This window comes from Piscinibacter defluvii (assembly GCF_004011805.1).
In the GTDB taxonomy this organism is placed as follows: Bacteria; Pseudomonadota; Gammaproteobacteria; order Burkholderiales; family Burkholderiaceae_C; genus Piscinibacter; species Piscinibacter defluvii.
This window is the reverse complement of record NZ_RCHJ01000017.1, coordinates 1-55,964: the sequence shown is the minus strand read 5'-3', so window position 1 is coordinate 55,964 and position 55,964 is coordinate 1. Positions and strand designations below refer to the sequence as shown.

Annotated in this window: 51 protein-coding genes and 1 pseudogene (1 of these 52 running past the window's edge); 18 read left to right on the top strand and 34 right to left on the bottom strand. The window is 69.1% G+C overall.

What is annotated here, in order from left to right; genetic code table 11:
• From D9C15_RS24810 to D9C15_RS24800, 3 genes are all read right to left on the bottom strand, one after another.
• Positions 1 to 138: the 5' portion of a MotA/TolQ/ExbB proton channel family protein gene (locus D9C15_RS24810; protein WP_128001179.1), read on the bottom strand. Its footprint begins 696 nt before the window's first position; the window shows 138 of its 834 coding nt (coding positions 1–138); it begins with the start codon at positions 136 to 138; the stop codon falls past the left edge of the window.
• 65 nt (positions 139 to 203) lie between these two features.
• Positions 204 to 869, bottom strand: coding sequence for an energy transducer TonB (locus tag D9C15_RS34515; protein ID WP_128001177.1), 666 nt, complete (start codon positions 867 to 869; stop codon positions 204 to 206).
• A 102-nt stretch (positions 870 to 971) separates the two neighbouring features.
• A complete protein-coding gene (locus D9C15_RS24800) occupies positions 972 to 3,758 on the bottom strand; it encodes a TonB-dependent receptor domain-containing protein (RefSeq protein WP_128001175.1) in 2,787 nt (928 codons plus the stop codon).
• A 213-nt stretch (positions 3,759 to 3,971) separates the two neighbouring features.
• On the opposite strand from D9C15_RS24800, the gene D9C15_RS24795 reads away from it, so the two are divergent.
• The gene (locus tag D9C15_RS24795; RefSeq protein ID WP_128001173.1) at positions 3,972 to 5,285 is read left to right on the top strand and encodes an aspartyl/asparaginyl beta-hydroxylase domain-containing protein; all 1,314 of its coding nucleotides are present in this window, start codon (positions 3,972 to 3,974) and stop codon (positions 5,283 to 5,285) included.
• 246 nt (positions 5,286 to 5,531) lie between these two features.
• The gene (locus D9C15_RS24790) at positions 5,532 to 8,693 is read left to right on the top strand and encodes a S8 family peptidase (RefSeq protein ID WP_128001171.1); all 3,162 of its coding nucleotides are present in this window, start codon (positions 5,532 to 5,534) and stop codon (positions 8,691 to 8,693) included.
• Between the two features lie 64 nt (positions 8,694 to 8,757).
• On the opposite strand, the gene D9C15_RS24785 is transcribed toward D9C15_RS24790, so the two are convergent.
• The 7 genes from D9C15_RS24785 to thpR form a co-directional block, all read right to left on the bottom strand.
• The gene (locus D9C15_RS24785) at positions 8,758 to 10,590 is read right to left on the bottom strand and encodes an ABC transporter ATP-binding protein (protein ID WP_128001169.1); all 1,833 of its coding nucleotides are present in this window, start codon (positions 10,588 to 10,590) and stop codon (positions 8,758 to 8,760) included.
• Positions 10,591 to 10,600: 10 nt separating this feature from the next.
• Positions 10,601 to 12,040 (bottom strand): ABC transporter permease, encoded by a 1,440-nt coding sequence (locus D9C15_RS24780; protein WP_128001167.1) that lies wholly within the window; start codon positions 12,038 to 12,040, stop codon positions 10,601 to 10,603.
• Between the two features lie 15 nt (positions 12,041 to 12,055).
• Entirely contained in the window at positions 12,056 to 13,039 is a 984-nt protein-coding gene (locus tag D9C15_RS24775) for an ABC transporter permease (protein WP_128001165.1), read from the bottom strand.
• A 2-nt stretch (positions 13,040 to 13,041) separates the two neighbouring features.
• Complete coding sequence (locus D9C15_RS24770; protein ID WP_128001163.1) at positions 13,042 to 15,276, bottom strand: ABC transporter substrate-binding protein; 2,235 nt, start codon at positions 15,274 to 15,276, stop codon at positions 13,042 to 13,044.
• Between the two features lie 197 nt (positions 15,277 to 15,473).
• Positions 15,474 to 16,370: an LD-carboxypeptidase gene (locus tag D9C15_RS24765; protein ID WP_128001161.1), complete on the bottom strand. Its 897-nt coding sequence runs from the start codon at positions 16,368 to 16,370 to the stop codon at positions 15,474 to 15,476.
• Positions 16,367 to 16,909 carry a tRNA adenosine(34) deaminase TadA gene (tadA, locus tag D9C15_RS24760; protein WP_240668597.1) on the bottom strand — a complete coding sequence of 181 codons (543 nt, stop codon included), beginning with the start codon at positions 16,907 to 16,909 and terminating at the stop codon, positions 16,367 to 16,369. Before tadA ends, D9C15_RS24765 begins: the two co-directional genes overlap by 4 nt.
• 23 nt (positions 16,910 to 16,932) lie before the next feature.
• Positions 16,933 to 17,496 carry an RNA 2',3'-cyclic phosphodiesterase gene (gene thpR, locus D9C15_RS24755; protein WP_128001157.1) on the bottom strand — a complete coding sequence of 188 codons (564 nt, stop codon included), beginning with the start codon at positions 17,494 to 17,496 and terminating at the stop codon, positions 16,933 to 16,935.
• 1,408 nt (positions 17,497 to 18,904) lie between these two features.
• Here thpR and D9C15_RS24750 point away from each other — a divergent pair.
• From D9C15_RS24750 to D9C15_RS24735, 4 genes are all read left to right on the top strand, one after another.
• Positions 18,905 to 19,297 (top strand): DUF1579 domain-containing protein, encoded by a 393-nt coding sequence (locus tag D9C15_RS24750; RefSeq protein ID WP_240668584.1) that lies wholly within the window; start codon positions 18,905 to 18,907, stop codon positions 19,295 to 19,297.
• On the top strand, positions 19,297 to 20,418 hold the full coding sequence (locus tag D9C15_RS24745; protein ID WP_128001153.1) for a helix-turn-helix transcriptional regulator: 1,122 nt from the start codon (positions 19,297 to 19,299) through the stop codon (positions 20,416 to 20,418). The genes D9C15_RS24750 and D9C15_RS24745 overlap by 1 nt, the downstream gene beginning before the upstream one ends.
• A 112-nt stretch (positions 20,419 to 20,530) precedes the next feature.
• Positions 20,531 to 21,316 carry a sterol desaturase family protein gene (locus D9C15_RS24740; protein ID WP_164886845.1) on the top strand — a complete coding sequence of 262 codons (786 nt, stop codon included), beginning with the start codon at positions 20,531 to 20,533 and terminating at the stop codon, positions 21,314 to 21,316.
• Complete coding sequence (locus tag D9C15_RS24735) at positions 21,313 to 21,741, top strand: DUF2147 domain-containing protein (protein WP_128001150.1); 429 nt, start codon at positions 21,313 to 21,315, stop codon at positions 21,739 to 21,741. Before D9C15_RS24740 ends, D9C15_RS24735 begins: the two co-directional genes overlap by 4 nt.
• Here D9C15_RS24735 and D9C15_RS24730 read toward each other — a convergent pair.
• The 11 genes from D9C15_RS24730 to D9C15_RS24685 form a co-directional block, all read right to left on the bottom strand.
• A complete protein-coding gene (locus D9C15_RS24730; protein ID WP_128001148.1) occupies positions 21,735 to 22,310 on the bottom strand; it encodes a Spy/CpxP family protein refolding chaperone in 576 nt (191 codons plus the stop codon). The two genes, D9C15_RS24735 and D9C15_RS24730, sit on opposite strands and share 7 nt — an antisense overlap.
• A complete protein-coding gene (locus D9C15_RS24725; protein WP_240668583.1) occupies positions 22,307 to 22,765 on the bottom strand; it encodes a rhodanese-like domain-containing protein in 459 nt (152 codons plus the stop codon). Before D9C15_RS24725 ends, D9C15_RS24730 begins: the two co-directional genes overlap by 4 nt.
• A gap of 26 nt (positions 22,766 to 22,791) precedes the next feature.
• Positions 22,792 to 24,081, bottom strand: coding sequence for an MFS transporter (locus D9C15_RS24720; RefSeq protein WP_128001146.1), 1,290 nt, complete (start codon positions 24,079 to 24,081; stop codon positions 22,792 to 22,794).
• A complete protein-coding gene (locus D9C15_RS24715; protein WP_128001145.1) occupies positions 24,078 to 24,833 on the bottom strand; it encodes an MBL fold metallo-hydrolase in 756 nt (251 codons plus the stop codon). Before D9C15_RS24715 ends, D9C15_RS24720 begins: the two co-directional genes overlap by 4 nt.
• Positions 24,834 to 24,847: 14 nt before the next feature.
• Complete coding sequence (locus D9C15_RS24710; RefSeq protein WP_128001144.1) at positions 24,848 to 25,198, bottom strand: DsrE/DsrF/TusD sulfur relay family protein; 351 nt, start codon at positions 25,196 to 25,198, stop codon at positions 24,848 to 24,850.
• Positions 25,195 to 25,857 (bottom strand): ArsR/SmtB family transcription factor, encoded by a 663-nt coding sequence (locus D9C15_RS24705; RefSeq protein ID WP_128001143.1) that lies wholly within the window; start codon positions 25,855 to 25,857, stop codon positions 25,195 to 25,197. Before D9C15_RS24705 ends, D9C15_RS24710 begins: the two co-directional genes overlap by 4 nt.
• 13 nt (positions 25,858 to 25,870) lie before the next feature.
• Positions 25,871 to 27,046 (bottom strand): MFS transporter, encoded by a 1,176-nt coding sequence (locus D9C15_RS24700; RefSeq protein ID WP_128001142.1) that lies wholly within the window; start codon positions 27,044 to 27,046, stop codon positions 25,871 to 25,873.
• Positions 27,047 to 27,189: 143 nt separating this feature from the next.
• Entirely contained in the window at positions 27,190 to 27,729 is a 540-nt protein-coding gene (locus tag D9C15_RS34610) for a PD-(D/E)XK nuclease family protein (RefSeq protein ID WP_375138820.1), read from the bottom strand.
• Complete coding sequence (locus D9C15_RS24695; protein ID WP_128001141.1) at positions 27,716 to 28,171, bottom strand: CFI-box extended C-terminal domain-containing protein; 456 nt, start codon at positions 28,169 to 28,171, stop codon at positions 27,716 to 27,718. Before D9C15_RS24695 ends, D9C15_RS34610 begins: the two co-directional genes overlap by 14 nt.
• Positions 28,171 to 28,473: a hypothetical protein gene (locus D9C15_RS24690; protein ID WP_128001140.1), complete on the bottom strand. Its 303-nt coding sequence runs from the start codon at positions 28,471 to 28,473 to the stop codon at positions 28,171 to 28,173. Before D9C15_RS24690 ends, D9C15_RS24695 begins: the two co-directional genes overlap by 1 nt.
• Positions 28,470 to 29,504 (bottom strand): PRTRC system protein D, encoded by a 1,035-nt coding sequence (locus tag D9C15_RS24685; protein ID WP_128001139.1) that lies wholly within the window; start codon positions 29,502 to 29,504, stop codon positions 28,470 to 28,472. Before D9C15_RS24685 ends, D9C15_RS24690 begins: the two co-directional genes overlap by 4 nt.
• 1,021 nt (positions 29,505 to 30,525) lie before the next feature.
• Here D9C15_RS24685 and D9C15_RS24680 point away from each other — a divergent pair.
• Both D9C15_RS24680 and D9C15_RS24675 read left to right on the top strand, forming a co-directional pair.
• Positions 30,526 to 31,683, top strand: coding sequence for a site-specific integrase (locus D9C15_RS24680; protein WP_164886844.1), 1,158 nt, complete (start codon positions 30,526 to 30,528; stop codon positions 31,681 to 31,683).
• 7 nt (positions 31,684 to 31,690) lie between these two features.
• Positions 31,691 to 32,458 (top strand): hypothetical protein, encoded by a 768-nt coding sequence (locus tag D9C15_RS24675; protein WP_128001137.1) that lies wholly within the window; start codon positions 31,691 to 31,693, stop codon positions 32,456 to 32,458.
• Positions 32,459 to 32,480: 22 nt separating this feature from the next.
• Here the strand turns inward: D9C15_RS24675 and D9C15_RS24670 are convergent, their stop codons facing one another.
• Both D9C15_RS24670 and D9C15_RS24665 read right to left on the bottom strand, forming a co-directional pair.
• Positions 32,481 to 34,520 (bottom strand): ParB/RepB/Spo0J family partition protein, encoded by a 2,040-nt coding sequence (locus D9C15_RS24670; protein ID WP_128001136.1) that lies wholly within the window; start codon positions 34,518 to 34,520, stop codon positions 32,481 to 32,483.
• Between the two features lie 69 nt (positions 34,521 to 34,589).
• Complete coding sequence (locus D9C15_RS24665; RefSeq protein WP_128001135.1) at positions 34,590 to 35,261, bottom strand: DUF6988 family protein; 672 nt, start codon at positions 35,259 to 35,261, stop codon at positions 34,590 to 34,592.
• A 377-nt stretch (positions 35,262 to 35,638) separates the two neighbouring features.
• Here D9C15_RS24665 and D9C15_RS24660 point away from each other — a divergent pair, with 377 nt between their 5' ends.
• Positions 35,639 to 40,606, top strand: a complete 4,968-nt coding sequence (locus tag D9C15_RS24660) for a helicase-like domain-containing protein (protein ID WP_240668582.1) — start codon at positions 35,639 to 35,641, stop codon at positions 40,604 to 40,606.
• Between the two features lie 88 nt (positions 40,607 to 40,694).
• Here D9C15_RS24660 and merR read toward each other — a convergent pair whose 3' ends face one another.
• Positions 40,695 to 41,093, bottom strand: coding sequence for a mercury resistance transcriptional regulator MerR (gene merR / locus D9C15_RS24655; protein ID WP_128001134.1), 399 nt, complete (start codon positions 41,091 to 41,093; stop codon positions 40,695 to 40,697).
• A gap of 72 nt (positions 41,094 to 41,165) precedes the next feature.
• On the opposite strand from merR, the gene D9C15_RS24650 reads away from it, so the two are divergent.
• The 4 genes from D9C15_RS24650 to D9C15_RS24635 are packed head-to-tail and all read left to right on the top strand — an operon-like array spanning position 41,166 to position 42,375.
• Entirely contained in the window at positions 41,166 to 41,513 is a 348-nt protein-coding gene (locus tag D9C15_RS24650; protein WP_128001133.1) for a mercuric transporter MerT family protein, read from the top strand.
• 12 nt (positions 41,514 to 41,525) lie between these two features.
• Positions 41,526 to 41,804, top strand: a complete 279-nt coding sequence (locus D9C15_RS24645; RefSeq protein WP_128001132.1) for a cation transporter — start codon at positions 41,526 to 41,528, stop codon at positions 41,802 to 41,804.
• 4 nt (positions 41,805 to 41,808) lie between these two features.
• Positions 41,809 to 42,021 (top strand): GDCCVxC domain-containing (seleno)protein, encoded by a 213-nt coding sequence (locus D9C15_RS24640; protein ID WP_128001131.1) that lies wholly within the window; start codon positions 41,809 to 41,811, stop codon positions 42,019 to 42,021.
• Between the two features lie 33 nt (positions 42,022 to 42,054).
• Positions 42,055 to 42,375 (top strand): YnfA family protein, encoded by a 321-nt coding sequence (locus tag D9C15_RS24635; protein WP_128001130.1) that lies wholly within the window; start codon positions 42,055 to 42,057, stop codon positions 42,373 to 42,375.
• A 7-nt stretch (positions 42,376 to 42,382) separates the two neighbouring features.
• On the opposite strand, the gene D9C15_RS24630 is transcribed toward D9C15_RS24635, so the two are convergent.
• Entirely contained in the window at positions 42,383 to 42,841 is a 459-nt protein-coding gene (locus D9C15_RS24630) for a MerR family transcriptional regulator (protein ID WP_128001129.1), read from the bottom strand.
• 319 nt (positions 42,842 to 43,160) lie between these two features.
• Here D9C15_RS24630 and D9C15_RS24625 point away from each other — a divergent pair, with 319 nt between their 5' ends.
• A complete protein-coding gene (locus D9C15_RS24625) occupies positions 43,161 to 43,595 on the top strand; it encodes a hypothetical protein (RefSeq protein ID WP_128001128.1) in 435 nt (144 codons plus the stop codon).
• A 993-nt stretch (positions 43,596 to 44,588) separates the two neighbouring features.
• Positions 44,589 to 45,086 carry a hypothetical protein gene (locus tag D9C15_RS24620; protein WP_128001127.1) on the top strand — a complete coding sequence of 166 codons (498 nt, stop codon included), beginning with the start codon at positions 44,589 to 44,591 and terminating at the stop codon, positions 45,084 to 45,086.
• A 46-nt stretch (positions 45,087 to 45,132) separates the two neighbouring features.
• Here D9C15_RS24620 and D9C15_RS24615 read toward each other — a convergent pair whose 3' ends face one another.
• Positions 45,133 to 45,348 carry a hypothetical protein gene (locus tag D9C15_RS24615; protein ID WP_128001126.1) on the bottom strand — a complete coding sequence of 72 codons (216 nt, stop codon included), beginning with the start codon at positions 45,346 to 45,348 and terminating at the stop codon, positions 45,133 to 45,135.
• A gap of 445 nt (positions 45,349 to 45,793) precedes the next feature.
• On the opposite strand from D9C15_RS24615, the gene D9C15_RS24610 reads away from it, so the two are divergent.
• The 3 genes from D9C15_RS24610 (at position 45,794) to D9C15_RS24600 (ending at position 47,286) form a co-directional block, all read left to right on the top strand.
• The gene (locus tag D9C15_RS24610) at positions 45,794 to 46,393 is read left to right on the top strand and encodes a JAB domain-containing protein (protein ID WP_240668581.1); all 600 of its coding nucleotides are present in this window, start codon (positions 45,794 to 45,796) and stop codon (positions 46,391 to 46,393) included.
• Between the two features lie 264 nt (positions 46,394 to 46,657).
• On the top strand, positions 46,658 to 46,966 hold the full coding sequence (locus D9C15_RS24605) for a DUF5983 family protein (protein ID WP_128001124.1): 309 nt from the start codon (positions 46,658 to 46,660) through the stop codon (positions 46,964 to 46,966).
• A complete protein-coding gene (locus D9C15_RS24600) occupies positions 46,963 to 47,286 on the top strand; it encodes a hypothetical protein (protein ID WP_128001123.1) in 324 nt (107 codons plus the stop codon). Before D9C15_RS24605 ends, D9C15_RS24600 begins: the two co-directional genes overlap by 4 nt.
• A 74-nt stretch (positions 47,287 to 47,360) precedes the next feature.
• Here D9C15_RS24600 and D9C15_RS24595 read toward each other — a convergent pair whose 3' ends face one another.
• The 8 genes and pseudogenes from D9C15_RS24595 to D9C15_RS24560 form a co-directional block, all read right to left on the bottom strand.
• A complete protein-coding gene (locus D9C15_RS24595) occupies positions 47,361 to 48,416 on the bottom strand; it encodes a DMT family transporter (RefSeq protein WP_128001122.1) in 1,056 nt (351 codons plus the stop codon).
• Positions 48,417 to 48,791, bottom strand: coding sequence for a hypothetical protein (locus D9C15_RS24590; protein WP_205854893.1), 375 nt, complete (start codon positions 48,789 to 48,791; stop codon positions 48,417 to 48,419). It abuts the gene before it with no gap.
• Positions 48,792 to 48,856: 65 nt separating this feature from the next.
• Entirely contained in the window at positions 48,857 to 52,003 is a 3,147-nt protein-coding gene (locus D9C15_RS24585; protein WP_128001121.1) for an efflux RND transporter permease subunit, read from the bottom strand.
• Positions 52,004 to 52,016: 13 nt separating this feature from the next.
• Positions 52,017 to 53,189, bottom strand: a complete 1,173-nt coding sequence (locus D9C15_RS24580) for an efflux RND transporter periplasmic adaptor subunit (RefSeq protein ID WP_375138819.1) — start codon at positions 53,187 to 53,189, stop codon at positions 52,017 to 52,019.
• Entirely contained in the window at positions 53,189 to 53,782 is a 594-nt protein-coding gene (locus D9C15_RS24575) for a hypothetical protein (protein WP_164886843.1), read from the bottom strand. The genes D9C15_RS24580 and D9C15_RS24575 overlap by 1 nt, the downstream gene beginning before the upstream one ends.
• Before the next feature lie 65 nt (positions 53,783 to 53,847).
• Positions 53,848 to 55,125, bottom strand: a complete 1,278-nt coding sequence (locus D9C15_RS24570) for a TolC family protein (protein WP_128001119.1) — start codon at positions 55,123 to 55,125, stop codon at positions 53,848 to 53,850.
• A 138-nt stretch (positions 55,126 to 55,263) separates the two neighbouring features.
• On the bottom strand, positions 55,264 to 55,617 hold the full coding sequence (locus D9C15_RS24565; protein WP_164886842.1) for a hypothetical protein: 354 nt from the start codon (positions 55,615 to 55,617) through the stop codon (positions 55,264 to 55,266).
• Positions 55,617 to 55,916, bottom strand: a pseudogene (locus D9C15_RS24560) (DNA repair protein); the annotation flags it as partial. The pseudogene D9C15_RS24560 and the gene D9C15_RS24565, both read right to left, overlap by 1 nt.
• Between the last annotated feature and the right edge of the window lie 48 nt (positions 55,917 to 55,964).

The following is a 55,964-nucleotide window of genomic DNA, read 5'->3' as shown; positions in this document are numbered from 1 at the left end:
CGGTGCAGGTGCCGGTTCGGCGGGCGCGGCCGCGGGTGCGGCGGAGGCTGCGTCGGCCGCCTGCGCGGCGGCGAACTGCGGCGCCAGCGCGGCGGCCAGCGTGAGGACGAGGGCGGTGATGGATTTGCGCAGGAACATGTTGCTGACTTTCTGCGTGATCAGAAATGAAGTGGCGAGGTACGGTCTGGGGTACGAGACCGGTCTCACTGGAGCTTGTAGCTGAAGGGCACCTTGACCACGACGTCGTGGCCCTGGCCCTGGCACTTGTATTCACCCACGATGCGGGCACTGTTGCGGCCGAATGCCGGGTGCGACTGGCTCAGGACCTTGATGTCCTTCACCTCCCCGGCAGCCGACAGGGTGAACTGGATCATCGCCTCGCCCTTCTCCAGGCCGGCACGGGCGGCGTCGCGCGGGAAGCTCGCGTCGCCCATCACGGTGGTGTAGTTCGAGCAGACGACCGCCGCCGACACCACCGCCGGCGCGGGGGCCGGCGGCGCGGGCGGCGCCGGGGCGGCCGGCGGCGGAGCCGGCGCGATGACCACAGGCGCCGGCGGCGGCGTGGGCGTCACCGCGGTGATCGCCGGTGCCGGCGGGGGCGGCGTGGCGATCTGCACCTCGGGTGGCGGGATGAAGGGCGGCGGCGGGGCCTCCAGCCGGGGCGGCGGGGGCACCACCGTCTCCGGTGGCGGAGGCGGCTTCTTGACCTCCTCGATGACTTTGGTCTCGATTGGTGCACGCACCACCTCGACGACCTTCTTCGCGAGCCCGGTGACGAGCGCGTAGACGACGAAGCCGTGAAACAGGACGACAGCAGAGAAGCCGACGAGGTGTCGCCTCGGGTCCCGCTGCTGCTTGGCGAAATTCATGGCCTGGGATCTCCAGTTCGGAAGCGGGCAAGGTTAACAAAAATGCCCGCCGGCTCGTGGCCAGCGGGCACGTTGGGGTCAGTTCCCCTTGTTAACGCCGTGTCAGAACTTGAGCGAGACGTTCGCGTAGAACGTGCGGCCGCGCGGATCGTAGTAGCGATCGTCGTAGCCGAACATCTGGCCCTTGTTCAGGCCGCTGGTGCTGAGCGACAGCGGCGGATCGCGGTCGAACACGTTCAGGATGCCACCCGTGACGGACAGCCACTTGTTGATGTTCCACTGCGACTGCCAGTCGAAGGTGAAGTAGCGGCCGATATTGCGCTGCACCGTCGCGAACTGTCCGGTCAGCGTATCGCCCGGGCCGAGCAGTTCGACATCGAGCTCCGCGTCCTTGTAGCCCGACTTGAAGTTCACCGCGGCGCTGTGCTTCCAGTTGCCGGTCTCGAGCAGCGCGGACAGGCGGCCTTGCCAGCGGAAGCTCACGAAGCCGAGCGACGGGCTGTTGTTGCCGATCGCGCTGAAGTACTCGCCGTCGGGGATCAGCTGGCGGTCCTCGCGGATCATGTAAGTCGCCAGCAGCTGGGTGGTCAGTCGGCCGAGCGGGGTGGCCGTGCGACCGACGATGTCGAAGTCGATGCCGGTGAAGAACTCCTTGCCGAGGTTCACGTTGCCCTGGTTGAGGGCGAGGAAGGTGATGCCGGTCGAGTTGTCGCGCTTGGAGGTCCAGGTGTTGTAGACCAGCGGCTTCGCGAAGGCCTCTTCCTCGGCGATCTGGCCGATTGCGTCTTCGACCTGCACGTGCCACAGGTCGGCGCCGAACGACAGGTTGGTCGACGGCTCGAAGCGAATGCCCAGCGTGCCCTGCTCGGACTTCTCCGGCTGCAGGCTCGCATTGCCGCCGGCGATCACGTCGTACTGCACGTTGCCCGGCCGGCATTGCACGCCGAGCTGGGCCGCCACCGTCGCCAGGTCGGGGTTGGTCGTGCAGCTGTACGGTGCGGAGGTCACGCCGAAGGGCTGCGGCGAGGCGTTCAGCTGCGGCACGGTCGGTGCCTTGAAGCCGGTACCCAGCGAACCGCGCAGCAGCAGCCCCTGGGCCGCATTCCAGCGGAAGCTCAGCTTGCCGTTGGTGGTGTTGCCGACCTTCTCGTAGTCGTCGTAGCGGACGCCGGCCGTCAGCTCGAGCGTCTTGGTCACCGGCAGCACCATCTCGGCGAACACGCCGACCACGTTGCGGTCCGCGCCGTAGGGCACGATGGCGGCCTCGTCGCCGGCACGCTGGTCGCAGGCGTCAGGTGACGGGAAGACCGCCGCCGGATCGCACTCGCGCCCGGTCACCGGATCGGCCAGCTTGCCCTGCGCGAACAGGCTCGGCTTGCCGGCGAACTTCTCGTTGTAGGCCTGCACGCCGGCACCGAACCCGGCTGCGCCGCCGGGCAAGTTGAAGATCTCCTTCGAGACGCTCAGGTCCACGCCGCTCAGCTTGGCGTCGCCGCCGTCCCAGTAGCCCGAGAACTTGATCGCGTTCAGCGCGTCCAGGCCGGCCTGCGTCTGCTGGCCGGGCTGCACGAACGGATCGACCACGCCGCGGTTCAGCTCCCGCCGCAGCGCAAGGCCGCCCGGGTAGCCCGCGATGTCGTTCTTGTACTTGTTCTCCGAGTAGAAGACCCCGGTCTTGTAGTCCCAGCCGGCGAGCGTGCCCTCGAGGCCCACCACCGCGCTGGCAAAGGTCGACTTGTTGATGTCGGTGCGCTTGCCGAGGTCCGCGCCGCGCCAGTTGGCGAACGCGTCGCCGGTGATGCCCAGCGGCACCAGGTACTGGGTGTGCAGCGCCGTGCCTTCCTCGATCAGGATGTCGGCGGCCAGCGGCGCAATGCGGCCGACGTTCTTGGTCTTCGAGTAGACGAGGTCGGCATGCAGCTTGTGGTTGCCAAGCTTGACCGCGCCGGTGAGCATCAGGTTCTGCCGCTCGCGCTCCGGGTAGATCTCGAGCTGCCGCACGAAGTCGAAGTAACACGCGGTCTTGCCGTTCGCGACCACCGCAACGTTGCCCGGCGCGCACGACCCGTTCGCCTCGAAATACGGGTTGATCAGGTCGCCGGCGTTGTCGGCCACGTTGGCCGGCACGGCACGCGGCGAGCCCAGGAAGGCCTGGTAGCGGTTGCCGTTGTGGTGGAAATTGATCACGCCGGACTTCGAGAAGTCGCGGTCGACGCCGTCGAGCTTGGTGCGCTTGTCGGCGCTGGCGGAGATCAGGAAGTTGAAGCCGTCCTTGTCGACGTCGCCGAAGCCCTTGGTCAGGCTGACACGGTATTCCTGCGCGCCGCCATCCTGCGGGATCGACGCACCGACCGTCAGATCGCCTTCCTGGCTGTTCTTCTTGGTGATGAAGTTCACCACGCCGGCCACCGCATCGGAGCCGTACAGGGCCGACGCACCGTCGGTCAGGATCTCGACACGGTCGATGGCCGCGATCGGGATGGTGTTCAGGTCGACTGCCGCGGCCGAACCGGTGAGCGACTGGCCGCCATACTGCGTGAGGCGCCGTCCGTTGAGCAGCACGAGCGTGCGCGTCTCGCCGACGTTGTGGATCGAGACGCCGGCAAAGCCCGCTCCGCCGCCGCCGACGCTGGTGCCCTCGGACGTACCGCCCTGGATGCCGGGCAGACGCTGCAGCAGGTCCACCGTGTTGGTGGCGCCGGTGCGTTCGATGTCTTCCCGCTTGAACACCTGCACCGGCAGAGCGCCTTCAGCGTCGATGCGCTTGATGGACGAGCCGGTGATTTCTACGCGGTCCAACTGTACCTGGGCCTGCGCCTGGCCGAGACCGATGCCCAGCCCGGATAGGGCCAGGACGGCGGCTGCGCTGACTTTCGTGCGCTTGAACATTCGTCCTCCTCGGAGAGTTGAAAAAACGGTCACATCGACTCGGCCCGGGCACGGCGGGTAGGTGAGCCCGACCCTGTCTCGATGACGTGGCCGGTAATATGCACGTAACGTGCCGTAGCTAATCCTGCGGCTAACCCTGCGTGGCGCGATCGCCACGCGAGGGCCGAATGGCCTAGGCCAGGTTCTCTAATCCCTCCCAGCGCACCCTCCAGAATGACCGGCACCGAACCGCCCCCCATCGACGACCTGCTGGACCGCGCCCGCGCGCTGGTGGCCGACGGGCAGTCTCTGCAGGCCGAGTCGCTGTGCCTGCGGGCCATGCAGATGCGCCCGGACGACCCGGCGGTGCTGGTGCTGCTGGCGGACCTGGCGGCCGCACGCGGCGAACCGGAGCGCGCCCTGCCCCTGCTCGGGCGCGCCCATGCCGCCGCACCGGCACAGGTGGGGCTGGCCCTCAAGCTGGTGCGGATGCTCTGGGCGGCCGGCGAACTGGGCCCGGCCCAGGCCGTGCTGCAGACCAGCCTGGCGAGGGCGCCGCGCGCCGACCCGGACACGGGCTTCGCCTGGCTGCTGCTCGGCGAACTGCGCCGCCTGCGGGGCGACGAGGCCGGCTGTGCCCGGGCCTGGCACCAGGGCACGGCCCGCGATGCCGGGTTCCGCGAGTGGCTGGCCGATCCTTCGCTGCCAGCCCCGATGCGCGAGCTCGGCCTGCGCGCGGCCGAGTCGGCGCGCCTTCACCGGCGGGAGTTCCTGCACCAGGCCCAGGCGCAGCTGCGCGCGGAGTTCGGCGCCGCGGCGCTGGCACGCATCGACGAGGCCGTGCGGGTGATGACCGAGGATCCGCCCGGGATGCCGCCGCACCCGCGCCAGCGCCCCAAGTTCCTGTGGGTCCCCGGCCTGCCGGACACGCCGTTCCTCGACCCGTACCTGGTGCCCTGGGCAGCCCGCCTGCGCGACGCGTTCCCGGACATCCGGCGCGAGGCCCTGGAGCTGCACGAGAGCAGGGAGCCGATCCCGAGCTTCATCGACTTCGACCCCGGCGAGCGCATGGGTGAATACCTGGGCGGCCTGTCGGAGAAGCCGGCCTGGGACGCCTTCTTCTTCTTCCGCCGCGGCCAGCGCTTCGACGACAACCACCGCCGCTGCCCCGTCACCAGCGCGGTGCTCGAGTCGCTCGACCTGTTCCGCATGCCGGGCCAGGCGCCGGAGATCTGCTTCTCGTACCTGGCACCGAACACGACGATCATGCCGCACCACGGCGTGAGCAACATCCGCCTCGTGATGCACCTGCCGCTGCGGGTGCCGCCGGACTGCGAGCTCCGGCTGGTGGACATCGGCGCGCATCGCTGGCGCGAGGGCGAACTGCTGCTGTTCGACGACACCTACCTGCACGAGGCCAGCAACCGCAGCGACGCGACCCGCATCGTGCTGCTCATGGACTGCTGGAACCCGCACCTGAGCGCCACGGAGCGCGCAGCACTGACCTTGCTCGTCGAGGCGATCGGGCAATTCGAACAGGCCCTCTGAAACTGCCTCGCCACGGTGCGTGCCGGCCCCGCCGTGCAGCAAACGCGCCCAACGCGCGGGATCGCACCCCTAGGGCGCGGGCGCTGCGACTGGCCTAGGTCACAACCCCGTTGACGCTCGACACATGGCGTGATCAAGATCACGGGTCGGTCGCGGATGAAGCCGCCGGGATGAACGCTCCGCGCGCCCGCCGCTGGCCGGCCAGCACTCATCGGTGCTGCCCTCAATAAGTCAACGGAGGTCCACGTGAGAAGACTCTTCACACCGCTGGCGGTGGGCGCGGCAGCTTGGCTGCTTGTCGCCTGCGGCGGCGGTTCGACCGGCGACGCCGGTGACGGCGCCAACCGGGCCACGCCCACGTCGTCGGCGCGCATGACGCGCCTGGCACTGCCGGACAAGGTGGTGTCGGATCGGGTCGACGCCCGGCTGCGCAGTGCGCGCGGCAGCGTCAATGTCTGGGTCTCGCTGGACCAGAACTCGGTGGCCGCGCAGCGGGCGCAGCTCGCCGAGGCGGCCGGCCTCACCGACCGCAAGAGCGCCCAGGCGGCCAGCGCGCTGCGCAGCGGCGTGTCGGCGCATCGCCAGCGCGTGCGCGACACCCAGGCCGGCCTCGCCGCGCAGCTGCAGTCGCTCGGCGCCAAGGAGCTCGCACGGGTGCAGGTGGCGCACAACGCCATCGCGGTGCGGGTCGACGCCGCGCAGCTGAAGAACATCGCTGCGCTGCCCGGCGTCTCCAAGGTGCGACCGGTCGTGAACTACCAGCTCGACCTGTCCGAGACCGTGCCCTACGTGGGCGCGAGCAAGGTGCAGACCGCCGGCTACGACGGCAGCGGCGTCACCGTGGCGGTGCTCGACTCGGGCATCGACTACACGCACCGCAACCTCGGCGGCGCGGGCACGCAGGCGGCCTACGAGGCGGCCTACGGCGGCGGCACTGGCGATCCGAAGAACACCACCCGCGACGGGCTGTTCCCGACCGCCAAGGTGGTGGACGGCTACGACTTCGTCGGCGAATCCTGGCCGAACGCGCCGGAAGCGCCCGACGAGGACCCGATCGACTTCGAGGGCCACGGCACGCACGTGTCGGACATCATCGCCGGCCAGAGCACGGACGGCGCGCACAAGGGCGTGGCGCCGGGCGCGAAGCTGGTGGCGGTGAAGGTCTGCAGCGCGGTGGCCACCTCGTGCAGTGGCGTCGCGCTGCTGCAGGGCATGGACTTCGCGCTCGACCCGAACGGCGACGGCGAGACCGACGACGCGGTCGACGTGATCAACATGTCGCTCGGCCAGTCGTACGGGCAGGTCGAGGACGACCTGAGCCTGGCCTCCGCCAACGCCGTGAAGCTGGGGGTCGCGGTGGTCACCTCCGCCGGCAACAGCGGCGACCGGCCCTACATCACCGGCTCGCCCGGCACGACGCCCGGCGTGATCAGCGTCGCGCAGACCCAGGTGCCGAGTGCGGTGGCGATCCCGCTGGTGGTGAACTCGCCCGAGGCCATTGCCGGTGTGTACGCCAATACCGCGACGGTCGAATGGGCCCCGGTGGGTGGCGGCGTGACCGGCGACGTGGTCTACATCGGCCGCGGCTGCCCGGGTGATGCGCTGCTCGCCAGCCCGGCCGGCAAGATCGCGCTGATCGACCGCGGTGCCTGTGCGGTGAGCCTGAAGGTCGACGTGGCTGCGGACGCCGGCGCCACCGGCGTGCTGATCGGCCTGGTGGCCGGCGGCGACGCGGTGTCGTTCTCGTTCGGCGGCGGCGACAACTTCGTGCCGACCCTGGTGATCCAGCAGTCGCTGTCCAACGACATCAAGGGCAACCTGGCGGCGCCGGTCAACGTGTCGTTCTCGCCCGCCTCGGCGGTGCCGCTGATCGGCAGCATGGCCTCGACCTCGTCGCGCGGGCCCTCGTACAGCTGGCAGACCATCAAGCCGGAGATCGGCGCGCCCGGCGCGTCGCTGTCGGCCGAGGTCGGCACCGGCACCGGCGAGACCGCCTTCGGCGGCACCTCCGGGGCGGCGCCGATGGTCGCCGGCGCGGTGGCGCTGCTGCGCCAGGCGCACCCGACCCGCTCGCCCGAGCAACTCAAGGCGATGCTGATGAACACGGCCGAGACGGTGGTCTACACCAACCCGGCCCTGCTGCCCGGTGGCTTGGCGCCGATCACCCGCATCGGTGCCGGCGAGTTGCGCGTGGACCGTGCGCTGAACCAGACCGTCATCGCCTGGAACCGCGAGACCCGCTCCGCCAGCCTATCGTTCGGGGCGCAGGAGGTTGCGGCGCCGATGATCGTCGAGCAGACGCTGCGGCTGGAGAACTTCTCGCGCCACGCGCGCACCTTCAAGGTCACGCCGAGCTTCCGCTACGCCAACGACCAGGCCAGCGGCGCCATCAAGGTGCTGGTGCGGCCGTACGTCAGCGTCGGCCCGCGCGACCGCGAGGATCTCGAGGTCCGGCTGCTGATCGATCCGACCAAGCTGCCCGACTGGGCGCTGGATGGCGGCGGCAGCGGCGGCGACGGCGCGCTGCTGAACGAGCACGAGTTCGACGGCTACCTGACGCTGACCAGCGGCAGCGAGAAGATCACCGTGCCCTGGCACGTGCTGCCGCGCAAGGCGGGCAACCTGTCGGCCGATGTCGAGTCGGGCCGCAAGGGCACCTCGCTGAAGCTGCGCAACTGGGCCTTCAACGCCGGCGAGTACGACGCGTTCTCGCTCACCGGCGTGAGCCCGCGCATCCCGCGCAGCGAGATCCCGGGTGCCGGGTCGAATCAGGCGGTGATCGACCTGCGCTCGGTCGGCGTGCGGCACCTGGCTGCCGACCTGACCGGCCTGCCGTTCGACCTCGTCGAGTTCGCGATCAGCACCAACGGCCGGCGCGCCCATCCGAACTACCCGGCGGAGTTCGACATCCCGGTCGACACGAACGGCGACGGTGTGCCCGAGTACGTGGTCTACAACGCGGAACTCGGTGCCTTCGCGTCCAGCGGCCAGAACGTCGCCTGGGTGCAGAAGCTGAAGCCGGACGGCTCGAACGACGGCCCGGCCGATGCGTTCTTCTTCACCGATGCCGACCTGAACTCGGGCAGCGTGATCTTCACGGTCCCGCTGAACGTCGGCTCCGGCGGCATCGACCTGCCGGCCGGCGGAACGCTCTCGTTCGGCGTGTACGTGTTCGACAACTACTTCAGCGGCCTGAACACCGACGCGATCGAGAACATGCGCTTCACCCCGGGCGCGCCGCGCTTCTCGCTGGCGGGTGATCCGTTCGGCGAGGTCGGCGCGTTCCGCGCCGCGTCGCTGCCGGTGAGCAGCGCCATGGTGGATGCGTCCAAGAGCAGCGAGCTCGGCCTGCTCCTGATGTACCGGCGCAACGCCGACCGCGAGGCGGAGGCCATCCGCCTGCGCTGAGCACGAGCTTCTAGCCGTTCAGGGCCGCCCTCCGGGGCGGCCCTTTTGCTTGGCTGCGGCGGATTCAGGCGGAGATGCGCGGCACCGCCGCGAGCAGCGTGCGGGTGTAGTCGGAGCGCGGCGCGCCCAGCACCTCGTCGACGCTGCCCTGCTCCTCGATGCGGCCGCGCTGCATCACCGCCACGCGATCGGCGATGTACTCGACCACGCCGATGTTGTGCGTGATGAAGAGGTACGAGACCCCGGTGTCGCGCTGCAGGTCGCGCAGCAGGTTCAGGATCTGCGCCTGCACCGAGACGTCCAGTGCCGAGGTCGGCTCGTCGCAGACGATCAGCCGCGGTTCGACCGCCAGCGCACGCGCGATCGCGATGCGCTGGCGCTGCCCGCCGGAGAACTCGTGCGGGTAGCGCTGCAGCCAGTCGGGCCGCAGGCCGATCTGCTCGATCAGGCGCTGCAGCCGCTCGCGGCGCTGGGCCGCGTCGAGTTCGGGGCGCAGCGCGAGCAGCCCCTCCTCGAGGATGTCGGACACGCGCATGCGCGGGTCGAGCGAACCGAACGGGTCCTGGAACACGATCTGCACCGAGCGGCGCGCCTGGCGCAGCGCCTCGCCCTCCAGCTTGAACAGGTCCTGGCCCTCGAACAGCGCCTGGCCGTCGATGCGCGCCTGGTGGCGCAGCAGCTGCACGATGGCCTTGCCGGTGGTGGTCTTGCCGCAGCCCGACTCGCCCACCAGCGCCAGCGTGCGACCGGACGGGATCTCGAAGGACACGCCGTCCACCGCGACGAAGGCGCCGTGCTCGCGCTGCAGCAGGCCGCGCCGGATCGGGAAGCGCACCTTCAGGTCGTTCACCTGCAGCAGCGGCCGGCTTTCGCCGGCCGCGCGCGGCGCCTCGTAGCGCAGCGGCATCGCCGCCGGGGCCGGCTCGGCCGCCGCGGCAGCGTCCGCCCCGCGGTAGAGCAGGCAGCGCACCTGCGCCGCGCCGGCCGGCAGCAGCGCAGGCGGCGTGCTGCGGCACTCGTCCCAGGCGCGCGGGCAGCGCGGCGCGAAGCGGCAGCCGGTGAAGGCCTCGTGCAGCGGCGGCACGGTGCCGGCGATGGCCGTCAGCGCCTCGCCGCGCTTGGCCGAGTCGGGCAGCGCACGCAGCAGCGCCTGGGCATAGGGATGGCGCGGCCGCTCGAAGAACTCCTGCGCCGAAGCCAGCTCGACGATCTGGCCCGCATACATCAGCGCCACTTGCTGGGCCATGCCGGACACGACCGCGAGGTCGTGCGTGATCAGCAGCAGGCCCATGCCCTCCTCCTTCTGCAGCCGCTTCAGCAGCTCGAGGATCTGCGCCTGGATGGTGACGTCGAGCGCGGTGGTCGGCTCGTCGGCGATCAGGAAGTCGGGCTCGCAGGCCAGCGTCATCGCGATCATCACGCGCTGCTTCTGGCCGCCCGAGAGGCGGAACGGGTATTCGTCGATGCGCCGCTCGGGCTCGGGGATGCCGACCTTGCCGAGCCACTCGATCGCCTTGGCGCGCGCCGCGGCACCGCGCAGCTCGGTGTGTGCCTCGATCGCCTCGACGATCTGGTCGCCCACGCGCATCACCGGGTTCAGGCTGGTGGCCGGCTCCTGGAAGATCATGCCGATGCGCCCGCCGCGCACCGCGCGCATCGAGGCCTCGGGCAGTGCCAGCAGGTCGTGCTCGCCGAGCTGCACCCGGCCGCCGGCCACGCCGCCGTTGTCCGGCAGCAGGCGCATCAGCGCCAGCGCCGTCATGCTCTTGCCGCAGCCGGACTCGCCCACCAGCGCGAAGGTCTCGCCGCGGCGGATCGCGAGCGAGAGCCCGTCGATCGCGCGCACCAGCCCGACCTCCGCGTCGAGCACCACCTTCAGGTCGTCGATCTTCAGCATCGCGAGCCCTTCAGGAGACCTGGCGCACGAGGCGCGGGCGCAGGCTGCGGGCGCGCGGGTCGAACGCGTCGCGCACGCCATCGGCGAACAGGTTGGCCGCCAGCACCAGCGTGACCATGAAGCCGAACGCGGCCGCGAAGCTCCACCAGACGATCGGGTCGCGGCTCATCTCGCTGCGCGCGAAGTTGATCATGCCGCCGAAGCTGTTCATCGCCGGATCGACACCGACGCCGACGTAGGTCAGCACCGCCTCGTACAGGATCAGGTCGGAGAAGCTCAGCACGGTCGTGATCAGCACCAGGTGCATCACGTTGGGCGCGATGTGGCGCGCCATCGTGCGCACCGGGCCGACGCCGAAGGCGGTGGCGGCCTGCACGAACTCGAGCTCGCGCAGCTTGAGCGTCTCGCCGCGCACCAGGCGGCACAGCGTGGCCCAGCCGGTGACGCCGAGGATCACGCAGAGCAGGAAGATCTTCAGGTCCGAGCGCTCCAGGCCGGTCTCGAACAGGTCGGGATTCTTGTCGAGGAACACCTGCACCATCAGCACGCAGGCGGCGATCAGCAGCACGTTGGGCACCGAGCTGAGCGTGGTGTAGGCGTACTGGATCACCTCGTCGACCCAGCCGCGGAAGTAACCCGCCAGGATGCCCAGCACCACCGCGAAGGGCAGCGTGGCGACGGTGGCCAGCGTGCCGATCACGAAGGCGGTGCGCACGCTCTTGAGCGACTGCACCAGCACGTCGTTGCCGGTGCGGTCGGTGCCCAGCACGTGGTAGTGGCCCATCAGGCCGACCGTGGCGCCGCCGACCAGGCCGATGGCCAGCGCGGTGAGCCAGGCGGCACGCAGCGGCAGGTCGGTGCGGTCGGCCAGCACGTCGCGCACGGCCGCACCGAGCCCGCCGTGGGAGCGGCGCAATGCCGCGCCGAAGGCGAGCAGCACCAGCCCGGACAGCAGCGCGCCGACGGCCGCGCCTGTGAGCGCGCGCGCCACCAGGTCGCCGGCCCATTGCGTGGCCGGGTCGCTCAGGTGCGCGCCGCCGAACGCCAGGCGCGGGTAGTCGCGCACCATCTCGCCGTTGCGCTCGATCGCCTGCTTCTCGTGGCCGAGATAGGCCAGCGGCTCCGAGTAGCTGAATTCGCGCATGCCGATCTGGCGCGCCAGCAGCAGGTCGAGCACGCTTTCGGTGTTGGTGGCGTAGAACACCGGCGCATCGGCCGGCGCACCCGCCACCGGGGGCAACGCGCGGCGGAAGTGGATGCTGTCGGCCAGCGTGACCAGCGCGAACAGCGCCAGCACGATGCCGGCCGACAGCGCGGCCGGGTCGCGCAGCACCTTGAGCCAGGTGGCGCGCAGGTTGCGGTCGGTGCGGATGCGCCACAGGTACCAGCCGAGCGCGGCCAGCATCAGGTAGAGCACGGCATCGGTCCAGAGCAGGACGAACTTAGGCATGTCGATGTCTCTTGCTCACGAAAGCCGCACGCGCGGGTCGGCCCAGGTGTAGGCCACGTCGATGATCACGTAGCTCGCGATGTAGAGCAGCGCGCCGAGGAACACCATCGAGCGCACGATCGCGAAGTCCTGCCCAGTGATCGCCTCGATCACGAAGGCGCCCAGGCCCGGGATGCCGAAGAAGCTCTCGAACACCAGGCTGCCGAGGAACACGTAGGGCAGGTACGAGCCGGCGCTGGTGATGATCGGGATCAGCGCGTTCTTCAGCACGTGGCGGAACAGCACCACTGCCTCCGACAGGCCCTTGGCGCGTGCGGTGCGCACGTAGTCCTTGCCGATCTCCTCGAGGAACATCGCGCGGTACAGGCGCGCCTCGGTGCCCAGGCGCGAGAGCAGCGAGAGCACGACCGGCAGCACCAGGAACTTGACCGCGTCCAGCCCTGGCGCGTAGCCGTTGATCGGCACCAGGCGCAGCACGCGCGAGAACAGGTACTGGCCGACGATGATGTAGAACAGGCTCGAGATCGAGAGCATCAGCACGCACAGCACCACGCCCCAGAAGTCGATGCGTGAATGCCTGAAGAACACCAGCAGCAGCGCGAACGCCGTGCTCGCGATCACCTGCAGGATGAACAGCGGCAGCGCGAGCTGCAGGCTCACCCACATGCGCTCCTTGATCTCGTGGCCGATGTCGATCGCGTTGCGCGCGTCGGAGCGGCCGAACTGCAGCGCGAAGAGCGACACCGAGCGCTCCCAGACGATCGTCTCGGTCAGCTTCGAGCTGCCCTGCGCCTTCGCATTCCAGTACAGCGGCTTGTCGTAGCCGCGCTCGGCCTTCCACTTGTCGATCTGCTCCTGCGTGACGCGCTTGCCGCCGATGTTCAGCCGCGCCATGTCGTCGGGCGTGTTGACGGTGAAGAACAGCGCGAAGGTGAACAGGTTCACCCCGATCAGGATCAGCACGCCGTAGCCGAGACGGCGGATCAGGTAGTTCAGCATGTTCAGGCTCCCGACGGCGAGAGCCGCGCCGGCCGGGCCGTGGCGCGCTGGCGCGCCCGGTAGCTGCGCCAGGCCACGGCCGCGAGCGCCAGCAGCGCCAGCGCGATCAGCACCAGCGGCCAGCGCACCGGATGGTTCCACTCGGACTGCTTCGCGACGCGCATCGCCGGGTCGACGCGGTAGTACTTGGCCAGGTCGCGCACCACGATGGTCGGCTTGCCGTTGTGCGCCCAGGGCTGGAAGGCCAGCGCCACGTAGGGCCAGTAGCCCCAGGCCCAGGGCGCGTCCTCGCGCACGATGGCCACCATCTGGTCGATCACCTTCTGCTTCTCCGGGCCGTCGTCCATGGTCTGCATCTGGCGGTACAGCCGGTCGTACTCGGGGTTGCTGTAGTTGGCCGCGTTCTCGCCCTGGGTCGGGTACTTCGCGTTCGGACCGTAGAGCAGGAACAGGAAGTTCTCGGCATCCGGGTAGTCGGCCAGCCAGCCCCACCAGAAGATCTGCTGCTTGCCCTTGAGCATCTTGTCCTGGAACTGGTTGTAGTCGGTGGCGCGGATCTCCAGCTGCACGCCGAGCTTGCCGAACTGCTTGACCATCCAGTCGAGCTCGGCCTTGATCTCCGGCGTGGGCGTGCGCTGGTAGTCGTAGTTCAGCACCAGCGGCTTGCCGGTGGCGGCGTCGCGCCCGTCCGGATAGCCGGCCTCAGCGAGCAGCTTCTTCGCCTCGTCGAGCGGGCGGCGCACGATCTGGTCGCCCTCCTTGCGGTGCGTGACCGGGTTGAAGCCCTCGGGCGTTCCCTCGCGCGAGCCGAACACGCCCGGCGGCACCGGGCCGTGCGCGGCCAGGCCGGCCTTGGTGCGGAAGATCTTGCCGTAGCCCTCCTCCCAGTCGATCGCGATCGAGAGCGCCTGGCGCAGCTTGCGGTTCTTCGCCTGCCGCTCGGGCGTGTCGCCCTTGCCGACCACCGGATCGAGCCAGTTGAAGCCGAGGTACCAGTTGTTGATGTCGGTGGTCTGCGGGAAGCTGTAGCCGCGCTGTTCGTAGAACTGGCGAACGCGGTCGGAGTCTTCCATGTCGACGCGAAAGTCCACGCCCCACTCGGGCCGCTCGATCTCCGGCACGTCGAGGTAGCCCTGCTTGAACAGCTCCTTGCGCGGCACCCGTTCCTTGACGATGGTCGACACGATGGTGTCGATGAAGGGCATGGTCTTGCCGCAGTCCTCGAGCAGCCCCTTCTCCTTGTCGCCCGGCTCGCCCTCGCAGGGGTAGGGTTCGCCGCGGTAGTTGGGGTTGCGCTTCATCACGTGCCGGCGGTCCTGCACGTACTCGGTCATCATGTAAGGGCCGGTGCCCACCGGCCACTTCACCAGCGACAGGCCGTTCTCGTTCATGCCCGGTTGCGCGTAGAAGGCGTCGGCCTCCCAGGGCACCGGGGCGGTGAAGGTCATCGCCAGCCAGTACTTCCACTGCGGGTACTTGCCCTTGATGCGCAGTCGCAGCGTGTGGCTGTCCAGCGCCTGCGCGCCCTCCAGCGGCCACTGGCGGAAGTCGAGGAAGGGCTTGTCGGGGCTGGACTGCGACAGGCCAGCGAGCAGCTTGGCGTCCTCGGTCTTGACGCGCTCGGCGTACTCCTTCAGCCCGACCAGGTACTCGGAGAAGATCGCGAAGATCGGCGCCTCGATGCGCGTGGTCGCATGGCGCTTGAAGGCGTAGACGTAGTCTTCGGCCACCAGTTCGCGCGTGCCCTGCTTGTCGAACTCCCACGGCGAGCGCTTGTCGCCGACCTGGGCACGGGTCAGATGGTGGTACAGGTACTCGCCCTTGTCGTTCTTCGCGAACGCCGGGTGCGGCGCGTACAGGATGCCCTTCTTGATCCTGATGTCGTAGACGCTGTGCGCGATCTGCTCGGCCGGCGCGTCGGGCGGCAGGCGGTTGCCGGCGGCATCGAGGTAGTGGGGCTGCGCCACCGCCTCGGCCGTCTTCGGGATCAGCTCGTAGGGCCGCTTCAGGTAGTGGTAGGCGTACAGCGGCTCGTAGGCCGTGTAGGTGTAGGGCGTCTCGGGATTGCTGTATGAGGCTGTCGGGTCGAGGTAGCGCGGCGAGCGCTCGTCGAAGGAGTTGAACAGCGTGTTGGTGGCGGCCGCCCCGTCGGGGTACGGGCTGTTGTTGCAGGCGGCCAGCAGCGCAATCAGCAGCACCGCGGCACGCGCCCTCCACGTCTCGAGCAGACCGGGCATGCGGTCGTTCCCTTCGTCGTCCCTGAAGGCCGCCGCAGGCTTGGCGCGGTGCCCCCGAAAAAGATGGAGCCCCCGACGGGCACCGGCTTGTGGCCGGGCCGCCGAAAGGCAGGCGCGGATGATAAGGCCGGCGAACGGTCGTTCGCTCAGGGTTTCACCGTGCGCGCTGGAGGCGCCCCTCTATCCGCGGGTGCGGCTCACCAGGCGATGAGCACGTCGCGTGCCTGCACCACCAGGCTGACTCGCGCACCCACCGGCAGGCTCACCTTGGTGGGCACGTGCCCGAACGGGAGGCCCGTCAGCAGCGGCGTGCGGATGCGGCTGCGCACGTGGGCGATCGCGCTCTTCAGCGTGTAGCCGCGGTCCAGCGGCGAAGGTTTCCAGTCGCTGAAGGCACCCAGCAGCACGGCCTTCTGGGCATCCAGCACCCCGGCCTGCTGCAGTTGCAGCAGCATGCGCTCGACGCGGTAGGGATGCTCGTTGACGTCCTCGAGGAACAGCACGCCGCCCTTGACACGCGGGAAGTGCGGCGTGCCCAGCAGCGAGACCAGCATGCACAGGTTGCCGCCCCACAGGGTGCCGCGCGCTTCCAGCCCGTCGAAGCCCGGCTCGGTGCGAAAGCCCACCGCCTCGAGCTCGCCCGACATGGCCTCGACGAAGCAGTCGCGCGTGACCTCGTCGACCGCGTCGTCGCCTTCGCGGCCGAAGTCGTAGCAGGCCATCGGCCCGGCCCAGGTGATGCCCTTGGCATGCGCGAGCAGGCCGAGCTGCAGCGCGGTGAGGTCGCTGTGGCCGACCCAGCGCGTGCCGCGCTCGATGCTCGCGGCGATGCGCTTCCACTCGATCGCGTCCAGCAGCCGCGTCAGGCCGTAGCCGCCGCGCGTGGCCATCGCGATGGACGGCGCCTGGCCGGCGACGCGGTGCAGCGCGGCCAGGCGCGCAGCGTCGTCGCCGCCGAAGCGCTGGTGACGAGCGGCGGCATGGGCATCGATCGTCACCTCGAAGCCGAGCGCCTGCAGGCGGCGGCCTGCGCGGCGCAGGCTCGCCTTCTCGGCCACCACGCCGGCGGGGGTGAACAGGGTCAGCGACGTCATGCGAAGTCGCCCGGCTCGGTCGGCCCGATCTCGGTGGCCTCGCCGGTGGGAATGCTCGGCGCGTCCGCTTCGGCCGCGGCGCGCCGGCGCTTGTACTGTTCGCGCCGCTCGGTGAAGAACTCGCGCAGCAGCGCGCCGCATTCCTCGCCGCGCACGCCGCCGACGATCTCGGTGTGGTGGTTCAGCCGCTTCTCGGCGAAGAGATCCAGCACCGAACCGGCCGCGCCGGTCTTGGGGTCGGCGGCGCCGAACACGACGCGCTTGAAGCGCGCGTGCATCAGCGCCATCGCACACATCGCACAGGGCTCGAGCGTCACGTAGAGCTCGCACTCGGGCAGCCGATAGTTGGCCAGCAGCGTGGCCGCATGGCGCAGCGCGACGATCTCGGCATGTGCCGTCGGGTCGTGCTCGGTGATCGGCCGGTTGTAGCCGGTGGCCACCACCTGGCGGCCGTTGGGCGTGTCTCGCACGATCACCGCGCCGACCGGCACCTCGCCCACCAGCCAGGCATTGCGCGCCTGGTCGAGCGCGAGGCCCATCGCATGTTCGTCGCGCGGATCGTTCACGGCGCGTCCTGCAGCGCCCAGCGTCGCAGCACCTCGTGCCGGCCCTGGCCGATCAGGCTGCGCACCAGCACGAACTCCTTGGCGCGCCAGGCCACCGGAGGCACCGGCTGCACCGCCAGCGCGCGGTCGTCGCGCAGCAGGGTCAGGTGCGGGCGGTAGGTGCGGCGCTCGGCGAGGCCGAAGGGTTCGAGCCCGGCGCGCAGGCCGGCGGCCAGCTGCTCCAGCCCGGCGATGCCGGCACCGCGCCCGCACAGCACCAGCGGCACGCCCTGGCCGCGCGCGAAGCTGCGCACTTCGTCGAGCTTGATGTCGAAGGCCGGCTGGGCCAGCGCGTCGCCGGCCGCCGTGGCCTGGTCCAGCAGCGTCTCGGCGAGGCCGGCGTGGTCGCCCAGGAAGGCAAGCGTGACGTGGTAGCGGTCCATGCCGAGCGGCCGCCCTTGCAGGCCGTGCAGCTGCGCCAGCTGCTGCGCGAGCGCATGGACCTGCGCCGCCGTGGCGGCGTCGGGCTGGACGGCGAAGAAGAGCCGGTCGGTCGCACCGGGCTGGCGGGTCACACCCATTCGATGGTCATCCGCCGTGGGGCATGGGGGCCGGCTGGCGAGCTGCGGGCTGAGTCTGATCTACCGTCCGGATTCGACGCGCCACGTGGGACCCCGGGAATACGACAGGCCTGACTATAGGGCAGCACCGCGCGGCAGCACCGCGCCCGCTCGCTGCCGGGCGGCACACCGATGTCTGCGTCACGCGCATTCCAGTTGGCTGTGGCGGCGCGTTCAGTCGGTCGTGCCGACGGCCCGCGACCGTGCGTCGGACCAGGACTGAACCCCCTGCACGCCGCGCCCGGAAGTCGCGCTCGGGCGCCAGGAAGCGTTGCAGCGTCCGCGCAAGCAACGAGTCGCTGGAGCCGACGTGCAACTGGGCCGTTCAGGTTGTCGAGCACGTCGGCGAGGTTGAAGCTCACGTGCTCGATGTCGAGCGTGCCCCATGCGTGCAGACGTGTTCGACGGCCGGTTCCCGGGCCGCAAGACGGCGACCTCGGAGTTCGCTTCCGGGTCGATTGCGGAGGTTGGCCCCGGCGGGAGCCGTCTTCCGGTGTGCCAACCCACCCGAGCGCCCTGCTACCGGCGTTGCGGCGCCCAGCGGAACGGCCGCGGTCTCGCGCGAAGCGGGCTTGTCAGTCACTCCCACTCGATCGTCAACTCGAACCTGGTCGCCCGGGCGTAGCAGGGCCAGCGACCGGACGCAGGCCGTTTGGTACCGGCGCCGATACCGACAAACTGCCATGCCTTTGCGCTCTGCATCAAACTGGTCTCATCAAGGGCCATATCGGTCCGACGTTGAAGTATCGCAAAGGACCCGCACTGCCTCGTTTGTTGAGCGCGACGCTGAGGTAGTTCCAACCCGTCGGGCGCCACCGAATGGGCCCAGAGAACCGGCCAATGTGCGAGGCCTGACGGTATCGGCGCGGGTGGTTCCAAAGGACTTGACGGTATCGGCGACGATGCCTCTCCTCGGAGCTGACGGTATCAGGGCGGTGCGCGCTCCAGGCTTGAGGTGCCGGCGCCAGGTGATGTCTTCCAGGCGCCCGAGGCCGATACCGTCGGCACGGGAGCGGGCGCCGCGACATCTCGTCGCAGAACTCCAAATGTGCGATGTTCGCGAAGCGCGAATGAGTGGCTGCGGCGCGGTGCGCCCGGCTGGTGCCACCGAGGCTATGCCGAATCTGGACCAACCCGCGGGGTGCGTTGGCGGAGGAGTTGCTGACGCGCGGGACCAGAATGGCGGTTGACCGGCACTAGTCGCGTGGGAGGCCACCTCGTGATTCGCATAGCAGCATTCCTGCTTGTCACGCTCTTCGTCACCAGCCCTGTCGGGGCAGTTGATCCCACGCCCGAACATTGGCAACCGGTCGCGCGGCTGATCGGCACCTGGTCCGGCACTTCCACCGGATCGGCCGGCGAGGCCAGCGTGCAGCGACGCTACGTGTTCGTCATGGGCGGCCGCTACATCCACGAGACCAGCACCTCCGCCTATCCGCCACAGGAGAAGAACAAGAACGGGAAGGTGCATGAGCACTGGGGGATGTTCAGCTACGACAAGCCACGCAAGACGCTGGTGCTGCGCCAGTTCCACATCGAGAGCTTCGTCAACACCTACCGGCGCGTCGAGCCGGCTGCCGGATCGACGGCCACGCTGGTGTTCGAGAGCGAGTCGTTCGAGAACTTCAGCAATGCCTGGAAGGCGCGCGAGAGCTACGAGTTCCCGTCCGACGACGAGCTGATCGAGGTCTTCGAGCTGGCGCCGCCAGGCCAGCCCTGGCGCGTCTACAGCCGCACCCAGCTCAAGCGAGCATCGAGATGATGAGCCTGCCGGCTGGCGTGTTGGTGTGGGATCTGCTGCTGCGCGGTGCGGTCGGCGGCGTGCTGGGCTTTCACCTGATCCACCTCGCCCTGCCAGGCCCGCGCGCCGCCGCGCGGACAGCGCTGGCGGTGTTCACCCTTTCCCTGATCGCCTACCTGTTCTGCCAGCGCAGCGAACTCCTCTTCACACTGCCGCGACCGCTCGCCCTGGTCACGCTGGCGCTGTGTACCAGCGGCACGGCCTGGCTTTGGCTTGCCGCGCGCGGCTTGTTCGACGACCGCTTTGCGCTCACCGCGCCCCTGCTCGCCGCGCCGATCGCGCTGATGCTGATCGGCCTGGTGGAGAACGTGCCTCAACTGGATGCCGCTCTGGCGGGCCTACCCAGACCCGAGGGCGGCGTGCTCGAGCACCTTCATGCCGTGGCGATGCTCGGGTTCACCTGCGCCGCGCTATGGGAGGTGGCACGCGGCTGGCGCGACGACTTGGTCGAGCCGCGCCGGGCGGTCCGCCGCTGGGTGGCCCTCGGCATCGGTGTGTACGCCGCCGTGGCGCTGGTGGTCGAGCTGGCAGTGCGCGGGCGTCCGGTCGGTGCCCTGCTGCCGGCGTTGCATGTGCTGGGCATCGGCAGCGTCGCGCTGGCGCTGGCGGTGCTGGTGGCGCGGCGATCGCTTGGCGCCATCCTGGGCCTGCCGCCCGACCCCGAAACGCCGATCCCGGCTGCCGACGGGCCGGTGGCGCCCATGGCCGACCGCCCCACCGCCGCGCCGTCTCCCGCGATGGCGCGCCTGATCCGCGCGATGACCGAGGAGCAGGCCTACCGGCGTGAAGGCCTGACGCTGGCCGAGCTGGCGAGGACGCTGGAGGTCGGCGAAGCGGCGCTGCGCCGCCAGATCAACCAGGAACTCGGCTACCGCAACTTCAACGACTTCCTACACCACTACCGGCTGCAGGAAGCCTCGCAGCGGCTCATCAGCGAGGACCTGCCGATCCTGAGCATCGCGCTCGAATGCGGCTACGGCTCGATCGGCCCGTTCAACCGCGCTTTCCGGCAGCGCTTCGGCATGACGCCGACCGAGTACCGGGCTGCAGCCCGCATGGAGCGGCATCGGCAGGCCACCTGACCAAGATGGGCTGCCACGGCGACGTTTCGGCCAGACTTTGCGACGAATCGGCCAGACCGCAAGGGGCTCGCTGGCCACGATGAGGGCATCCCAACCCCATCGGAGGCCTCCCGTGCAAGATCCCTCGCTACCCCAACTGACGCTGACCATCGTCGTCATCGACTTCCTGCGCTACGCACTGGCCGCAGGCGCGGTCTGGCTGCTGGTGGAGGTGCTGCTCGGCCGCCACCTGGCCGGCCGGCGCATCCTCGACGCCACGCGCCAGCCCGGGCAGGTGCGACGCGAGTTCACCTACTCGGTCGCGACAGTGCTCATCTTCGCCGCCAACGGGCTGCTGATCTGGCTGCTGGCGAATGCCGGCACGATCGACATCTACGGCGACGTCGACGAACGCGGCTGGGTCTGGTGGTGGACCAGCCTGGTGCTGGTCATCGTCGCGCACGATGCCTGGTTCTACTGGACCCACCGCGCCCTGCACCACCGGCGCTGGTTCCGCGCGGTGCATGGCCGCCACCATGCGTCCCTGCACCCGACACCCTGGGCGGCCTACGCCTTCCATCCGGTCGAGGCGCTGGTGCAGGCGGTCTTCCTCCCGCTGTTCCTGCTGGTCGTGCCGATGCACGAGGGCGCGATCGCGGTGTTCCTCGTGCACATGATCCTGCGCAACACGATCGGCCATTGCGCCCACGAACTGCTGCCCTGGCGCTGGACGCCGCGCGGCTGGCTGGGCTGGATCACGCCAGTCAGTCACCACCACTTCCATCACGCCCGCAACCGCGGCAACTTCGGCCTCTACTTCACCTGGTGGGACCGCTGGTGCGGCACCGAAGACCCGGAGTACCTGCGCCATGGTGACGCCCGGTTCGGCGCGGGGAAGGCATCTGAGCCCGCGGCATGAGAGCCGCGCTGATCCTCGCGACGAGCGCGCTGCTCGCCGCGCCCCAGGTGCACGCACAGGCCAGCGTGACGGGTGAGTGGTGGACCCCCGGGTTCAATGCCAAGGTCCGCATCGAACCCTGCGGCGACGCGGTCTGCGGACGCATCGTGTGGCTGTGGGACGAAGCGCCGAAGAACGTAGCCGACAAGAGCCCGCTCGTCGGTCGCCTGGTGATCGACCGGATGCAGGCCGCCGAAGCCGGCTTCTGGCGCGGCGGGCGCCTCTACAACCCGGAGGACGGGCGCGACTACAAGGGTTCGCTCCACCTGCAGTCGCCGGAACGGCTGGTCGTCGACGGCTGCGTGCTGTTCATCTGCCAGACGCAGGTCTGGCGTCGCGCCGACCCGGGCCGGTGCCCGCCGGTCGCAGCGCTCTTGCCTCAGTAGCCGCGCAGCCGGTTGTAGGTCGCGACCTGCTCGGGCGAGAGCAGTTCGACTATGGCCAGGTGGTAGCGCAGATGGGTCTCGCGAAGCTGGCCCTGCGCCACGGCCGCGTTGTGCGTCGCGGTCCGCAGGGCGCCGGGCGTGGCCGCCTTGGTCTTGAAGAGTGCATCGAGCGCCCCCTCGGCCGTGATGACTTCCTCCCCAGCGGATTTGGCCTCCTGCTGCATCTGTGCGAACAGCGCCTGCGTGCGGCTCTTCTGCTCGGCTGTCAACTTCAGCGGCTCGGCCAACTCGAGCGCGTGCGAGGGGCCCGGGTAGCCGTTCAGTTCGGCCGGCAGCGCCAGCGACATGCCCTTGCCGGCCCGCAGGTCGCTCAGCTGCTGTTCGGACAAGGCCTTGATGGCACGCTCCTGCATGCCGGCGTAAGGGCCGTGGGCCTGATTGGAAGGCGTGGTCGCCCCGTGCTCGCGATGGGTCGCACCCGTGTGCTGCGCAAAGGCCGCTGGCAGCCATGCACAGAGGGCCACCAGGGCAAGTTGGAAGGGTTTCATGCGTCGCGCTCCGTTGCTCATCTCTTCTTCGCCGCTCGCGCGTTGGCCTCCAGGCCGCCGCGTGCCTTCCATTCTCCATAACCGCCGTGCAGGATGCGAACGTTCTCGTAACCGTCCATGCGCAAGGCCATTGCCACCTGGCCCGAGAACGAACTGGTGTTGCAGTAGACGAGGATGGTCTTGTCCTTGGGCAGCTTGCCGCGCTCCGCGAACACCTTGCGCCACTCGATGTTGACGGCGCCGGGGATGTGGTCCATGGCGAACTGCCCGGCGTCGCGCACATCAAGCACGAACAGCTTCTTGTAGTCGTCAGCAGGAATCTGCTCCGCCATCAGGGTGCCGCTGTTGTAGTCGACGAAGTCGAAATAGCCCTCGATGGCGTTGGCCGTGGCCTTGTCGACCTGCGCGTGGGCGGCCGGTGTCAGCGCGGTGAAGGTGACAAGAACGAAGGACAGGGCAAGGCGGTGTGAGGTCACGGAGTCTCCGATGGATGCACAGGGAATCAGGTGGCGGGGTTCAGGCGAGGGTGTGTCTCCTCGCCCCAGCGATGCAGCACGGCGCCCGACGCCAGCATCGCGACGGCCACGAACCAGAAGGCGCTTTCGAGCTGCCCGCCCAGGGCGGCCGCCGCACCAAGCCCAAGCGCGCCGATGCCGTAGCCCAGATCGCGCCAGAAGCGGTAGATGCCAATGGCCGAAGCCCGCCAGTTGGGATGCGCGATGTCGGCGACAGCGGCGCTCAGGTTCGGGTACAGCATCGCCATGCCCAGACCAGCGACGGCGGCCGAGGTGCTCCACCACCCTGCCCCTGAGCCCAGCGGCATGAGCGCCACGCCCGCGCCGCAGATCCACATACCCCAGGCGTTGAGCTGGTGCCGCCCCAAACGATCGGACAGCTTGCCGGTGAAGAACTGCGCGGCGCCCCAGGTGAAGCCATAGACGCCGACGATCCAGCCGATGCCGGGCAGGCCGACACCTTGCTGATGCAGATAGATCGGCCAGAAGGCCCAGACCAGCGCGTCGACGAACTTCTCCACCAGGCCAGCCTGGCACAGCGCGGCCATGCGGCGATCACGCCAGCTCATCAGCGCAAACACCTCTCGGGTCGTCGGCCGCTCGCTGACTCCGCTCGGATAGCGCGGGCGCAACGACGACGCTGACGGCATCGCATGCCGCTTCACCTCGGCCTGTGCCCATGGCAGCGTCTCGGCCACGCCGATCCACGCGAGTAGGGTCGCCAGCCCGATGACCACCGCGCCGAACCAAATGAGTCCGTCCCGCGCGCCCCACAACGAGGCCGCATAGCCCGTGGCGATGCCGGCGATGGCCACGCCGACGTAGCCGGCGAACTCGTTCAGCCCGATGACCAGCCCGCGCTGGTCGGCACGGGTCAGATCGAGCTTGGCGGTCTGCGTCATCGACCAGGTGAGGCCCTGGTTCACGCCCAGCAGCACCGTCGCGGCCACGATCCAGCCCCACGAGGGCGCGAAGTACACCAGCGGCGGAATCGGCCAGGCCACCAACCAGCCGACCAGCAGCACCTGCTTGCGCCCGATGCGCTCGGCCAGGCGACCGGCGACGAAGTTCATCGCCCCCTTCACGAAGCCGAAGGCCACGACGAAGGCCACCAGGAGCATGAACGAGCCGCGCGGCACGCCGAACTCGGTCTCGGCCAGCGCCGGGACGACGTTGCGCATCATGCCGATGGTCATGCCGACGAGCAGGACCTGCAGCAGCTGATGCAGCACCTGGCCCAGGTTGGCGCGGATGCCGAAGGCCGCAGCCGGATTCATGGATGAGCAGGCTCCGGAGCGATCCCGCGCAGATTGGCCGCGACGATGCTCGCCATGTCGGCCGGCTGCGGCGGAATCTCCGCCGTCAGGGCCGCGACGAACTCGTCCCTCCCCATCGACAGCATCGGGTTGAAGCGCTTCTCGAAGCCGATCGTCGATGCGGGTTTGCCGGACAGGCCGGCGCCGCAAGCACTGCCGGCTTGGTGCCCCGGGTAGATCTCCAGCTCGGGCGGCAGCGTCATCAGCTTGTGCTGCAGCGTGTCGTGGAGCTGCGCGGCCATCTCCCGCTCGCGACCCGCGAGATCCGGCCGACCCACGGCACCGACGAACAGCGTGTCGCCCGTGATGAGGAACCAGGGTTCGTCGCCGCGTCGCAGGTCGCGCACCAGCAAGCAGATGCTGTCCGGCGTGTGGCCGGGTGTATGAAGTACATCGACGAGCACATTGCCGGCTTCCAGCCGCTGACCATCGCGCAGCGGTTGGAAGGCGAACGAGACCCGGCCCTGGTTGCTCTCGTGCAGGCAGTAGGGAGCCTGCACGCGACGGGCCAGTTCCGGGCCACCCGAGTAGTGATCGGCGTGCACATGGGTGTCGATGACAAAGGCGATGCGGACACCAGCCTTCTCCGCCTCGGCGATGAACCAGTCCTCGTCGCCGGCCACGACATCGACCGCCACGGCCTTTTGGTGCCCGGCACAGCCGAAGAAGTACGACAGCGTCGCGTTGGCTGCGGCGTGTTGGCGGAAGAACATGCGGGCCTCCTCGTTCAGAACACCAGGACCTTGTCGGCCCAGGTGGTCCACTGGGTGAGTTCGTCGAGGCTGCTGCGGTGCGAGCCGGCCACGAGGTCGTCGACACCGATGCCGCGCGCGTCCATGCAGGTGCCGCAGACGCCGATCGTGCCGCCGTGTTTCACGACCGACCCCAGCATCACCTCGAGGTTGTAGAAGCCGGCGGGAACCTTCTGCAAGCGGTGCGCAGCGGACGCTGCATCACCGATCAGAAACACGCGCACCTCGTTGCCCTCCTGCTTCGCCAGGGAACCCGCCAGACGCGCGCCGTTGTAGGTGCGCTCGCTGCCATAGGGCGCGTCGTTGAGGATCAGCAGCGTCCTCATGCGTCACCCTCGACGAGCGGCAGGCCTCGGGCACGCCACTCGGCGACACCATCGGTCAGATGGAAGGCGCGGTAGCCCTTCTTGCGCAGCAGTTCGACGGCGTCTTTGGCCATCAGGCAGAACGGGCCGCGGCAATAGGCCACGACCGGCACATCCTTCGGCAGCTCGGCCAATCGCTTCTTCAACTCGTCCACGGGCAGCGAACGCGCATGCGGCAGGTGCGCCGATGCGAACTCCGCCGGCGGGCGCACGTCCAGCACCAGCACTTCACCGGCCTTCGCCTTCTTGAGGATGCCGGCGCGATCGACACCTTCCAGCTCGTCACCATGCTCGACGAGGGAGGCCAGGGCCACCTGCAGCTCGACCAAGCGCTCCTCGGCCTCCGAGCGAAGGTTCACCCAGAGGTCGGCGACACCCGGACTGGCGAGCCGGTACAGCACGTACTTGCCGTCCCGGCGTGTATCGACGAGGCGCGCCAGGCGCAATTCCTTCAGGTGCGCGCTGGCGAGCTTGATGCTGATCTCCGCCTGGGCCGCGAGCATCTCGACGGTCTTCTCGGACTGGCAGAGCAGTTCGATCAGTTCGAGGCGCTTCGGACTGGCCAGGGCTTTGCCGAGCCGGGCCACCTGGTCATAGAGCTGGTTCTTCAGTTCGCGCATGGCAGTGCCCTCGTCAAGCGGTGGCGGTCGCCGACTGGCGCCGCGTCCATGCCAGCGCCAGCAGCGCGAGCGCGGCGGTTGCGAGCCACGGGAGCAGCAGCAGGTTCGTCATCTGCCAGCCGGCCGCATCGAGCAGCGCGCCGGCGCCCAAGGAACTCAACAGACCGACCACGAAGATCGACAGATCGTTGGTGGCCTGGGCACGTCCGCGCTCGGCGGCTGTATAGGTCGTTGTCAGCAAGGTCGTGCCACCGACGTAGAGGAAGTTCCAGCCGACCCCGAGCAGGATGAGCGCGGCTGCGAAGGACTCGAATCCGGTGCCGGTGAGCGTGGTCAGGACATGTCCCGTCAGCAGTGCGACACCAGTCAGCATGACGCGCAACACACCGAAGCGGGCGATCAGCGAGCCGGTGAAGAACGACGGCAGGAACATGCCGAGCACATGGAGCTGGATGACCGTCGCGGCATCGGCCAATGCATGGTGGTGATGAGTCATCGCGATCGGCGTCGCGGTCATCGCCAGGATCATCACGCCGTAGCCCGTAGCGGCGGCGAACAGCGCCACCAGGTAAGTCGGCTGCCGGACGATCAGGGCCAGCGGGCGGGCCACGAGACCCGCTTGTGCAGGCGGTGCCGCAGGCATCTGCAGCCGGGTCAGCAGCAACGCGGCCACCAGCGAGACCAGCGCCAGTAACAGGAAAGAGCCGACATAGGTCGGCGACAGCATCGGCCCGCCAAGCCTGCCGATGGCCGGCCCGAGCAAGGCAGCCACGATGCCGCCGGCGAGCACGAGAGAGATCGACCGTGGTCTGAAAGCGTCGTCGGCAACCTCGCCGGCAGCAAAGCGATAGAACTGCCCGAAGGCCTGATAGGCACCGACCAGAAAGGTGCCGATCGAGAGCACGACCAGCGACCCAAGCCACAAGCCGAGCGCCGCCACGACGCCGGCAAGCACTCCAAGAGTTGCCCCGAACACGAAGCCTGGCCTGCGTCCCACGCGCTCCATCCACATCGACGCCGGGACCGTGCTCACGGCAGTGCCGAGGAACATGGCCGCGATGGGTGCCGTGGCCAGGCGGGGATCACTGGTAACCAGCGCTCCGGCCAGCCCGCCGACGGCCATCACCATCACCGATGCGGTCTGGAACAACGCCTGCGCCGTCGCGAGCAGCAGGACTTGCCGATGCATCGATGATTGGATAGCCTTCATACTTACACTCTAACGTTTATTAGAATGAATGACAATGCATGTCAGCACTCCAATCGCTGGATGGCAAGGGATGGCGCGCGATGCGTCGTGAGTGGGAGGCTCTCTCGACCGAGTGACGCGGCTCAGTGGCTCAGGCGGCACTGGCTTCGGTGCGGGCATGTCATGCACACTCCCCCCGTAGTCGGGTAGTTGGGCGCCTCAGCGCCCGCCAGAAGGGCCTCGCGTCGCGCAGCAAGATCCCAAACGGCCCGGGGCGTCAACAGAGTGACCCGATGGGCGGTTCGCCGTCCGGCAGACTCCACGACAACCCACGCGATTCGAGCCACCGGCTCCCCTGTCTCTCCCGCCAGCGCGACGCGTTGCGCCGACAGTTCGATGATGTCCGACAGATGGACCCTGTCGGCTTGTCGCGTCTTGAGTTCGACCAGAACGATCAGCCCGGTGGGCCCTCGGAAAGCGCGATCCACGCGGGCGACCACCTGCATGTCGTCACCCGACCTGAATGTCCGCTCCGAGTAGGCGAGCGTGTGATCCCTCAACCCCTCGGGCATCCATTCATCGACCTTCAGGGAGAGCCTGCGAACAGTGCGTGCTGCAGCCCAGACCGCTGTCACGCAGACAACGCAACCGGCGAGAAGAATCCCGAGCTCAGTCGCTGGCATGGCTTGCCTCGTGATCAGCGAGCAGACAGGTGGCGAACCAAACCAGCGGCTTGATCGCTGCCCTCACCGCGGACCGCGTCATCGGCCACCTTTCCATCGCCCGGCACACGGTCGGCGCCAATCGGTAGTACGCAAGGATCAGGCTCCGTCCTGCACGCGTGGGTCGAAGGTACCGATCGCGGAAGCAACGCAGGACTTGCGTCTCCGGCCCTTCACCAAAGACATGCGTGGCGATGAAGCAGCGCCCTCTTCGGCCTGCTCCCGACGCGCCTTCGGACGCGAACTGCCGATGCGCCCGCAGCCCGCGCTTCAGGGCCACCCTCTGCGCGGGTGTCGGCCGCTTTCCCTCAAAGTGCTCGAAAACGACCAGCCGCTCGCAGACTCCCATCTGCGACAGCGCCGAGGCGCTGACCGCGCCTTTCTTCTTGCATCGGCGTCCCATCAATCCTCCGCACCGCCACTGACCTCGAACGCCTGGCTGGTCTGGCGCGCCACAGCTGGGTCCACGCCGACATGCGGCAGCGCCCTTGGCGCGGCCGCCATCGGCACCGGCGCCGCAACGGTCATGCCAAGAAGCCACTGCTGCGCCAGCAGGCCTTCGTGGGCGAGGAACCGCAGCCGGTTGACCCGCTTGGGGCCCTTGTTGAATCGCATCAGGTCGTCGAACAGCCGCGGGTTGTCGTCGCGCGACAACTCGAAGAGCAGCCTGACGCTGCGATCCACCTTCGTGTCGACCGCACTCATGCCCTGCCCCCTTCCGCCACCACAACGCCCGCGCCCTGCGTGGCTGCGGCCACATAGTTGGAACCCGCGATCTGATACCCGCGCACGTTCGCGAACATCGGCTCCTTGACCTCCAACACCTCATGCGACGCGAACGCCTGCTTGACCGCCTTGCGGAACAGGAAGGCGCCGCCGCCGACCAGGATCACGTTGCGCACGTCGTAGGCGGGCCCGATGCGCCGCATCATGGCCGCGACGGCCTGCCGGGCGATGCTCTCGACCATCGGCCTCATCCGCGAGAGCTGATAGGTCTTCTGGTACACGGTCAACGCCTTGCCGGTCCTCAACGCGTGGTCGATGCTGTCCAGGCCGGTGTAGGTGGAGCCGATCTCCACGCTCACGTCGTCCGCGATGAGGTTCAGGATGTCGGCCACCCCGCGGTCGACCGAATGGCTGCGCTTGTGCGACAGCTTCATGCCGCGCGCCACCAGCCAGTCGAAGGTGCGAGAGCCGGGGTCGATGACCAAGCTTTGTTCGTCCTGCATCGCGAGCACGCGGTCGTGCTGGTCCGCATAGTCGATCAACGCGCCGTGTGGCTGGGCCATGGCCAGCGCCTTGAGCACTTGCACCGACTTTCCGCCGCCCACGTCGTGCCGGCCGGTCATCAGCTTTTCGAGCGCGGTCTTGTCCGCAGCGAAGGTCGCCACGGGCAGGCCGACCACCAAGAGGTCGATGTGCTCCACCTTCATCGAGCGCATGGCGCCACGCGCCAGCGCCAGGTACTCCGGTGTGTCGATGTAGCGGTGGTGGATCTGCGTGGCGCGGAATCCGTCTCCGGCGAGGACCACGTCCGGGCCGACCTCGTAGAAGACGCTCTTGATCGGGATCGCAAACGTCCGCCGGCGTTCCGCGCCCAAGGATGCCGACGGATCGCGCGTGCTGAGGCAAGCGAGTGACGGGAAGCTGACGCAGCGGATGTCGGCGGCCGTCCCGCCCGTCGTGTACTTGGTGTAGCCGAAGCCAACGTCGATGGCTCTGACAACTGCTGTCATGGAGTTCCTCCAACAGGATCAGTGAAGACCACCCAGCATCGGACGACCGATGGCTGGCTCCCACGCGGAAGACCGTCGAACCGGGCGCGCTATCGCGATCAGGTCGCTCGCGGCGGCGACTGCGGTGGAACGCAGCTCTCGCTGCACTCCCACCTCACCGCAGCCGCAACGACGCTTCCGCAAGTCGCTCCACGGTCGCACCCGTCTCGGTCCCGTCAAGTGCCGCAGTCGCGCCAATGCCCCGCCAGACCGTCCTTTCCCGGTCGGTCGGAGACAGAGGTAGGAGAAGAGCCTGTCAACCCCTCTCGCTCTGCCAGCCGACCTCGATCACGGCGCGCTTATCGGCACATTTCGAGCTTGAGGTCCGCGTCGCGCTGGCACATGATTGCGGTGCGTCAAGCCGGTAGCTTCCACACCGGGCGCAGTGCACAGTCGCCGCGTCGAAGGAAGCCCATCAGTCCGGTGACCTCGGTCGCCGAGGGCCAAGAGCCCCGGATCCACGCGGACTCGATCCGCCAAGTTCACCCATCAGCCGCCATGGCCCGCGAGGCCATGGATTGCGGCGTGCCCACAGGCACCCGCCTCCTTTCCTCTGACGTTCCAGCATCACGCGCCGCGGCCGCCTCGAGCGACCGCGACCCACGGCCACCGGCTCGACCGGTACCCGCGGGACCTGCGTGAACGGACCGCCCACCGCGTTGGCTGCGGTGGTGCCTTTCGGTCCGGTTGAAACGTCCGCGTGCGGCCCCTCAATGGGCCGACGTACGGGTGACGCCCGCACACCATGCCGCGCCCGCCCTCGGCTCCTGCCGAGCTGGCGTCGCGGTCCGCCCCGAGCGGACAGCCACGCGTGTACGCACCGTGTGCAAGGCGATCACTTTTACGAAGGCCTGGACGGTGCTGCCGTCCGAACCCTAGGCAACTGCGCGTGGGGACGCGCAACCGACTCGATGCCTCGCCCGGCATCTGTCGGTCTCTCAACGGGCCATCCCTTTCGATTCACCGGCACCCGGAGGTCGCCATGTCCCAAACCGATCCGCTCACCGTCGATCTCGACACCCTGCCGCTGCAGCCGCAGCGGTGCATGCACGTGCTGGCGCTGATCCTGCACCGGCACAACTGGCAGCACGCGGTCAAGGCCAAGAACATCGGCCATCGCACCGCGCAGTCGCGTGGCCGGCTTTGCGTGTGGGTGTTCCGGTTCCTGCACCACAACCCGGTCAAGGCCTTCAAGCTCGACCCGCGCTCGTTCAGCGGTCGCCATGCCGACTTCGTGCTGGCGCACTGGTGCGCCGAAGCGAAGGCCGGCCGCTTGGCGCCGGGCACGATCCCGACCTACTACTCGCATCTGAAGACCTTCACCCGCTGGATCGGCAAGCCCAAGCTGCTCAAGCCCATCCGGGCCTACTTCGACGACCCTGCGCTGTACCGGCGCAGCGGCATCACGACGAACGACAAGTCGTGGCGCGCGCTGGGCATCGAAGTCGCCTCGGTGGTCCGCGATGTCGAGGACTACGACGTGCACGCGGCGGCCAGCCTCTGGCTGATGCTCGCCTTCGGGCTGCGGTTCAAGGAGAGCCTGATGCTGCGTCCGCACGTCGACGTGGCGACCGCGCGGCAGGCCAAGGGCGATTCAGGATCGGATGGGGAGGACGGGAGCGGAGCGGTCCAGTACCTCGACACCCACCGCGGCACGAAAGGCGGGCGGCAGCGCTACGTGCCGATCGACGATGCCTTGTGCCGTCATGCCATCACCTACGCGTGCCACGTCGCCAAAGGCACGCAGGGCAGCGTCGGCGACCCGAACCTGACGCTGGTCCAGGCGCTGCGCCGGTTGCGCTACGTGATGGAGCGGTTCGGCATCACGAAGCGCGATCTGCGCGTGGTTCCGCATGGCCTGCGACACCAGTTCGCCGCCAGCCGCTACACCGAGCTGACCGGCTCGCCGCCCCCGGTGGCCGGCGGCCAGGGCGTCGCGCCGAGCGCCGACAGCGCCGCGAGGCAACACGTGTCCGCCCTGCTTGGCCATGGTCGGCCGCAGATCACAAACGCCTATTTAGGCCAGTCCGCGCATATGCGCAGCAAAGCGCCAGCCGGCTCGCCGCCCGAACTGCCCTCGCCCGCGACCGCCGAATCCGACGCCCCGCCGGTGGCATTCCCCTCCGCTTCCACGCTCTGAGGACACCATGAAGCCCTACAAGCTGCCCTTCAGCCTCCCGCCGGCACTGCCGATGCCGTTCGACGCGGACGCGCCCGTCGCCCCAGATCTGTTCGCCAAGCCCGCGCTGCCCGTCGTGCGATGCGAGCCCTTGGCCCGCGTCTGGTCCAAGGCGCTGCGCGATGGGGTCGCGGCGGCGGTCACGCACGACCATGCCCTGTTCGAGCGGCTCCCTGGCCGTCACGATCCGGAGTCGCTGAACGGCATCTACACCGACTCACCGCTGGTGAGTCCCTGGACGCCCACCAACCTGGCGCACCAGTTGCCGCCGATGGAGCGGGCCGGGATTCGGGCTTTCAGCCCCTCGCTGTGGCTGCTCGAATGGGACATCGGCGGCAGCCTGGTCTGGGAGCTGATCGTGCCAGCCCTGCTCGGCGACGCAGCACGCGCGGCGTTCTGGGCCGGGGCGATGGTCACCGCCTTCGGCCATGTGGAAGAGGATCGCTCAGCCAGCGCCAGGTTCGCCATCTCGGCGATACGCCGGCCGACCGTGGGGCTCGAACTGGACATCCGCCAGACACCGTTCGGCATCTGGTGCCCGTGGCTTCCGCGGGCGACTCCAGCGGCTCGCCACGCCGCCGAGCGATGGATGCTCGATCATCTGCCGGGCCTGCTGCGGCACATGAGCGAAGAGATCGCGCCGTTCGACATCCCTGGCGACCACGACCTGTTCGCCGTGCCACTGATGCTGGAACCCGTCACGGCCCTGCCGCAGCCGGGAGGCGTGCTTCACTAGGGCCCGCCGTCCCGGCCCTCGATCAACGGGCGCCCTCGTCGAGGGTTTGCTCGCCGTGCGGCTCACCCCCGGACGCGGCTTGCATGTCCCCGCCGTCAAGCCGCGCGCGGTCAGTCTCGGACCGTTGCGGCGGCGTCCGCAGGCACTGCGGCAGCCAGCCCGCCGCGGACAGAGCCTGCTCGGCACCCGCCGCGGCGCCATCCTTCTTCAGCCCAGCCAGCGGCGCGGCGGCGTTGGCACCCGCGGCCTCGGTCACCGCGGCGAGCGTCGTCGCCTTCGACACATGGTTGAAGTAGGAGGCGGCGCTGGCCTTCCACCAGCGCCGCATGTCGAGCGCCAGCGCCTCGGCCAGCGCGTCCGTGCTCTGGCGTTCGCGCTCGGCGCCTTCGACCCCGTTGACGCTCGCGGCGACGAGGAAGGTCAGCAGTCCGATCACGGTCTGGCGTTCCTGTGCCAGCAGCCAGGGCAGCAACGCCGCGCCGTCGCCGGGCAGTCGGGCGGTCCACTCGATGCGGGTCTGCTCCATCAGCTTCCAGGCTTCGGCCTCGGCCATGTCCGCAGACTCGCGCCGCAGGCCCTCGTGTGTCTCGCTCGCGCTGACGGTGAGCGCATCGTCGCCGCCGCGGTAGCGGTGGAAGCCGTCCTTGAGCAGCTTCGCGGCCAGATGAGCTGTCAGCGCGGCCAGGGCCACATCGGGCCGCAGCAGCAGTTCGGCCTGGATCGCCGCGACGCGGTGCGCGGTCAGGCTGCGCATCAGCTTCTCGGAGTGCACTGCGCGGGCGCCGCCCTTGGGCAGGCTCACGAGCGCGGTGCCCGTGGTCGGCTCGCCGCTCGTGGCTTGCCGCGCGGCCTGCACGACCGCATCGCGATCCTCTGGCCGGACCAGCCCGCGCTTGACTTCGACCGTTCCCCTCGATCCCACGAACACCACGCAGCCCGCCTGCGCCACCAAATCCGCCGGAAACACCGCCAGTGCTTCGTCCAGGGCATTCAGTTCGGCTTGCAGCCGCTCGTCGTCGGCTTCCAGCGCGGCGTACTCGTTCTCGTCGCCGTCGTCGTCCGAGAGCGCCTCCATGCGCGCGTGCAGCGTCTCCAGCTCGGCTTCGAGCTGCGCATGGCGCGCCGCCTCGTCAGCGTTCGGCGCGCGGCGTGCGCGGCGCACCTCGCCGTGACGCACGTAGTCTTCGTAGACGTACCGGGCACGCACCTCGACCCACTTCCAGCCTTCGGCAGCGACCTCGCGGGCCGGCTGCTGCAGCTTGTCCAGCGCCAGTCGTTCGAGCAGCGCGGCGTCCTGCAGGTAGGCCTTGCCGTCGTCGCTGAACAGGTCGCGTCGCAGCGGGCCGCCCGCGGCCTCGTAGGCGGCCGCCGTCACGAAGATCGCCGCGCCGTCGCGATCCGACTCGACCTCGCCCCGGGTCAACAGCCGGCGCAGTTGATCTGCACTGCGGTTCCATTCGGGCAACTGCTGCCACAGCTGCTCCTGCCGCGCTGGGTCATCGAGCGAGGCCAGCACCATCAGGCAATCCAGCCCGATCCCGCCTTCACGAAACAGCTTGAGCAGCGCGGGCGACACGGCCGCCAGCTTGAGCCGGCGCTTCACGACCTGCGGCGTGACGCCGAAGGCTGCCGCCACGTCCTCGACCGACCGGCCGCCGTCGATGAGTCGGGCGAAGGCCGCGAACTCGTCGGCCGGATTCAAGGCCTCGCGCTCGACGTTCTCGATCAGGCTGGCCATCAACGCCTGCTCGGCCGGCACCACGAGCACCGGCACCGGCTGGTTTTCGGCCCAGCGGCCCTGCTCCACCAGCAGCGCCATCGCGCGCAAGCGCCGCCCGCCGGCGCAGACCTCGTGCACGCCGCGCGCGCCGCGCACGACGATCAGGTTGTGCAGCAGGCCTGCGGCCTCGATGGACGCTGCCAGTTCGGTGAGCAGCAGCGGCGCCGCCAGGTTCTCGGGCCGCGCCTGGTAGGTCGGCGACAGCACGAGCTTGTTGAAGGGGACGAAGCTGCGGGGTGAAGCCGCGATCACGGCTTCCAACTCCTGCTTGGAGAGTTTCATGGGGGCTCCTGAGTGAGGGCGGGCGCGACATCGGCCCGTGGATTCAGGTTCCCATGAGGAATTGCGCCATCAAGTGCCGGGTGGCTGCATGGGCGGCAGACACGCCCGGTGCTTGTGCTGGATCGGGCCGATGCGTCCTGCGAGCGCCGGGTCCTGCAGCGCTACCACCAGCAGGTTGGCCGTCATCAAGGCCATGCCGTTGCCGTTCTGCAGCACACCGACGAGTTGCTGAGGCGTGCCGCCGGCCAGACTCTGCACCACGGGCCGGATGCCGCCGTGCACGTACGAGTTCATCGGCTGCCAAGTCGCTGCCTTGAAGGCGCCGAGCGTCTGCGCGAGGAACGGCGGCGCGGTCTTCGCCAGCGTCTGCAACATCGCGTCGACGTTCGGCCCGAGCACGGGCTCGGCGAGCTGACCCGGGGCCATCGGCGCGGCGAAGCGATCCAGCCACTCGTCGCTGGCGCCGTGATGGAGCCAGATCGCCCCCACGGTCGCCTCGAAGTGCAGGCGTACCAGGGCCAGGGCCGCGGTGTGCATGCCGGAGCGAATCAGCAGGCGCTGCGCCACCCAGAACTCCACCGCGACGTCGCACAACGCGAGGGCCAGCAGCGCTCGCCGCGACGGCGGGCGGCGCGGATGCGCCAGCAGCGGGGCCAGGTCACCCTCGAAGCGCTCGCACTGCTCAAGCATTTCCGCCAAGGCTTCGTCAGCGTCGGCGGGTGGTGGCTGGTCGTCCGGCATGCCTCATTGTCGGGTGCCGGTCGCCACCGCGCGGCCCCTTAGAAATCGGGCCTTGGCAGTGGCAACCGGTTGAGACGCGCTCGTACCCGCAGGCCTTCGCGCACAGTACAAGAGCTACTCGCAGGCGTCAGCCTGCCCAGCCCCGACTTGCGTCGGCGCCGCGGTCGATACCCGCCTTCCAAGCCCCTTCGTGCTCCGCCAGGAGCCCGATGCCTGCGGCACACCGACACCGCATCTGACTGACTGATCGCCGCCTCGCGCGGCGCCAGAGCCACCCACCCATGCGTCCGCGCATCCGGTGGGCCATCCATCCACCCTGACGGGGAGCCATCTCCCCGCTGGGGCAGGTGCCTCTCCGTCGCCCCACGGAGACCCCCATGACTCGCATCCCCGAGCCCTGTTCCTGGCTGCCCGGCTTCGAGCCGGAGCCCGCCGCGGCCTTTGCGCCGCCCATGCCTCCCGTTCCTCCCGATCCGCCGCTCGACGACGAGCCGGGCGACGAGGAACAAGAGCCTCGCCCACCACAGCCGTTGTGGCGGCCGAGCGAGCCGCCGACGCCCAGCGCCGCGCGGTGCCCCTGGCCTCAACTGCCCGCCGGCGGGCTCGACATCCCGCGCGGCGCGGTCGCCAAGTTCGAGGCCAACCTGGCCGCGATCCAGACCCTGCACACGCTCGACGCGTCGGGCACCGAGCCCGACGAAGACCAGCGCGGCGCGCTGCTGCGCTTCACGGGCTGGGGCGGCCTGCCCGCGAGCTTCAACCTCGAGGCGCCGGAACCAGCCTGGGCACGCCGCGCCGCGCAACTGCGCGACGTACTCGAAGCCGACGATCACAGCTCGGCGCTCGCTTCAGTGAACAACAGCCACTACACCCCGGTCGCGGTAATCGCGGCGATGTGGCAGGCGGTTCAGGGCTTTGGCTTCGCCGGAGGCCGCGTACTCGAACCGAGTGCCGGCATCGGCCACTTCCTCGGCGCGATGCCAGTCGCACTGGCCGAGCGCTGCACGGTCACCGCCGTCGAGATCGACCGGCTTTCGGGCCGGATGCTGCGGGCGCTCTACAGCGCCAGCGGCGTGGACGTGGCCATCGGCGCGTTCGAGAAGACGCCGCTGGCCAGTGACTGGTACGACCTGGTGATCGGCAATGTGCCCTTCGGCGCCTACAAGGTGGCCGATTCGAGCAACCGGCCCTACGGCCGCTTCAGCATCCACAACTACTTCCTTGGCCGCGCGCTCGACCTGCTGCGGCCCGGCGGGCTGGCCTGTTTCATCACCAGCAGCCACACGATGGATGCCTGGGACGACACCGTGCGGCGCTACCTCGCGTCGCAGGCGGTGCTGGTAGGCGCGATCCGCCTGCCGCGTGGCGCCTTCGCCGAGATCGCCTCGACCGATGTGCAGGCCGACATCCTGTTCCTGCGCAAGCGGGTGACGGGTGAGGCCGACGAGCAGCCATGGCTGGGCCTGAGCATGGTGCCCGAGTCGCTGCGCGATCCACGCTGCGGCGAACGCTACCTGCAGGTCAACCAGTGGTACGCGGCGCAGCCCGAGTTCTGCATCGGCCGCATTCGCCAGGAAAGCAACGGCCACGAGCCGGTGCCGACCGCGGTGTTCGACGGCGATCTAGCCGACGAACTGCCGCGCCGAATCGATCTGCTGCCGCACGGCGTGTACAGCGCCGTCGCGCTGGAGGCCACGCCGGCCCCGCGACGCGGGACAACCGCGGCAGGCGCAACACGGCCTGGGAGTCACCACCTCCACCACGGCCGCGTGCATCGAGTGGAAGACGGCAAGCTGGTGGACATCCATGAGCGCCTGAACGCCACGCAGCGCGCCCGCACCGCGGGCCTGTGTTCGATCCGCGACCACGCGCGCACCTTGCTCGATCTGCAGTTGGCGGACGCCGATGACATCCGGCAGCGCCACGAGCGCGCCATGCTGAACGGCAGCTACGACCGCTACGTTGCGCGCTTCGGGTGCCTGTCGAACCGGGCCAACGCACTCGCGTTCCGGCGCGACCCCGACTACCCACTGCTGCTGTCGCTGGAGCACTACGACGAGGAGACCGAGACCGCCACCAAGGCGGCACTGTTCAGCCGGCGCACGCTGGCAAGGATCGTCGAGCCCGAAGCCGCGGCCGAGCCCGAGGAGGCGCTCGCCGCCTCAGTGCAGTGGCGCGGCCGGGTCGATCCTGCCTGGATGGGTCAGTTGTTGTCAGCGCCGCCACAAGCGGTGCTCGATGCGCTGGCCGAACGCGGACTGGTGTTTCTGGATCCGGCGGACGGGCTGTGGAAGACCGCCGACGACTACCTGTCCGGCGAAGTCAAGGCCAAGCTCAGGCAGGCACTGGCTGCCGGCCCGGAGGCCGCGCGCAATGTGACCGCACTGGAGCGTGTGCAGCCCGAGGACTTGCCACCGGCAGCCATCGAGCCGCGCCTGGGCGCGGTGTGGATTCCCGCCGGCGACGTGGAGGACTTCCTCCGGCAGGTGCTTGAGCAGAAGGACTGCGAGGTGGGCTACTCGGCGCAGGCCGGAGCCTGGTCGGTGCGCTACCCCGAATGGAGCACGCGCCAGAACGTCAAAGTGACGCAGGAGTTCGGCACCTCGCGGCTGAACGCGATCGAACTGGTGCAATGCGCGCTGAACGTGCAGGTGCCGACGGTGCGCGATCCGGACCCGGAGAGCGACCGCATGATCGTCAACCCCGACGAAACGCTGGCGGCGCGCGAGAAGCTGGCGCTGATCAAGGAGCGCTTCGCGGGCTGGGCCTTCGATGAAGCCGAGCGCCGTGAGCGGCTGTGCCGGACCTACAACGACCTGTTCAACGCCACGCGGCCGCGGCAGTTCGACGGCTCGCATCTGAAGCTGCCGGGGTTCTCGCGCTGCTATGCGCTGCACCCGCACCAGCGGGACGCCGTGTGGCGTGTCGTGCAGTCCGGCAACACCGGGCTGTTCCACGTCGTCGGCGCCGGCAAGACCGCGGTCTGCTCGATCGCCGGCATGGAACTGCGGCGCCTCGGCTTCGCGGCCAAACCCTGCCACGTGGTGCCGAACCACATGCTGGCGCAGTACACGGCGGAGTTCGTCCGGCTCTACCCCAATGCCGCCGTGCTGATGGCGGGCAAGGAAGACCTGGAGGGCGACCGCCGGCGCGAGCTGGTGTCGCGCATCGCCACGGGCGACTGGGACGCGGTGGTCATCACACACTCGAGCTTCGAGCGCATCCGCATGTCACCGGCTTTCACACAAACCTTCATCAAGGAACTCATCATGGAAATCGAAATGGCAGTGCGCGCCGAGCGGCGCAACGACCGGGGCAACCGGATCGTCAAGCAGCTCGAAGCGATGAAGAAGAACTGGACCGTGCGGCTGGAGAAGCTGCTGGCCGACGCGAAGAAGGACGACCTGCTGAGCTGGGAACAACTCGGCATCGACACGCTCTTCGTCGACGAGGCCCACCTGTTCAAGAACCTGTACCGGTTCACGAAGATGACGCGCGTCGCCGGCCTGCCGCTGGCGAACTCGGAGCGGGCCTTCGACCTGTTCCTGAAGACGCGCTACACGATGCGCCTGCACGGCGGTGCGCAGCGCGGGGTGGTGTTCGCCACCGCGACGCCGGTGGCCAACACCATGGCCGAGGTGCACACGATGATGCGCTACCTGCAGCCCAGAAGGCTGGAAGCGCTCGGGTTGCAGCAGTTCGACGCCTGGGCGGCTACCTTCGGCGAAAGCGTCACGGCGCTCGAGATCGCACCCGACGGCAGCGGCTACCGCATGAACACGCGCTTCGCGCGCTTCATCAACGTGCCCGAGCTGATGGCGGTGTTCGGCGAAGTGGCCGACATCCGCACCGCGGAGATGCTGAAGCTGCCGGTGCCGGAATTGCGTGGCGGCAAGCCGCGCATCGTGGCCTGCCCGGCGAGCAGTGCGCTGAAAGCCTACGTGCGCACGCTGGTCGAGCGCGCGGAGGCGATCCGCATGGGGCGTGTCCAGCCTCAGCAGGACAACATGCTCGCGGTGACCACCGATGGCCGCAAGGCCGCGCTGGACTTCCGGCTGGTGGCACCGAGTGCGCGCTTCGACGCGCAGGGGAAGGTGGCGGCCTGCATCCGCGAGGTGCTCGCGGTGCGGCAACGCACCGAGGCCTTTCGCGGCGCGCAGTTGGTGTTCTGCGACTTGTCCTCGCCGAAGGAAGGCAAGGCCTTCAGCGTCTACGACGACCTGAAGCAGCGGCTGATCGATGCCGGTGTGCCGGCAACCGAGATCGCGTTCGTGCACGACGCCGATACCGATGCGCAGAAGGCCGCGCTGTTCAAGGCCGTGCGCGAAGGCCGGGTGCGGGTACTGCTCGGATCGACGGCCAAGATGGGCATCGGCACCAACGTGCAGACCCGGCTGGCGGCCCTGCACCACCTGGACGCGCCCTGGCGGCCGTGCGATGTGGAGCAGCGCGAAGGGCGCATTCTGCGCCAGGGCAACGAGTGCGAGGACGTGGAGATCTTCCGCTACGTCACCGAAGGCAGCTTCGACAGCTACATGTGGCAGGCCTTGGAAACCAAGGCGCGGTTCATCGCGCAGGTGATGAGCGGCGACAAGGGTCTGCGTTCGATCGAGGACGTGGAACTGGCCGCGCTGTCGTACGCTGAAGTGAAGGCGCTCGCCTCGGGCAACCCGCTCGTGATCGAGAAGGCCGGCGTGGACGCGGAAGTGGCCAAGCTGTCGACGCTGTTCTCGGTGTGGCGCAACCAGCGCTATGCCAACGAGAGCGAGGTGGCGCGGTTGCCGATGCTCATCGAGTCGCTGGAGCGCAAGCTGGCGTTGCTGGAACAGGACTGCGAGCGTGCCGAACCGGTGTCGGTCAACGACATGCGCGTCGAGTTGGCCGGCCAGGTGCTGGTCGGCGCTGAGGCTGTCGGCGAAGGCTTGCGGCAGCTGGTGCGTGCGGCAAAGGCCGCCCGAGGCAGTGTCGAGCAGCGCGTCGGCCGGTTCGCCGGCTTCAACCTCGGACTGCGCGCCAGCCGCGACGACGGCATTCCCGGCCTGTACCTCGAAGGTCACTGCCGGTACGACGCCGAGGTGTACCAGACGGCCCAGGGCCTGGCGGCGGCGCTGCTCGCAGCGCTGGCGTCGGTACCCAAGGAGCGCGATGCGGCACGCCAGCAACTGGCGGTGCGCGGCAAGCGCCTGGTCGATTTGCGGATCGAGCTCGAACGCCCGTTCGAGCATGAGGGCCGCCTGGCAGACCTCCTCGCGCGGCAGCGCCGTCTGCAGCGCCAGCTCGACCTCGACCAGGACTCGGCCGGCGCCAGCCGCATGGATGCCGAGGATTCGAAGCTCGCCGCCTGACAGCGGCTTTGGCCCCTCCCCGCTACGGCGGGTGAGGGCCTCTCTTCACATCGGCGTGGCCCTCGCCGAGCGCCGACTGAACGACAGGTCAGTCCGCCGCCAGCGCGTGAATGATGGGGCAGCAGCTTTTGCTGTCGGGCGCATCGCACTGGCGCACCAGCTTGGCGAGCGCCTTGCGCATGGCCTTGAGGTCGGCCAGCTTGCTGTCGATGACTTGCAGCTTGCGGTCCGCCAGCTCTCGCGTCTCGGCGCAGGCCCGCGCCTCTTCGAGTCGCAGCAGGCCCGCAATCTCCTCGAGCGTGAAACCGAGCACCTGCGCGCGCTTGATGAAGCGTACGTGCTTGGTGAGTTCGGCCGGGTAGCGGCGCTGGCCGTTGAGCGGCCTTTCCGGCTCCGCGAGCAAGCCGCGCCGCTGGTAGTAGCGTATCGTCTCCACGTTGACACCAGCCTCGGCGGCCAGCCGCCCGATCGACAGTTCAGACGTCACGTCTCACCCCTTGACTCCGTACCATGGTACGGACTCTAGACTGCGTTTGTCGTCATAGGTTCGGAGGTCGCGGTGGCATCGCTCAACGTCAAGGGTTCGCTCGTTGCGGGCGCGTTGGCGGCCATCGGGGCGTCGATCTGCTGCGTCGGGCCGCTCGTGCTGTTGTTGATGGGCATCGGCGGGGCCTGGGTGGCCAACCTGGCGGCCTTGGAACCCATGCGCCCGTTCTTCATCGGCGCGGCCCTGCTCTTCGTCGCGCTCGCCTTCCGCCGCCTTTACCTCATGCCTCAGGTCTGCGCGCCCGGCGCGCCCTGCGCCGATCCGCGGATCGTCATGCGACAGCGACTGATGTTCTGGATTGTCGTTGTCGCCCTGGCCAGCTTGCTCGCGGTGCCATGGATGGCGCCACTCTTCTACTGACGGAACCCCACGATGCGCAAGATCCTCGCCGCGACCCTCGCTCTCGTCATTCCCGTCGCGGTGCTGGGCGGCGGCGAGCAGACAGCCATCCTCGACGTGCAGAACATGACCTGCAGCGTGTGCCCGATCACGGTCAAGAAGTCGCTGCAGAAGGTACCCGGCGTCACCGATGCCAAGATCGACTTCGAGCGCAAGACCGCGACGGTCCGGTTCGACACCGGCAAGGCCGACGTGGCTGCGCTGGTGAAGGCGACCACCGAAGCCGGCTTTCCGTCGACGCCCCGCAAGTGAACGCATGGACACCATCGTCGTCGAGTCCGCGCTGACTTGCCCGCAATGCGGCTACGTTGCGCACGAGACCATGCCGGTCGACGCCTGCCAGTTCTTCTACCAATGCGTGGCCTGCAAGACGCTGCTGAAGCCACGGCCGGGCGACTGCTGCGTGTTCTGCTCCTACGGCTCGGTGAAGTGTCCTCCGGTCCAGGCAAGCAGGTCGTGCTGCGGTTGAACCGCGGCGGATGCGCCCCGGCAGAATGGGGCGATGAAGACTTTCCTGCTGTTCGTCGTCACGGCCTTGGCCGAGATCGTGGGCTGCTATCTGCCCTACCTGTGGTTGAAGCAGGGTCGCTCGGTCTGGCTATTGGTGCCTGCCGCCTTGAGTCTGGCGCTCTTTGCCTGGCTGCTGACCCTGCATGCCACCGCCGCCGGGCGCGTCTACGCGGCCTACGGTGGCGTCTACGTCGGGGTGGCACTGGCGTGGCTGTGGGCCGTTGACCAGGTGCGTCCGACACCGTGGGACCTGGCAGGCGTCGCGGTGGCGCTTCTCGGCATGGGCATCATCATGTTTCAGCCGGTGCGCTAGCGTCGACTCAGCCGCAGCAGTTCGCTGCAATGTTGGATGGCGCCGAGCCCAGATCTCTGAGGATGCTGCAACGCGCGGCCGGACCGCCGGCGCACATCTCGGAGCAGGACTTCGCGAAGCGCGCCAGGCTGCGCTCCAGCGCGCGCAGTTCGGCGAGTTTGGCCCGCACTGTCTTCAGGTGTGCGTGTGCGATGTCCAGTGTCTCGAAGCAGTCGCGCTGTTCGCTGGCAGCCAGCGACACCAGTTCGCGGACTTGCTCGATCGGAAAGCCGAAGTCCCGGCAATGCCGCACGAAGGTGAGCAAGTCCACGGCGCTCGCGTCGTACACGCGGTGACCACTGTCGCGGCGCCTCGCCGGCGGGATGAGGCCGATCTCCTCGTAGTAGCGGATCGTCGGTACGCTGCAGCCGCTGCGATCGGCCAGCGCACCGATCGTCAGTGCCGCTTCGGTCTGCGGGGTTTTCATGGAAGGCCTCTTGCATCTCAAGTAACTTGAGGTTCTACAGTGAGTGTATCGGGGTGCCACGCCTCGCTACCCATGAGGACACGATGAAGAAAGTCTGGGCCGTATTCGGTGTTGCTGCCGCCTGCGCCGCTTGCTGTGCCATTCCCCTTGCGCTGCCCCTGCTGGCGGGGCTCACTGCTTCCGGGCTTGGCCTGGCCGTACTGGGCTGGCAGGCTGCTGCCGCCGTGCTCATCGCGACAGCGGCACTGGGGATCGCCGTCGTTCTTCACAACCGACGACGAGCCCGTGCCCGCGAGGCCGCGGCGGCATCGGGTGCCGCTTGTGGCTGTCCGCCGTCCTCCTGTGCCGGTGGCGGCGCAAGGGCTTCGTCGTGAACGACCGGCACGCTGATGTCAGCGTGCCGATCGCCTGCACGCTGGAGGCACGGGAGCTGAGGTCCCGCTGCGCCGACATCAGCGCACTGGCCGACCACGCGTTGCTGCACCATGAACAGGACGGCCGCACGCTGCACCTTCGCTATGGCTTCGGTGCCGCGGCGCAGCTCGAGCGGCTCGTGGCGCAGGAACGTCAGTGCTGTGCGTTCCTGCAGATAGACATGCACAGGACGCCCGACGCGGTGCATCTCGACATCACCGCGCCAGCCGAAGCCGGCGAGTTCGCGCCGCTGCTCTACGGGCACTTCGTCGGGCGGGCGGCGCGGCTGGATGGCGCCTGCGGGCCATCCGGCGGTTGCAGCAGCGGGGTCCGCCGATGATGCGCACGCCAGCTCTCTTCGCTCAACGCTGCGCGAATGGCGCGCGCCAAAAGTGGCCGGCCGTGCTGCGTGTCTTCAAGCGACGGCCAGGTCGGCAAACGAACAGGAGTGCTCGGCGGGCTTGACCATCGATTCCGTCGTCGCTGACGAAGTCGACCGACTCCGCCACGTCACAGGACCGACGAAGGCTCACATTTGCGCGTGGCGGTCATCGACGCCCGCACCAGTACCCTTGCTTCGGCAAGGCCTCCGGCCAACACTGGCGGCGCTACCTGTGGGCATCGTGCCTGCAAAGCCTTCACCGGAGCTTCGGCTGCGCTGAAGTCCAGCATCGCTGGCGTCGCGGTCGTTACCCGCCTTCGAGCACCAGGCCCTGCCTGGTCAGGCCGCTCCATGCGGCCCGTCAGCGGCTCCCGCCATCATGCGGGCGCCGGAGTGGATGAAGCCGCCAACGTGCGGGCTTCACAAGCGCCGACACGCGCTGCGCAAGCAGCGTGATGCCCGGCGCCGAGCAAGGCCCCGATCGAAAGACCGTGGGCCTTCCTTTCATGGCGAACCACTTCCCCTTATGGGGCGGTGACCTGCCATCCAGTCGCTTCGACCCACCCGGGCCGATGCATCCCAGACGGGGAACCATGTTCCCCGACGGGAGCGGCGTTCCCCTTCGCTTCACGAAGGAGAACTGCCATGTGTGCAAGTCAAGCAATGAGAGCGCCACGGCCCGTCGGCGTGCTGCTCGGAGGGTCGGGACGCGTTCGCGCGCCGGTCCCGCCGCCACCGCGACTGGCCGCGTTGCTGCGCGCTGCCGCGGTGTGAGAGTGCATTCGTCGGCGAGTCGCCTGGTCTCACGGCCAGACACTCGCCCGACGAGGCCGATAGGTCGCGTTCCGCGTCCCACCGCCAACGATGCCGATTTGTCGGCGATCTTCCAACCAGGGGAGTCCACCGTCTCCCCTCGGGGTGCCGGTGCGCTCGCCGACCAAGGAGTCCCCCATGTTGAACGACAGGCCCTACCCGGCTCCCCGCAAGGCGAAGCGCTCGGCCGTGGAGATCGAAGAAGAGCGCGCCTGGGTCCGCTTCTACCGGCAGGTCGGCCAGGCCGACATCGCCGCCGAGATACTGGCCCAGCTCGATGCCGACGCGCAGGCGCGGCACGACCACCTCGCGCTGTACCTGAGTTGCCGCGAATCGCTGCGCGCGCACAAGGCGCGGACGCAGCGCAACAAGCGTATCGGGCAGTTCGTGCGGCAGGCTGGCCGCGTGCTCGTCGCCGAGCCGCTGCGAGCGCTTCGACTGAAGAGTTCTCGCGCGATCGATCTGTTCGTCGAGTGCCTGCCCGAGATGCGTCGCGAACCCGCCGCGGCAAAGGTACGGGAACTTCGGCGCGACGCCGACGTCGCCCAGGCCCTTGCCGCTTTCGACCCCAAGGCCACGCGGCAGCCTTCGTCGGACACCGCAGCGCCAGCGCCCGTCGCCGCGCGCACGGCCTGACGCCACCCCTCGCCCCGAAGCCTTCGTGCTTCGGGGCCTTCCTTCTTCACGCCGCGACTTCGAGTCGGGCCCGCTCCTGGTCGATCAGCCAGTGCAGGAACTGCGTGTCGCGCGAGCGGCCCCAGTAGTGCGCCTTGCAGCGGGCCACATAGGCGTCGAGGTCCGCCGCCGTGCGGATGTTCACCGGCTCGATGTCGGTGAGCCGGAACAGCCGTTCGGCCTCGGGCCGAGTCAGTCGAATGTGGGTTCCAAGGCGGATCATGGTGGGCGCGCAAACGAGGGGCTCGCCGCCATGCTCGCGCCAAGCCGCGCACACCTGCAAGCGCAAAACACGCTCTCGTTGGACTTTCTTCGCCAGTTCGACGCCAGTCGCGTCCGGCTGCGATTCCAGTCGCAGCCAGATGGCGCCGCGTTGCGGGCACGCGACGCGGCACCGGGCACTGGCGCCACGCAGAACTGTCCCATTCCGCCGGCCCGCTCCGATGGCGCTCGCATCGCCACCCTGTTGGCCGAACCCCGTCGCGACGACACTGACGCGGCATTCGATCGTGAGATCAAGCCCTCCGACAGGAGGTCCTGGCCCTGCCAGGCGTAGCAGTCGTCACCTGCCCCCTTCGGCGCCCTCGCGGCGCCACCCGCTCGGGAACCCGTTCCCGGCTGGGGCGGCGTTCCCGTTCGTCCTTTCGATGAACCCCATGGAGAACGCCATGCAAAACCTTGCTGCCTTGTCGCGCGCCGAACTGATCGGCGCCTTGCTCGCCCCCGTCCTGCCCAAGGACTATCCGCATGCGGATCAGGTGAACGACCTCGAGTCCGCCTACTTCGGTACCGCTGCCGTCGCCACCGAGGCGAGCGACACCTTGCTCGACCACAAGCTCGGCGTCGCACGCGAGTTGCTGATGCGCGACCTGCGTGCGCAGCTGAGCGCCGGCCCGGTGATGAACTCGCCGCAGGCGCTGCGCGACTGGCTGCGCCTGCACTGCGCCGGCCTGCAGCACGAAGTCTTTATCGTGCTGTTTCTCGATGCGCAGAACCGGCTGCTCAGTGCCGTGGAGATGTTCCGCGGCACGCTGACGCAGACCTCGGTCTACCCGCGCGAGATCGTCAAGAGCGCGCTGGAGCGCAACGCCGCTGCGGTGGCGCTGGCACACAACCACCCGAGCGGCTCGGCCGAGCCGAGCCGTGCCGACGAGTTCCTGACGCAGAACCTCAAGTCGGCGCTCGCGCTGGTCGACGTCCGGGTCCTCGACCACTTCGTCGTGGCCGGTGACCAGTGCGCGTCGTTCGCCGAACGCGGACTGATCTGACCCGCGGCAGCCGCCGCCATCGACAACCCCGAGGGGGCGTATCGCCCTCGTGGGCGAGCGCCCCTTCGAGAAGAGAAGGAGCAACACCATGTTCACCGGCACTTCGCCGCAATCACCCACCTGCCCGGTCTGCCCGGGCCGGGGCGTACCGCTCGGTCAACTCGGCCGCCTGCGCTGGTACCGCTGCCGCGATTGCGGCATCGACTTCAACCGGCGCGCGAAAGCGTCGCCGAGACCGTCCCTGCAGGCGGCCGGGAGGGCGTCATGAGCGAGCCTGTCCTGACCCGCCTGCGCGAGCTCACGGAGCCCCTCGTCGCGCTGTCGAACGCGCACCTTTCACCGGCCACGCGCCAGCTTCTGCAGGAGGACCAGTTGTCCGTGAATGCCTATCCGACGCTCACCGGTGGCTTTGTCTATGTCGGCGTGCCCCGCTACGACACGCCGCTCGAGGCCGACCTCGCCCAGCTGTTCGATCTGGCCGAGCGCGCGGGGATCGTCTGGCTCAAATTCGACGTGCACGGCGCCGCGGTCGAAGGCATCGAATGCTTCGAAGAACCAGGTGAAGCATCATGAGCCGGCATCACCTGCACACGGTTCGGGCTGGAAGCCCGTTGCTCGTCGTGATGGGCTACGACCGGCCGCTGAACGAGTTCTTCCTGCAGCTCTGGGAAGATGGCCGCGAAGCCGATGCCGACGCACCCGCCTACAGCAGCCTCGATGAGCCGGCAGCCGACTGGCGCGACATCGCCACGTTGATTCGACGACTGGAGGAATTCGACATCCTGGTGCCACGTTCGATGATCGATGCTGTCGTCGCCGACGGTGTCCATCGCGCCGGCAACCGGATCGCGGAGCACTCACCGGACGGTGGCGCAAAGGAGGTGCCGGTCTGATACCGGCATCGACCGCGCAGGAAGAGAGGCCAGGCCGCGGAGGGCCTGGCTTCCTTTCGTTCAAGACTGCAAGATCAGTGTCGATGGCCGTGGTGGGCATCTGGCACGTGGGCATGTCCGTGTCGTAGTGCTTCATGCCGGTGTCGGTGGCTGTGATCTCCGGTGGAGGCGCGATCGTGGTCGTGCTCGTGATGCCCGTCGTCGTGGCGATGCGCGTGCTCGTGCTCCAGCGGTTCGTGATCATGCTCATGGCCGTGTGACTCCGCCAGGTGCAGCACCACGCCGGCCAGCATCAGCACGCTGCCCAGCGCCATCAGCCCGCTGGCTGACCGATCACCCAGCGCTACCGCGAATGCAGCACCGATGAAGGGCGCGAACGCAAAGACCGACCCCGTGCGCGCCGCGCCGAAGGCCCGTTGCGCAAGCAGGTAGAACCTCAGGCTCAGCCCGTATCCCGAGGCCCCGACGGCGAACAGGGCCAGCGCGGCGCCGGCTGTTGGCAGGGGTTCGCCGAACAAGACCGCCAGGGCAAAGGTGGCCGACGCACCCAGCACGGCCTTGGCCATCACCACCTGCCCCGGATCGCGCTCCGCCAGGGCCCGCGACAGTGTGTTGTCCACGCCCCATGCTGCGGTGGCCAGCAGCACGGCCAGCAGACCCCACAGCTGCGCGCCACCCGTGCGCCCCTGCTCGAGCACCAGCACCATGCCACCGGCCAGCAGCAAAGCCATCGCCGTCCACACCCGGCCGTCCATGGTCTCGCGGTACAGGCGCCAGGCCAACACGGCAGTGAACAAGGCCTCCAGCGTCAGCATCAGCGAGGCGCTGGTGCCGCTGGTGTTCTGGAGCCCCCAGGCCAGCGCAACCGGGCCGATCACGGCACCGAAACCCGCCATCGCCAGCAACCGAGGCAGATCGGCGCGCTGCAATCGCGCCTCGCGGTGGATGCGCTGGCGCGACAGCAAGCCGACGGCGGCCGCCCCCGCATAGAGCAGCGCGGCCGTGCTGAAGGCCCCGAGCCCGGCGCCGAACTGCTGCACCAGCGGCGTGCTGACGCCGAACAGCGCCGCGGCCAGCAGCGCGAGCAGGCCGCCTCGCAGGGCTGGCCGGGTCGGGGCGGACAGAGTCATCTACTTGACGGTGAAGCGAACGGTGATCGCCTTTGCGGCCGGCGTCACGATCGCCGCGACGACCTTGGCTCCCTTGGTCAGCTTAACGCCCTTGGCTTCGAGCTTGTCGCCCGCCACGACCAGTTCGGACTCCGACTTCTCGGCGCCGTTCAGCACGGTGAGCTTGCCCTTTAGCCCCGCAGGCGCCATCGGCTTGCCATGGTCCTCGACATAGATCACGGCGTTGCCGCCATCGGCGACCAGTTCGAACGACAGGTCGCTAGAGGTCGCGACCACACCGCCATGCTTGGCAGGGCCGCCACCGTGGGCAAATGCGGCATTGAAAGACACGGCCGACAGGCCCAGCACGACCGCGGTCAACAGCTTCTTCATCATCTCTTCGATCTCCTGCGAGGGTGCGGCGCTCTGGAACAGGCGGCGCCGCCGGGCCTGATGTCATCTCAATAGGCTTCCTGGGTGCCGGCGGCGCCCTGCGGCGCCTCGGCTTCCGGCTGGGTCAGGCGCTGTGTCGCCTTCTCGCCGAACAGCCAGAACAGCACCGGCGTGAGCAGGGTGTCGAGCAGCGTCGAGCTGACGAGGCCGCCGAAGATCACCACCGCCACCGGATGCAGGATCTCCTTGCCCGGCGCGTCGGCGGCGAGCAGCAGCGGCGTCAGCGCAAAGGCCGCCACCAGCGCCGTCATCAGCACCGGCGTCATCCGCTCCAGCGAGCCGCGCACGATCATGGCCTGGCCGAAGGTTTCGCCTTCGAACTTGCACAAGTTGATGTAGTGGCTGATCTTGAGGATGCCGTTGCGCGTGGCGATGCCGGCCAGTGTGATGAAGCCCACCATCGACGCCACCGACAGGGTCACGCCCGCGATCCACATCGCCACCACCGAGCCGATCAGCGCCAGCGGGATGTTGGCCATGATGATGCCGGCCAGCACCACCGACTGGTAGCGCGAGTACAGCACCAGGAACATCAGCGCCAGCGACACCATCGACAGGCCCGCGATCAACCGCGTGGCCTGCTCCTGGGCCTGGAACTGCCCCTCCAGGCTGACGAAGTTGCCGCTGGGCAGGGGTGTGCCGTCGATGACCCTGCGGATGTCGGCGATCACCCGCCCCATGTCGCCACCATCGGTGTTGGCGTAGACGATGATGCGGCGGCGGCCGTTCTCGCGCCCGATTTGGTTCGGCCCGTCGGTCTCTTCCACGGTCGCGATGGCCGACACCGGGATGCGCCCCGCCGGCGTGTCGATCAGCGTGCGCGCCAGATCCTGCGGCGTGCGCTGGTTATCGGGTAGGCGAAGCACCAGCTCGTAACGGCGCGGGCCATCGACGATCTGCGCGCCATGCGCGCCATCGGTCAGCGCCTGCAGCACGCGGATCGCCTCGCCCGGCGCCAGACCCATCTGCGCGGCCTTGCGGTGGTCCAGCCGCACGCTGATCTGCGGAATCAGCACCTGCTTCTCGACCGTCAGGTCCACCAGCCCCGGCACGGCCGCCAGCTGGCCACGCATCTGCTCGGCCAGGCCGCGCAGCGTGTCGGTGTCGTCGCCGAAGATCTTCACCGCGATCTGCGCACGTACGCCGGAGAGCAGGTGGTCGAGCCGGTGGCTGATGGGCTGGCCGATGGTCGCCTGCGCCGGCAACGACGAGAGCCTCTCGCGGATGTCGGCCATGATGGTCTCGCGGTCACGCTCGCTGCGCTTCAGGTCGACGTCGATCTCGGCCGAGTGCACGCCCTCCGCATGCTCGTCGAGCTCGGCGCGGCCGGTGCGGCGGCCCACCTGAGTGACTTCGGGCACCTCGCGGATCAGCGTCTCGGCGACAGAGCCGACGCGGTTGGCTTCTGCCAGTGAAGTGCCCGGCTGCATCACCAGGCCCAGCACCAGCGAACCCTCGTTGAAGGCCGGCAGGAATGCACGCGGGAACAACGGCACCGTGGCCGCGGCGCCGGCCACCGCCAGCGCGGCGATCGCGATCAGCGCCTTCGCGTGCGGGAACGACCAGGCCAGCAGCTTGCCGTCCTGGCGCTTCAGCCACGCCACCAGCGGGCTGTCGCCGTGGTCGAGCCGCTTCATCTTCGGCAGCAGGTAGTAGCAGAGCGCGGGCGTCACTGTCATCGAGACCAGCATGGACGCGAGGATCGACACGATGTAGGCAATGCCCAGCGGCGAGAACAGCCGCCCTTCGATGCCCGGCAGTGCAAACAGCGGCACGAACACCAGCACGACGATGATCGTCGCGTAGAGGATGCCCGAGCGCACCTCGACACTGGCCCGCTCCACCACGTCGAAAACCGGCAGCGGGTTCGGCGCGCTGCGGTTCTGACGCAGCCGGCGCACGATGTTCTCGACGCCCACCACCGCGTCGTCCACCAGCTCGCCGATGGCGATGGCCAGGCCGCCGAGTGTCATCACGTTGATCGACTGCCCGAGCCACTGGAACACCACCGCGGTGACGGCCAGCGACAGGGGGATCGCGACCAGCGAGATCACCGTCGTGCGCGCCGACAGCAAGAAGGCGAACAGCACGATGGCGACCATGGTGGCGCCGTCGCGCAGCGCTTCGGTCACGTTGCCGATCGAGGCCTTGATGAAGTCGGCCTGGCGGAACAGCACGCGCGGCGCGGCAAGCCCCGGCGGCAGGCCCTGCTTCAGTTCGGAGAGCGCCGCCTCGATTTGCGCGGAGAGCTTCACCGTGTCGGCATCGGGCTGCTTCTGCACGCTGACCACCACCGCCGGTAGACCGTTGTAGCCGGCGTCGCCGCGCTTCAGGCCGGCCGCGAACGAGACCGTCGCCACCTGCTCGAGCAGGATGGCACGGCCCTCCTTCCAGGCCACGGCGATGCCCGCCAGGTCCTCGGCCCGGTTGCTGCGGCCCAGGTGGCGGATCAGGTACTCGCGGCTGTTCAGGTCGATGAAGCCGCCGCCGGCGTTGCCGGCGTAGCCCTTCAAGGCCTGCTCGACCTGGGACAGCGAGACGCCGAACTGCGCCATGCGCGCGGTATCGGGTGCCACGCGCAAGGTGCGCACCTCGCCGCCGATGGGAATGACCTGCGACACGCCGGGGATCGACAGCAGGCGTGGGCGCAGCACGAAGTCGGCGTACTCGCGGGCCCGCATCGGTGTGGCCACCGGCGACTTGCCGTCGCCCGGCACCAGCGGCAAGGCCACCAGCATCACCTCGCCCATGATCGACGACACCGGACCCATCACCGGCGTGATGTCGCCGGGCATCTGCTCGCGCACCAGCGCCAGCCGCTCGGCTACCAACTGGCGGTTTCGGTAGATGTCGGTGCCCCAGTCGAACTCGGCATAGACCAGCGACAGGCCCACCCCTGAGGTCGAGCGCACGCGGGTCACGCCCGGCATGCCGTTCAGCGCGGTCTCGAGCGGAAAGGTGACGAGCTGCTCGACCTCTTCCGGCGCCATGCCGCCCGCCTCGGTGAGCACGGTGATCAGCGGCTTGTTGAGGTCGGGGAAGACATCGACCGGCGTGCGCCAGGCCGTCATCGCGCCGTAGACCATCAACAGCGCCGCCACCGCCAGCACGAACAGGCGGTTGTGCAGGCTGTAGCGAACGATCCAGTTGAACATGATCGTTCCTCGCTCAGCGGATCTGCGCGATCAGCGGCGCGCCCTGGACCACGACGCGGTTGTCCGCGCTCAGCCCTTGGGTCACCACGACCGTGCTCGCGTCCAGCGGCCGGTACTGCACCGGCTGCGGGATGAAGCGCTCGGCGCCCGACTTGATCCAGACGATGGGTTCGTTGGACGGGTTGCGCACCACGGCCTGGGCCGGCAGCACCACGCCCTTGATGCGCTCCTTCGACTGCGCCACGACGGTGACCGGCTGGCCGATCGCCAAAGGCAGGGACTCGCGCTGAGCTGCGCCCGGCTTTGCCGGCGTCACCGCGAAAGTCAGCGGCAGCACGCCGTCGCGCAGCGAGCGCGATACCCCGAGCAGGCGCAGCGTCACCTCGGGCACACCCTGCAGCGATGCACCGGCGACACGCGCAGCCACCGCCGCATCGGCAGTGGTGGCCTCCACCAGCATGCGCGCCGGGTCCACCACCTCGAACAGCACGTCGCGCGGCTCGACGACCTGGCCGACAACGAGATCCGCGCGGGCGATGACGCCGCTGACCGGCGCTGTCAGTGTTTCGCGCGCCACCAGGCTGCCGCCGATGCTGCGCTCGCGCTCGGCCAGGCTCGTCGCTTCGCTGCGCGCGGCCTCGATCTCCTTGCGCGGCACCGTGCCCTCCAGGCCTTCGAGGCGCTGCACGCGCTGCTCGGCCAGTTGCCGCTGCGCACGCAGTTCGGCCAGCTGGGCCTGCTGCGTGCCGAGGGCATAGGGCTCGGCATGGTGGCGGACGTAGGCCAGCACCTCGCCGCGCCTGACGGACCGGCCGGCGACCGGCAACCCTTTGGGCCCGGGCTCGATGCGCCCGCCGTGCACCGCCTGCACGCGGCCGCTGGCGTTCGGGTCCATGATCACCCGACCCGGCATCTCGACCGTGGCGGCGGCGTCGGACTCGGGTGCCAGCACCGTGCGGATGGCCATGCGCCGCTGCGCGAGCTTGGGCACGTTGACGCTGCCGTCGGGCAGCCGCTCCAGACCGGAAGCGTTGACCGCGGCGCCGGGTGCGTCGAGGTGCTCGCCGTTCGGGCCGTGCGCGCCCGGGGCTGCATACGCCAGAGACACCAGAAGCATCCGGGCGACGAGCGCCGCGAGAACCAGCAGGCCAAGGCCGCCGCCGAACCACCAGGACTTGTGCTTCATCACAGGCCCCCCTGCTGCTTGCCGGCATCGCGGCGGCGTCGGCGCCACCAGGCGATGCCACCGATCAGAGCCAGGGCTGCGGCACCGGCGCCGATCCATGCAGCGCGTTCCCGCTCATGGCTGTGTCCGTGGGCATCGTTGCCTGGGGCGTGTCCGTGATCGCTCGTCGCAACGACGGCCGCAGCGCGACCGCCGGTGTTCACCAGCGTGCCATCGAGCAAGTCGCTGTCCTTGCCTGCCACCAGCGTGAACACGAGGCCGTGCTCGCCGGCAGCGCCCAATGCCTTGAGCATGGCCGCATCGGTGACGACATAGTCGCCTTGCTCGGCGCGGAACACGCCCGCGGCCTTCAGCGATCCGCTCTCGACTTCGAGCTTTGCACCCAGCACGGGCTCGTTGGTTTCGTAGCGGTCGATCACGATGACCAACTCGCCGGCACGCATTTCGGCGACCAGCTCGAAGGCTTCGGACTTGGCTTCGATGCGCGGCAGGGCCGAGGCGGCCCGCATCGTCGTCGGGCTGTCCAGATGCTCGCCATTGGGGCCGTGGGCACCCGGCGCGGCGATGACGAACGCGCTTGTCGTCAGCAGCATGGCGCAGAGGGCCCTGGGTGCCCTGGGCAGTGGGTGCCGCGAGGCAATGCGATCGGGGAAAGATCTCATGGAAGGAGTCCGAGGGTTTGTTGGAGTCGGGCGCGGGCCAGGCCCAGCACGGCGGTCTGGCGTGCCACGGCGCTGTCGGCGTGCGCCGCGGCGGCCAGCGCCCGCAGCAGGTCGGGCAACGGGGTCTCGCCGGCACGGAAGGACTTGTCGATCAGGCTGGCGCGCTCGCGCAGAAGGCCTGCGCGCGCGGTCTCGGCATCGAGTTGGGTTTCGGCCGAGCGCTGCGCAACGCTGGCGGCGGCGATGTCGCTGTCGATGCGCTCACGCAGGCGTTGCTCGTGGGTTTCTGCGACGCCCAGTTCCGCGAGCGCAGCCGCTTCCAGCGGCCGATTGCGGTCGTCGGTGCCGAAGGGCAGGCGCAGGCCGACGACCAGGCTGCCTTGCGAGCCCTCGGCCCGGCCGGGGACGTCCTGCCGCACTCCCACGCTCAGCTCGGGCGCATCGCGCCGTGAGTGGCGCATCAGTTCCACCCGCTTGCGCGCCAGTTCACGGGCCTGGCCTGCCAGTTGAAGCTCCGGATGCGGCGACGTGCCTACCGGCGCTGCATCGGCCGGCGTCGCAGCCGACAGGTCCGGCCCGGCGGTCAGCCCGGTGAGCAAGGTCCAGCGGGCGCGCGCCGCCTGCAGGCGCTGGCGCGCCTCGGACTGCAGCGCGGACGCCGACCACTGCTCGGCCTGGGCCGCCAGGGCGTCCGCACGCGCCAGATCGCCGGCGCGCACGCGACGCTCGACATCGTCGGCCAGTTGCTTCAGCGCCTGAGCCTGGGTGTCGGCTTGAGTGAGCTCGGACTGCGAGGCCGTCAGTTGCCATGCGGCTTCACGCACTTCGCCGGCCAAGCGCAGGCGCGCCGCCTGTTCCGCGGCGAGTGCCTGAGCCACCGCGGCCTCGACCGTACCCGAGCGGGCGGCCCGCTGGCCGGGCAGCCACAGCGGAACGGCGACCCCGATCTCGGTCTCGCGCTTGCCGGCGTTGCTTTGCAGGCGGTCGTCGCGGTGGCTCAGTGCCAGCGACGGTGGCGCAGCCCAGAAGCTGCCCGCGGAGGCACGATCGGCCTCGGCGCGGCGGCGCTGGCCATCACTCTCGCGCGCCGCGACGGCGCGCTGCCAGGCGGCGTCCAGGGCCGTGCGAAGGCTGACGGTGCCGGCCGCCGGGCCGGATGCGGAGGGGAGCGCCGCGCTCGGGCCCCGTGGGATTTCGGCAGGCTGGGCCCGGACGAGCCCGCCGGCCAGGCTGCCCGCGATGACGCAGGCAGACAGCCAGAAAGAAGACTTCACGATGATCCTGACGATTCAACGGCCTGGACCGGCGGTGAGCGCGTTCGGTGCGCGCCAGGGGCGGCCGAGAACGTGCGCGGAGTGCCGGTTCAGCGGAAGGCCGGGCGCCCATGAGCGGACGCCCGCCGCGAAGGCGGGTCAGGAGCGGGACCGAGGTGGCCTGAGCAGGCCGTCGAGCGTGGGGTCGGGCACGAGTCTGTCGTGCAGGCCGCCAGGCGCGGCCGACCCCGGGGGTGGGAAGGCGTGTGAGGCCGGGACCATCAGCGCAGCCGCCGCACTCACGTGATCGCTGAGCACGTGCTGCGCCGATTCCTTCGACTCGTCCAGGTGGTACGAACCATCCTCGTGGTGGTGATGGCCTTCCTCCTGCCAGTGCAGCGCGGCGTGCCCCAGGTCGGCCAGAGCATTTACCGTCGAGCCGGCGCGGGCGAGCGCCACCGATTGCCAGAGCATGGCAAACAGCATCACGAAGAGGACGGTGGATCGGCGCATCAACCGGTGAGTGTATCGAAGCAAGCGACACCCAGCCGTTGCGCTGGGGCATTGACGGACATGGCGTCCAGATCGATGACCGCATCCGCCATGGCCGTCAGCTCGGGGGTCTGCGAGACGAAGAACTCGCGTTCGTATCCACCGAGCTTCAGAACCTCGCGCTTCATCGCCATGAACATGCGCTTGCGGTCGGCATCCAGTGCGCCATCGGCCTCGTCGCAGAAAAGGGTCATGCAGCGCCGGCCGGACTGCTGCGCGAGGTACAGCGCCACCGCGCGTGTCAGGCATTCGTTGATCCACTATGCCGAGAACCTGGACATGCCGAGTTCGCAGTCTGGCCAGCGTGC

Coding starts and splice junctions, on each gene's coding strand:
- D9C15_RS24665 (WP_128001135.1), bottom strand. CDS start 35,261: ATGCCGGACGACCAGCCACCACCCGCCGACGCTGACGAAGCCTTGGCG.
- D9C15_RS24710 (WP_128001144.1), bottom strand. CDS start 25,198: ATGAGGACGCTGCTGATCCTCAACGACGCGCCCTATGGCAGCGAGCGC.
- thpR (WP_128001157.1), bottom strand. CDS start 17,496: ATGGGTGTGACCCGCCAGCCCGGTGCGACCGACCGGCTCTTCTTCGCC.
- D9C15_RS24780 (WP_128001167.1), bottom strand. CDS start 12,040: ATGCCTAAGTTCGTCCTGCTCTGGACCGATGCCGTGCTCTACCTGATG.
- D9C15_RS24745 (WP_128001153.1), top strand. CDS start 19,297: ATGAGCCTGCCGGCTGGCGTGTTGGTGTGGGATCTGCTGCTGCGCGGT.
- tadA (WP_240668597.1), bottom strand. CDS start 16,909: ATGGGCCTCGCGCTCGACCAGGCGCGCAATGCCTGGCTGGTGGGCGAG.
- D9C15_RS24615 (WP_128001126.1), bottom strand. CDS start 45,348: ATGATCCGCCTTGGAACCCACATTCGACTGACTCGGCCCGAGGCCGAA.
- D9C15_RS24670 (WP_128001136.1), bottom strand. CDS start 34,520: ATGAAACTCTCCAAGCAGGAGTTGGAAGCCGTGATCGCGGCTTCACCC.
- D9C15_RS24690 (WP_128001140.1), bottom strand. CDS start 28,473: ATGAGTGCGGTCGACACGAAGGTGGATCGCAGCGTCAGGCTGCTCTTC.
- D9C15_RS24645 (WP_128001132.1), top strand. CDS start 41,526: ATGCGCAAGATCCTCGCCGCGACCCTCGCTCTCGTCATTCCCGTCGCG.
- D9C15_RS24735 (WP_128001150.1), top strand. CDS start 21,313: ATGAGAGCCGCGCTGATCCTCGCGACGAGCGCGCTGCTCGCCGCGCCC.
- D9C15_RS24575 (WP_164886843.1), bottom strand. CDS start 53,782: ATGCTGCTGACGACAAGCGCGTTCGTCATCGCCGCGCCGGGTGCCCAC.
- D9C15_RS24640 (WP_128001131.1), top strand. CDS start 41,809: ATGGACACCATCGTCGTCGAGTCCGCGCTGACTTGCCCGCAATGCGGC.
- D9C15_RS24565 (WP_164886842.1), bottom strand. CDS start 55,617: ATGCGCCGATCCACCGTCCTCTTCGTGATGCTGTTTGCCATGCTCTGG.
- D9C15_RS24580 (WP_375138819.1), bottom strand. CDS start 53,189: ATGAAGCACAAGTCCTGGTGGTTCGGCGGCGGCCTTGGCCTGCTGGTT.
- D9C15_RS24765 (WP_128001161.1), bottom strand. CDS start 16,370: ATGACGTCGCTGACCCTGTTCACCCCCGCCGGCGTGGTGGCCGAGAAG.
- D9C15_RS24675 (WP_128001137.1), top strand. CDS start 31,691: ATGAAGCCCTACAAGCTGCCCTTCAGCCTCCCGCCGGCACTGCCGATG.
- D9C15_RS24595 (WP_128001122.1), bottom strand. CDS start 48,416: ATGACTCTGTCCGCCCCGACCCGGCCAGCCCTGCGAGGCGGCCTGCTC.
- D9C15_RS24770 (WP_128001163.1), bottom strand. CDS start 15,276: ATGCCCGGTCTGCTCGAGACGTGGAGGGCGCGTGCCGCGGTGCTGCTG.
- D9C15_RS24715 (WP_128001145.1), bottom strand. CDS start 24,833: ATGTTCTTCCGCCAACACGCCGCAGCCAACGCGACGCTGTCGTACTTC.
- D9C15_RS34515 (WP_128001177.1), bottom strand. CDS start 869: ATGAATTTCGCCAAGCAGCAGCGGGACCCGAGGCGACACCTCGTCGGC.
- D9C15_RS24695 (WP_128001141.1), bottom strand. CDS start 28,171: ATGGGACGCCGATGCAAGAAGAAAGGCGCGGTCAGCGCCTCGGCGCTG.
- D9C15_RS24610 (WP_240668581.1), top strand. CDS start 45,794: ATGCAAAACCTTGCTGCCTTGTCGCGCGCCGAACTGATCGGCGCCTTG.
- D9C15_RS24685 (WP_128001139.1), bottom strand. CDS start 29,504: ATGACAGCAGTTGTCAGAGCCATCGACGTTGGCTTCGGCTACACCAAG.
- D9C15_RS24635 (WP_128001130.1), top strand. CDS start 42,055: ATGAAGACTTTCCTGCTGTTCGTCGTCACGGCCTTGGCCGAGATCGTG.
- D9C15_RS24705 (WP_128001143.1), bottom strand. CDS start 25,857: ATGCGCGAACTGAAGAACCAGCTCTATGACCAGGTGGCCCGGCTCGGC.
- D9C15_RS24590 (WP_205854893.1), bottom strand. CDS start 48,791: ATGATGAAGAAGCTGTTGACCGCGGTCGTGCTGGGCCTGTCGGCCGTG.
- D9C15_RS24620 (WP_128001127.1), top strand. CDS start 44,589: ATGTTGAACGACAGGCCCTACCCGGCTCCCCGCAAGGCGAAGCGCTCG.
- D9C15_RS24600 (WP_128001123.1), top strand. CDS start 46,963: ATGAGCCGGCATCACCTGCACACGGTTCGGGCTGGAAGCCCGTTGCTC.
- D9C15_RS24785 (WP_128001169.1), bottom strand. CDS start 10,590: ATGCTGAAGATCGACGACCTGAAGGTGGTGCTCGACGCGGAGGTCGGG.
- D9C15_RS24660 (WP_240668582.1), top strand. CDS start 35,639: ATGACTCGCATCCCCGAGCCCTGTTCCTGGCTGCCCGGCTTCGAGCCG.
- D9C15_RS34610 (WP_375138820.1), bottom strand. CDS start 27,729: ATGCCAGCGACTGAGCTCGGGATTCTTCTCGCCGGTTGCGTTGTCTGC.
- D9C15_RS24680 (WP_164886844.1), top strand. CDS start 30,526: ATGTCCCAAACCGATCCGCTCACCGTCGATCTCGACACCCTGCCGCTG.
- D9C15_RS24585 (WP_128001121.1), bottom strand. CDS start 52,003: ATGTTCAACTGGATCGTTCGCTACAGCCTGCACAACCGCCTGTTCGTG.
- D9C15_RS24800 (WP_128001175.1), bottom strand. CDS start 3,758: ATGTTCAAGCGCACGAAAGTCAGCGCAGCCGCCGTCCTGGCCCTATCC.
- D9C15_RS24795 (WP_128001173.1), top strand. CDS start 3,972: ATGACCGGCACCGAACCGCCCCCCATCGACGACCTGCTGGACCGCGCC.
- D9C15_RS24775 (WP_128001165.1), bottom strand. CDS start 13,039: ATGCTGAACTACCTGATCCGCCGTCTCGGCTACGGCGTGCTGATCCTG.
- D9C15_RS24700 (WP_128001142.1), bottom strand. CDS start 27,046: ATGCATCGGCAAGTCCTGCTGCTCGCGACGGCGCAGGCGTTGTTCCAG.
- D9C15_RS24605 (WP_128001124.1), top strand. CDS start 46,658: ATGAGCGAGCCTGTCCTGACCCGCCTGCGCGAGCTCACGGAGCCCCTC.
- D9C15_RS24720 (WP_128001146.1), bottom strand. CDS start 24,081: ATGAATCCGGCTGCGGCCTTCGGCATCCGCGCCAACCTGGGCCAGGTG.
- D9C15_RS24630 (WP_128001129.1), bottom strand. CDS start 42,841: ATGAAAACCCCGCAGACCGAAGCGGCACTGACGATCGGTGCGCTGGCC.
- D9C15_RS24730 (WP_128001148.1), bottom strand. CDS start 22,310: ATGAGCAACGGAGCGCGACGCATGAAACCCTTCCAACTTGCCCTGGTG.